52 protein-coding genes and 1 tRNA gene (2 of these 53 running past the window's edge) are annotated in these 56,762 nt (G+C 69.2%); 25 read left to right on the top strand and 28 right to left on the bottom strand.

The window, feature by feature from the left end:
* Both U4Z31_RS18485 and U4Z31_RS18480 read right to left on the bottom strand, forming a co-directional pair.
* On the bottom strand, positions 1–1,741 hold the 5' end (the start) of the coding sequence (locus U4Z31_RS18485) for a DNA translocase FtsK (protein WP_321811013.1). The gene continues 3,320 nt to the left of window position 1, outside the view; the window shows 1,741 of its 5,061 coding nt (coding positions 1–1,741); the start codon lies at positions 1,739–1,741; its stop codon lies beyond the left edge, outside the window.
* A 180-nt stretch (positions 1,742–1,921) separates the two neighbouring features.
* Entirely contained in the window at positions 1,922–2,467 is a 546-nt protein-coding gene (locus tag U4Z31_RS18480; protein WP_321811012.1) for an META domain-containing protein, read from the bottom strand.
* A 238-nt stretch (positions 2,468–2,705) separates the two neighbouring features.
* Between U4Z31_RS18480 and purT the strand changes: the two genes are divergently transcribed.
* The 4 genes from purT to U4Z31_RS18460 all read left to right on the top strand — a co-directional run bounded on the left by purT (position 2,706) and on the right by U4Z31_RS18460 (position 6,620).
* Positions 2,706–3,920 carry a formate-dependent phosphoribosylglycinamide formyltransferase gene (gene purT, locus U4Z31_RS18475; RefSeq protein ID WP_257772901.1) on the top strand — a complete coding sequence of 405 codons (1,215 nt, stop codon included), beginning with the start codon at positions 2,706–2,708 and terminating at the stop codon, positions 3,918–3,920.
* 18 nt (positions 3,921–3,938) lie between these two features.
* On the top strand, positions 3,939–4,133 hold the full coding sequence (locus U4Z31_RS18470; protein ID WP_321811011.1) for a DUF6726 family protein: 195 nt from the start codon (positions 3,939–3,941) through the stop codon (positions 4,131–4,133).
* Between the two features lie 92 nt (positions 4,134–4,225).
* Positions 4,226–4,609: an MliC family protein gene (locus U4Z31_RS18465; protein WP_124487197.1), complete on the top strand. Its 384-nt coding sequence runs from the start codon at positions 4,226–4,228 to the stop codon at positions 4,607–4,609.
* 460 nt (positions 4,610–5,069) lie between these two features.
* Positions 5,070–6,620 (top strand): DEAD/DEAH box helicase, encoded by a 1,551-nt coding sequence (locus U4Z31_RS18460; protein WP_124667531.1) that lies wholly within the window; start codon positions 5,070–5,072, stop codon positions 6,618–6,620.
* Positions 6,621–6,903: 283 nt separating this feature from the next.
* Here U4Z31_RS18460 and gluQRS read toward each other — a convergent pair whose 3' ends face one another.
* Together gluQRS and U4Z31_RS18450 are read right to left on the bottom strand one after the other, a co-directional pair.
* Positions 6,904–7,797: a tRNA glutamyl-Q(34) synthetase GluQRS gene (gluQRS, locus tag U4Z31_RS18455; RefSeq protein WP_321811010.1), complete on the bottom strand. Its 894-nt coding sequence runs from the start codon at positions 7,795–7,797 to the stop codon at positions 6,904–6,906.
* A 22-nt stretch (positions 7,798–7,819) separates the two neighbouring features.
* Positions 7,820–8,674: a sulfurtransferase gene (locus tag U4Z31_RS18450; protein ID WP_321811009.1), complete on the bottom strand. Its 855-nt coding sequence runs from the start codon at positions 8,672–8,674 to the stop codon at positions 7,820–7,822.
* Between the two features lie 223 nt (positions 8,675–8,897).
* Between U4Z31_RS18450 and dnaE the strand changes: the two genes are divergently transcribed.
* The 3 genes from dnaE (at position 8,898) to U4Z31_RS18435 (ending at position 15,344) form a co-directional block, all read left to right on the top strand.
* Complete coding sequence (gene dnaE / locus U4Z31_RS18445) at positions 8,898–12,428, top strand: DNA polymerase III subunit alpha (RefSeq protein ID WP_321811008.1); 3,531 nt, start codon at positions 8,898–8,900, stop codon at positions 12,426–12,428.
* Between the two features lie 323 nt (positions 12,429–12,751).
* On the top strand, positions 12,752–13,846 hold the full coding sequence (locus tag U4Z31_RS18440) for a glycosyltransferase family 9 protein (protein ID WP_321811007.1): 1,095 nt from the start codon (positions 12,752–12,754) through the stop codon (positions 13,844–13,846).
* Positions 13,847–14,165: 319 nt separating this feature from the next.
* The gene (locus U4Z31_RS18435; protein WP_124487202.1) at positions 14,166–15,344 is read left to right on the top strand and encodes a glycosyltransferase family 9 protein; all 1,179 of its coding nucleotides are present in this window, start codon (positions 14,166–14,168) and stop codon (positions 15,342–15,344) included.
* Between the two features lie 170 nt (positions 15,345–15,514).
* On the opposite strand, the gene U4Z31_RS18430 is transcribed toward U4Z31_RS18435, so the two are convergent.
* From U4Z31_RS18430 to U4Z31_RS18420, 3 genes are all read right to left on the bottom strand, one after another.
* Complete coding sequence (locus U4Z31_RS18430; RefSeq protein ID WP_321811006.1) at positions 15,515–16,795, bottom strand: O-antigen ligase family protein; 1,281 nt, start codon at positions 16,793–16,795, stop codon at positions 15,515–15,517.
* 134 nt (positions 16,796–16,929) lie between these two features.
* Complete coding sequence (locus U4Z31_RS18425) at positions 16,930–17,772, bottom strand: glycosyltransferase family 2 protein (RefSeq protein WP_321811005.1); 843 nt, start codon at positions 17,770–17,772, stop codon at positions 16,930–16,932.
* Positions 17,773–17,917: 145 nt separating this feature from the next.
* Entirely contained in the window at positions 17,918–18,670 is a 753-nt protein-coding gene (locus U4Z31_RS18420; protein ID WP_124487204.1) for a glycosyltransferase family 2 protein, read from the bottom strand.
* Positions 18,671–18,893: 223 nt separating this feature from the next.
* On the opposite strand from U4Z31_RS18420, the gene msbA reads away from it, so the two are divergent.
* Entirely contained in the window at positions 18,894–20,645 is a 1,752-nt protein-coding gene (msbA, locus tag U4Z31_RS18415; RefSeq protein WP_321811048.1) for a lipid A export permease/ATP-binding protein MsbA, read from the top strand.
* Between the two features lie 88 nt (positions 20,646–20,733).
* Positions 20,734–21,126 carry an RcnB family protein gene (locus U4Z31_RS18410; protein ID WP_321802112.1) on the top strand — a complete coding sequence of 131 codons (393 nt, stop codon included), beginning with the start codon at positions 20,734–20,736 and terminating at the stop codon, positions 21,124–21,126.
* Positions 21,127–21,193: 67 nt separating this feature from the next.
* On the opposite strand, the gene U4Z31_RS18405 is transcribed toward U4Z31_RS18410, so the two are convergent.
* The 14 genes from U4Z31_RS18405 to upp form a co-directional block, all read right to left on the bottom strand.
* Positions 21,194–21,772, bottom strand: a complete 579-nt coding sequence (locus U4Z31_RS18405) for an FUSC family protein (RefSeq protein ID WP_044844713.1) — start codon at positions 21,770–21,772, stop codon at positions 21,194–21,196.
* 32 nt (positions 21,773–21,804) lie between these two features.
* Entirely contained in the window at positions 21,805–23,064 is a 1,260-nt protein-coding gene (locus U4Z31_RS18400) for an MFS transporter (RefSeq protein ID WP_257772889.1), read from the bottom strand.
* Complete coding sequence (locus U4Z31_RS18395; RefSeq protein ID WP_321811004.1) at positions 23,061–24,026, bottom strand: PRC-barrel domain-containing protein; 966 nt, start codon at positions 24,024–24,026, stop codon at positions 23,061–23,063. Before U4Z31_RS18395 ends, U4Z31_RS18400 begins: the two co-directional genes overlap by 4 nt.
* Positions 24,027–24,326: 300 nt before the next feature.
* Positions 24,327–24,662, bottom strand: coding sequence for a YggL family protein (locus tag U4Z31_RS18390; RefSeq protein WP_044844709.1), 336 nt, complete (start codon positions 24,660–24,662; stop codon positions 24,327–24,329).
* Between the two features lie 348 nt (positions 24,663–25,010).
* Positions 25,011–25,087: transfer RNA gene (locus U4Z31_RS18385), tRNA-Met, on the bottom strand.
* A 200-nt stretch (positions 25,088–25,287) separates the two neighbouring features.
* Positions 25,288–26,757, bottom strand: a complete 1,470-nt coding sequence (gene rng, locus U4Z31_RS18380; protein ID WP_044844707.1) for a ribonuclease G — start codon at positions 26,755–26,757, stop codon at positions 25,288–25,290.
* An 8-nt stretch (positions 26,758–26,765) separates the two neighbouring features.
* Positions 26,766–27,398: a Maf family protein gene (locus tag U4Z31_RS18375; RefSeq protein WP_321811003.1), complete on the bottom strand. Its 633-nt coding sequence runs from the start codon at positions 27,396–27,398 to the stop codon at positions 26,766–26,768.
* Between the two features lie 51 nt (positions 27,399–27,449).
* Positions 27,450–27,920, bottom strand: a complete 471-nt coding sequence (gene rlmH, locus U4Z31_RS18370; RefSeq protein WP_044844705.1) for a 23S rRNA (pseudouridine(1915)-N(3))-methyltransferase RlmH — start codon at positions 27,918–27,920, stop codon at positions 27,450–27,452.
* Between the two features lie 19 nt (positions 27,921–27,939).
* On the bottom strand, positions 27,940–28,386 hold the full coding sequence (gene rsfS / locus U4Z31_RS18365) for a ribosome silencing factor (protein WP_257772882.1): 447 nt from the start codon (positions 28,384–28,386) through the stop codon (positions 27,940–27,942).
* 4 nt (positions 28,387–28,390) lie between these two features.
* Complete coding sequence (locus U4Z31_RS18360; RefSeq protein ID WP_321811047.1) at positions 28,391–29,098, bottom strand: nicotinate-nucleotide adenylyltransferase; 708 nt, start codon at positions 29,096–29,098, stop codon at positions 28,391–28,393.
* Between the two features lie 41 nt (positions 29,099–29,139).
* Positions 29,140–30,060 carry an oxygen-dependent coproporphyrinogen oxidase gene (hemF, locus tag U4Z31_RS18355; protein WP_321811002.1) on the bottom strand — a complete coding sequence of 307 codons (921 nt, stop codon included), beginning with the start codon at positions 30,058–30,060 and terminating at the stop codon, positions 29,140–29,142.
* 118 nt (positions 30,061–30,178) lie between these two features.
* Positions 30,179–31,456: a phosphoribosylamine--glycine ligase gene (gene purD, locus U4Z31_RS18350; protein WP_124487212.1), complete on the bottom strand. Its 1,278-nt coding sequence runs from the start codon at positions 31,454–31,456 to the stop codon at positions 30,179–30,181.
* A 105-nt stretch (positions 31,457–31,561) separates the two neighbouring features.
* Positions 31,562–32,290, bottom strand: a complete 729-nt coding sequence (locus U4Z31_RS18345; RefSeq protein ID WP_044844700.1) for a YebC/PmpR family DNA-binding transcriptional regulator — start codon at positions 32,288–32,290, stop codon at positions 31,562–31,564.
* Between the two features lie 218 nt (positions 32,291–32,508).
* On the bottom strand, positions 32,509–33,159 hold the full coding sequence (upp, locus tag U4Z31_RS18340) for a uracil phosphoribosyltransferase (RefSeq protein ID WP_006478229.1): 651 nt from the start codon (positions 33,157–33,159) through the stop codon (positions 32,509–32,511).
* Positions 33,160–33,404: 245 nt separating this feature from the next.
* Between upp and U4Z31_RS18335 the strand changes: the two genes are divergently transcribed.
* Together U4Z31_RS18335 and U4Z31_RS18330 are read left to right on the top strand one after the other, a co-directional pair.
* Positions 33,405–34,184 carry an SDR family oxidoreductase gene (locus U4Z31_RS18335; RefSeq protein ID WP_321811001.1) on the top strand — a complete coding sequence of 260 codons (780 nt, stop codon included), beginning with the start codon at positions 33,405–33,407 and terminating at the stop codon, positions 34,182–34,184.
* A gap of 55 nt (positions 34,185–34,239) precedes the next feature.
* Positions 34,240–34,632, top strand: a complete 393-nt coding sequence (locus U4Z31_RS18330) for a methylglyoxal synthase (protein WP_044844698.1) — start codon at positions 34,240–34,242, stop codon at positions 34,630–34,632.
* 129 nt (positions 34,633–34,761) lie between these two features.
* On the opposite strand, the gene U4Z31_RS18325 is transcribed toward U4Z31_RS18330, so the two are convergent.
* Positions 34,762–35,229, bottom strand: coding sequence for a T6SS effector amidase Tae4 family protein (locus U4Z31_RS18325; protein WP_044844697.1), 468 nt, complete (start codon positions 35,227–35,229; stop codon positions 34,762–34,764).
* A gap of 15 nt (positions 35,230–35,244) precedes the next feature.
* A complete protein-coding gene (locus U4Z31_RS18320) occupies positions 35,245–35,598 on the bottom strand; it encodes a Rap1a/Tai family immunity protein (RefSeq protein ID WP_257772879.1) in 354 nt (117 codons plus the stop codon).
* A gap of 441 nt (positions 35,599–36,039) precedes the next feature.
* Between U4Z31_RS18320 and U4Z31_RS18315 the strand changes: the two genes are divergently transcribed.
* The 14 genes from U4Z31_RS18315 to U4Z31_RS18250 all read left to right on the top strand — a co-directional run bounded on the left by U4Z31_RS18315 (position 36,040) and on the right by U4Z31_RS18250 (position 52,022).
* Positions 36,040–37,014, top strand: coding sequence for a quinone oxidoreductase (locus U4Z31_RS18315; protein ID WP_321811000.1), 975 nt, complete (start codon positions 36,040–36,042; stop codon positions 37,012–37,014).
* Positions 37,015–37,389: 375 nt separating this feature from the next.
* Positions 37,390–37,482 carry a K(+)-transporting ATPase subunit F gene (gene kdpF / locus U4Z31_RS18310; RefSeq protein WP_006752209.1) on the top strand — a complete coding sequence of 31 codons (93 nt, stop codon included), beginning with the start codon at positions 37,390–37,392 and terminating at the stop codon, positions 37,480–37,482.
* Positions 37,479–39,284, top strand: coding sequence for a potassium-transporting ATPase subunit KdpA (kdpA, locus tag U4Z31_RS18305; protein WP_321810999.1), 1,806 nt, complete (start codon positions 37,479–37,481; stop codon positions 39,282–39,284). Before kdpF ends, kdpA begins: the two co-directional genes overlap by 4 nt.
* A gap of 54 nt (positions 39,285–39,338) precedes the next feature.
* The gene (gene kdpB, locus U4Z31_RS18300; RefSeq protein ID WP_321802118.1) at positions 39,339–41,423 is read left to right on the top strand and encodes a potassium-transporting ATPase subunit KdpB; all 2,085 of its coding nucleotides are present in this window, start codon (positions 39,339–39,341) and stop codon (positions 41,421–41,423) included.
* A 24-nt stretch (positions 41,424–41,447) separates the two neighbouring features.
* On the top strand, positions 41,448–42,029 hold the full coding sequence (gene kdpC / locus U4Z31_RS18295; RefSeq protein WP_321810998.1) for a potassium-transporting ATPase subunit KdpC: 582 nt from the start codon (positions 41,448–41,450) through the stop codon (positions 42,027–42,029).
* A 162-nt stretch (positions 42,030–42,191) separates the two neighbouring features.
* Positions 42,192–45,035: a sensor histidine kinase gene (locus tag U4Z31_RS18290; protein ID WP_044844691.1), complete on the top strand. Its 2,844-nt coding sequence runs from the start codon at positions 42,192–42,194 to the stop codon at positions 45,033–45,035.
* Entirely contained in the window at positions 45,028–45,726 is a 699-nt protein-coding gene (kdpE, locus tag U4Z31_RS18285; RefSeq protein WP_040127870.1) for a two-component system response regulator KdpE, read from the top strand. Before U4Z31_RS18290 ends, kdpE begins: the two co-directional genes overlap by 8 nt.
* A 157-nt stretch (positions 45,727–45,883) precedes the next feature.
* Positions 45,884–46,168, top strand: a complete 285-nt coding sequence (locus U4Z31_RS18280) for a DUF333 domain-containing protein (protein ID WP_044844690.1) — start codon at positions 45,884–45,886, stop codon at positions 46,166–46,168.
* A gap of 178 nt (positions 46,169–46,346) precedes the next feature.
* Positions 46,347–46,667 carry a quaternary ammonium compound efflux SMR transporter SugE gene (gene sugE, locus U4Z31_RS18275; protein WP_321810997.1) on the top strand — a complete coding sequence of 107 codons (321 nt, stop codon included), beginning with the start codon at positions 46,347–46,349 and terminating at the stop codon, positions 46,665–46,667.
* Positions 46,668–46,889: 222 nt separating this feature from the next.
* Entirely contained in the window at positions 46,890–47,507 is a 618-nt protein-coding gene (locus tag U4Z31_RS18270) for a DUF4126 domain-containing protein (RefSeq protein WP_040144699.1), read from the top strand.
* Positions 47,504–50,119 carry an ABC transporter permease gene (locus U4Z31_RS18265; protein WP_415750289.1) on the top strand — a complete coding sequence of 872 codons (2,616 nt, stop codon included), beginning with the start codon at positions 47,504–47,506 and terminating at the stop codon, positions 50,117–50,119. Before U4Z31_RS18270 ends, U4Z31_RS18265 begins: the two co-directional genes overlap by 4 nt.
* 42 nt (positions 50,120–50,161) lie before the next feature.
* Entirely contained in the window at positions 50,162–50,572 is a 411-nt protein-coding gene (locus U4Z31_RS18260) for a group II truncated hemoglobin (protein ID WP_044844686.1), read from the top strand.
* Positions 50,573–50,676: 104 nt separating this feature from the next.
* Entirely contained in the window at positions 50,677–51,408 is a 732-nt protein-coding gene (locus U4Z31_RS18255; protein ID WP_321810996.1) for an alanyl-tRNA editing protein, read from the top strand.
* A complete protein-coding gene (locus tag U4Z31_RS18250) occupies positions 51,405–52,022 on the top strand; it encodes a DUF924 family protein (protein ID WP_044844684.1) in 618 nt (205 codons plus the stop codon). The genes U4Z31_RS18255 and U4Z31_RS18250 overlap by 4 nt, the downstream gene beginning before the upstream one ends.
* A gap of 93 nt (positions 52,023–52,115) precedes the next feature.
* Here U4Z31_RS18250 and U4Z31_RS18245 read toward each other — a convergent pair whose 3' ends face one another.
* The 5 genes from U4Z31_RS18245 to U4Z31_RS18225 form a co-directional block, all read right to left on the bottom strand.
* Entirely contained in the window at positions 52,116–54,011 is a 1,896-nt protein-coding gene (locus U4Z31_RS18245) for a glycosyl transferase (protein WP_321810995.1), read from the bottom strand.
* Positions 54,012–54,239: 228 nt separating this feature from the next.
* Entirely contained in the window at positions 54,240–55,001 is a 762-nt protein-coding gene (locus tag U4Z31_RS18240) for an SDR family oxidoreductase (RefSeq protein ID WP_321810994.1), read from the bottom strand.
* Positions 55,002–55,023: 22 nt separating this feature from the next.
* Positions 55,024–55,605 carry a TIGR00730 family Rossman fold protein gene (locus tag U4Z31_RS18235; protein ID WP_044844682.1) on the bottom strand — a complete coding sequence of 194 codons (582 nt, stop codon included), beginning with the start codon at positions 55,603–55,605 and terminating at the stop codon, positions 55,024–55,026.
* On the bottom strand, positions 55,602–56,357 hold the full coding sequence (locus U4Z31_RS18230) for a TetR/AcrR family transcriptional regulator (RefSeq protein ID WP_044844681.1): 756 nt from the start codon (positions 56,355–56,357) through the stop codon (positions 55,602–55,604). Before U4Z31_RS18230 ends, U4Z31_RS18235 begins: the two co-directional genes overlap by 4 nt.
* Positions 56,358–56,549: 192 nt before the next feature.
* Positions 56,550–56,762 carry the 3' portion of a diacylglycerol kinase gene (locus U4Z31_RS18225; protein ID WP_044844680.1) on the bottom strand. The gene runs 324 nt beyond the window's last position, so the window shows 213 of its 537 coding nt (coding positions 325–537); the start codon falls outside the window, past its right edge; the stop codon is at positions 56,550–56,552.

Genomic DNA, 56,762 nt, shown 5'->3' with positions numbered 1-56,762 from the left:
TCACGGTCGACGTGACAGCGGCCGAAGGCGTACCGACCGCTGCGCTCTCGGCCACCGACTCGTCCGCGTCCGACGGTGGCACGGCAATCGGGCTTTCATGCGGCGCGCCGAGCCCGGAAACCGGCGGGCTGACGATGTCTTCCCAAGGCGCAAAGTCGATTGGGGCATCGAATGCCGGCGCGGCTGGTGCATCGGCGCCATGCCGATGCTCGCGGTCCGCGTGACGCGTCGGCGCATCGGTTTCGACGCCGGGATCCGGCATGGCATGCCGCACGGTCTCGCCGAACGCCGGGGTACCCGTATCGACAGCAGGCACGCGCTCGCCCGGCTCGGCCGGCATGAACGCATCCAGCACGATCGGTGCGTCGTTGGATGGCAGCACGGCCTCGTCGAATGCCACGCCATCCGTATCGACGGCAGGCACGCGCATGCTCGGCTCCGCCGGCATGAATGCATCCAGCACGATCGGTGCGTCGTCATAGGCCGGCGCGGCTTCGTGCGCGTCCGGACGGACTGCGTCGCGGGGCGCGGCCTGATGCGCGTTCGCAACGATCCCGGCCGGTACGGCCGTCGACGCCGACGCGGCGACGCTGCTCGCCGCTGCAACCGCGCCGGCCACGGTCGCCGCGGCGGCCGGCGCCGACGACGCGTCGGCCTGCCGCACACCGTCCAGCGTCGCCCACTGCGCGGTACTGGCTTCGATCGAGCGCAGCGTGTCGTGAACGCTCGGTGCTGGCGTAATCGGCTCCGCGGGCTGTTGCACCCACGCGTAGAGCGGCGCGCGTGCCGGGGCCGGCGGCGCGGGGCGGCGTCGTGCGGCGTCCGGCGACTGGCCGGCGGCGCCGGCGCCCGTCACCGGGCGGGCGGGCGTGCGCGGCGGCGTCGCGGCGGCCGGGCGCGGCGTGACCGCGGTGCGCGGCGCGGCCGGTTGCTTCAGCGCGGCTGCGGCCGGTCGCGCGGCGGTCGGTTGCGGCCGCACGGGCTCGAACCCGGCCGGCAGCGGGGCCGGACTCGGGCGCGGCACCTGGCTGTTCGCGGCGGCGCGCGCGAGGCTGGCGGTGCTGCCGGTCGTCGGGGGCGGCATGGCGCTCGTCGCGCCCGGTGCGGGCGGCGGCATGCGATTGGCCGACGTCGGCTTCAGCCAGCCCGTCGGCGCGACCGGCTCGGCGAGCGGACGCGGCGCGGGCTTGCTGCGCGGCTTCGGCCGCGCCTGCGGATCGGGCTTCCACAATGTCGGGCGCGAATACCGGCCGTTTTGCCGCGGCGCCATCGAGTTGACGGTATGGGCGGTGGTCGGCTGCACGATGTCGTCGTCGCGATGCAGCGCGCTGCGCGGCAGGTCGGCAACGCCGCGCACGTCGTCGTCGTCGACGTCGCGCGCGAGCTTGACGCCGAACGACGTGTCGACCCAGGCGGCGAACTGCCGCCAGCCGATGCCGGTCAGCCACGGCAGGCCCGCGAAGAACAGCACGACCATCGCGACCGGCGTGCCGATCGGGCCGAGCACATGCGCGAAGCCGTTCGAGAACGCGTGGCCGAGCGCATTCGAGTCGGGGCCCGACAGCGGGCTCGTCAGCGCGCAGCTCGCGACGAACACGGCCGCGAAGCCGAGCCACAGGCGAATCGAGCCGCGGCCGGCGAGTCCGCCGCCGCCGGGCAGCATCGCCTGAACGAGACGCCAGATGAGAAGGAGGAACCAGACGGCGGAGATGCCGAACCAGCCGAAGACAACCGTGTGCATGCTTTGATGAAACAGGAAGAGGGCGGGGAGCGCGGTGCGCGACCCGCCGAGTTTAACCGGCCGACGAGCAGGACTCTAAGGCAGTTTGAAGGCGTCGATGCGCTTCCAGGCCGCGGGACGCATGCGTCCGGGATCCGCGCGCGGCGAAGGCGGCCGATCGGCCTTCGCCCGCGCGCTGCATCAGGGGCTCCGGCGCGTGAAGGTCAGCGTCGCGCCGGCTTCGGTCACGATCTGCAACTGCTGCGGCTCGCGCATCTGCACGCCGGTCTTCCCGATGTGCGCGAGCGCATCGAGGTACGCGTGCTCGAGCTGGCCGCCGAGCGTGTTCGTGCATGCCATGCGCGTGCCGGCGAGCGGCCCGAAGCTCAGCAGGCCGTTCTTCAGCGCATAGGTTCCCATATAGCGGTTGCAGCCCGAAAAGCCGCTGGCGCGCCGGACGCCCGCTTCGGTGGACAGCGCGAGCTTGATCGGCTCGCCGTTGTCGCCGTGCGGAATCGTGCGCGGCGTGCCGTCGGCGTTCACCCAGCTCGTGAGCTCCCAGCTCGTGTCGTCGAGCAGCTGGACGGCGGCGGGGTTGTACGGGTCGGGTGCGGGGGCGGCGGAATCGGGGTGGGTCGGCATCGCGCAGGCGGCGAGAAGCGTGGCAAGCGTCAACGCGCAGAGCGGCGCGCGCAGCGGGCGAAGCAGGCCGGTGCGTGCGCGTGCGGCGGCGGACAGGTGGGACATGAGCCTCGTTCCTCATCGGATTCTGATCAAGGCGTAAGAGTAACGCACCCGCCCCGCGCGAGGCGAGCCGACACTTCGCGCGTGAAAACGTTCGCAATCCGCCCGCGAGCCTCGCGCGGCGGGGGGGCGATGCGACGAAACCGGCCGGACCGGCGCGGGTGCGCGTGAGGTGTGCGTCGGGTGTGCGTGTTAACATCGAAGCCGTTTTCGTCCTCCAACAGAACCAGCGGGAAATCACATGCAGATCGGTCAGCGGCTCGGTACGCCGCTCTCACCCTCGGCCACGCGCGTCATGCTGCTCGGCGCGGGCGAACTCGGCAAGGAAGTCATCATCGCGTTGCAGCGGCTCGGCGTCGAAGTCGTCGCGGTCGACCGCTATCCGGACGCACCGGGCCACCAGGTCGCGCATCGCGCGCACGTGATCGACATGACCGACGCCGCCGCGCTGCGCGCGGTCGTCGAGGCCGAGCGTCCGCACCTGATCGTGCCGGAGATCGAGGCGATCGCAACCGATGCGCTCGCGGCGATCGAGGCGGCCGGCCTGGCCGAGGTGATCCCGACCGCACGCGCGACGCAGCTCACGATGAACCGCGAAGGCATCCGCCGTCTCGCGGCCGAGGAACTCGGGCTGGCAACTTCGCCGTACGCGTTCGCCGATTCGTTCGACGCGTTCAGCGCGGCCGTCGCGAAGATCGGCATGCCGTGCGTCGTGAAGCCGGTGATGTCGTCGTCGGGCAAGGGACAGTCGGTCGTGCGGACCGAGGCCGACGTGAAGCCCGCCTGGGACTACGCGATGGCGGGCGGCCGCGTGAACCACGGCCGCGTGATCGTCGAGGGCTTCGTCGATTTCGACTACGAGATCACGCAGCTGACCGTGCGCGCGATCGACCCCGCGACGCTCGAGACGCGCACCTACTTCTGCGAGCCGGTCGGGCACGTGCAGGTGGCGGGCGACTACGTCGAATCTTGGCAGCCGCAGCCGATGAGCGCCGTCGCGCTGGAAAAGTCGCGCGAGATCGCGCACAAGGTGACCGAGGCGCTCGGCGGGCGCGGGCTGTTCGGCGTCGAGCTGTTCGTGCGCGGCGACGAAGTCTGGTTCTCCGAGGTGAGCCCGCGGCCGCACGACACCGGCCTCGTCACGCTCGCATCGCAGCGCCAGTCGGAGTTCGAACTGCACGCGCGCGCGATTCTCGGGCTGCCGGTCGATCCGACGCTCGGCTCGCCGGCCGCGTCCGCGGTGATCTACGGCGGGCTCGACGAGCGCGGTATCGCGTTCGAGGGCGTGCGCGACGCGCTGGCCGTGCCGGGCGCCGACCTGCGCCTGTTCGGCAAACCGGAAAGCTTCGCGAAGCGACGCATGGGCGTCGCGCTCGCGACCGGCGCGACCGTCGACGAAGCCCGTGAACGCGCGAAGCGCGCCGCGGCGGCCGTGCGGCCCGTGTCGGCACGCTGACCGGACCAGGAGAGCGCGATGGCGTCGACATGGCAGCGGATCGGACGGCTCGGCAAGCTGGTCGCCGCGCTGGCGCTGGTCGCGAGTCTCGCGGGGTGCGGCCTCGCGGCCGCGCCGTGCCGGGTCGCATCGGCCGGGCTGAAGATCGTGCCGCTCGTCGGCCACGTCGCGGCCGCACCGACCGACGCGTGCGCCGACGTCATCGATCCCTGACGGGCGAACCCTCGATCCGTAGCCAACCATAACCAACGACAATCGCGCGTCCGGCGAGGGCGCGCTTCCACCCGTCTCGTGAGAGGAACTGCATGATTCGCCACACCCTTGCCGCGCTCGCGCTGGCCGGCACCGCCGTTTCCGTCGCGCAGGCCGCGCAACTGACCGTCGAGGAGATCGACGCCGATGCGCGCGTGCAGACCCTCTATCAGTGCGCGAACCAGAAGCAGCCGGTACGCGTGTCGTACTGGCGCGCGGGCAACGGCCAGAGCTTCGCGCTGGTGCCGGTCAACGGGCAGCAGCTGCTGTTCGTCGATACCGTTTCGGCGTCGGGCGCGCGTTACCAGGCCGGACGCTATACCTGGTGGACGAAGGGCAAGGAAGGGACGCTGCGCGACGAGATCGCCGACCAGAACGCGGCACCGCTGCTGGGCGACTGCGTGCAGGTCGAGAAGAAGAAAAAGAAGAAGGGTTGAACGCGGCGCGCGATCGGCTACGCCGCGCGGGCGTGCCGGTTGCCGCGATCGATGCGGGCAGCCGGGTTCGACCTCGGACCGGAAGGTGGCGCCGGCGGCGCCCGGGCTCGCCGGCCGCCGGCTGATTCCTCGCGGCAGCTGCCCCGCGGCAGATGCCCGAGATTCGACCCCGTATTTCCACCATCAGCCGATCGGGATAGCCCGATCGCACGACGCATCCGCCCCGCGCCGGCCTGCCGGCGCACGCCGCGAGCCGCGAGCCGCGAGCCGCCGCCGGGGCCGTTCGCGGCGTTGTCACGGACAGATTGCTGCGCAGTGCTACAATACGGCCCTTTCCGCCGGCATTCGCGCCGAACGGAGTCCGCACGGCCTGTGGCGCCCGCTGTTCGAATTGAACCGGTCCCGAGCGCCAGAGCGGCGCCGCGCGGCGCGCCGCGGCTCCGTCTACTTCCGAAATGTGATGAGCGCAGGCCCGGCCGGCCTGACGCACGAAGTCCCCGCCGCGCCTTTTGAGCGAAACGCCACCATGTCCGATTCTGTCGCCAAGCCAGTCGACGCAACCTTCGATCAATTCGGCCTTGCCGCCGATATCCTGAAAGCCATTGCGGAGCAGGGCTATACGACGCCGACGCCGATCCAGGCGCAGGCCATTCCGGTCGTGCTCGCCGGCCGCGACGTCATGGGCGCCGCGCAAACGGGCACCGGCAAGACCGCGAGCTTCTCGCTGCCGATCCTCCAGCGCCTGCTGCCGCAGGCCAACACGAGCGCATCGCCCGCGCGCCACCCGGTGCGCGCGCTGATCCTCACGCCGACCCGCGAGCTCGCCGACCAGGTCGCCGCGAACGTGCATGCATACGGCAAGCACACGCCGTTGCGCAGCGCGGTCGTGTTCGGCGGCGTCGACATGAACCCGCAGATGGCCGAGTTGCGCCGCGGCGTCGAGATCCTGATCGCGACGCCGGGCCGCCTGCTCGACCACGTGCAGCAGAAGACCGCGAACCTCGGGCAGGTGCAGATGCTCGTGCTCGACGAGGCCGACCGGATGCTCGACATGGGCTTCCTGCCGGACCTGCAGCGCATCCTGAACCTGCTGCCGAAGGAACGCCAGACGCTGCTGTTCTCGGCCACCTTCTCGCCGGAAATCAAGAAGCTCGCATCCACTTACCTGCGCAACCCGCAGACGATCGAGGTCGCGCGCAGCAACTCGACCAACGCGAACGTCACGCAGATCGTCTATGACGTCGCCGAAGGCGACAAGCAGGCCGCCGTCGTGCAGCTGCTGCGCGATCGCGGGCTCAAGCAGGTGATCGTGTTCTGCAACAGCAAGATCGGCGCGAGCCGGCTGGCCCGCAACCTCGAGCGCGACGGCGTGGTCGCTTCGGCGATCCACGGCGACAAGACGCAGATCGAGCGGATGCAGGCCCTCGACGCGTTCAAGCGCGGCGAGATCGAGGCGCTGGTCGCGACCGACGTGGCCGCGCGCGGCCTCGACATCGCCGAACTGCCGGCCGTGATCAACTTCGACCTGCCGTTCAACGCGGAAGACTACGTGCACCGGATCGGCCGCACGGGCCGCGCGGGTGCGACGGGCGATGCGCTGTCGCTGTGCAGCCCGAACGAGCGCAAGCAGCTCGCCGATATCGAAAAACTGATCAAGCGTCCGCTCGAGGTGCAGACGCTCGCGCTCGACAAGCCGGCGCGCCATCGTCACGACGATCGTGGCGGCGAGCGCGGGGGCGATCGTAGTGAGCGCGGTGATCGCGGCGGCCGTCGCGATCGCGACGAGCATCGCGGCGCGTCGGGGCGTCGTTCGGGCGGGTCCGAGCGCGGCCACCACCGTCGTCACGAGGCGCCGGTCGACGACTTCTTCCTGAAGCCGTACGAACCGTCGGCGCCGGCGAAGCAGCCGGAAGAGACCAAGTCCGCGCAGCAGCCCGAGAAGAAGGGGCCGAAGCGTCAGGTCGCCGCGCTGCTGGGCGGCTTCGGGATGCCGCGCAAGCCGTCGGCGTAAGCGGGCGGTTCAGGCGGTCGGTGCGGCGCGCGAGCGCTGCCGCGGAAACGGGTGCATGCGATGAGCATGTGCCCGTTTTTCATTGGGCGAGACGATTCGTGAAGGAGCGGGCGAGATGGGCGACGACTTGCCGCGTGGGGCGGGGCAGCCTGCGGGACTAGTCCGATGCCGTGTCGCCGGCGGGCGTTCCGTTCAGGCTGCCATCACGCTTGCATGCGACCGGACTCACCGCTGACGGACGCAGGAACGCGGTCGACACGAACGGGTGTCCCGCGAGCGCCTCTCAACCGGCGCGTGGCCCGAAGCGACGCGCCCACGCATCGGTCGCGGCCGCGTAGAACGCATCGAGCGTATCGATCGACGGATCGCCATCGGCCCACAGGCCGAGATGCGCGGCGGCGGCGCGCAGCGCCGGCAGCGGATCGTCGCGCTCGAGCGCGATCGCGCCCGTCTGCTTGCTGAGCTTTTCGCCGTTCGCGTCGACGACGACGGGCACGTGCAGGTACGCCGGCGTCGGCACGCCGAGACAGCGCTGCAGGTAGATCTGGCGCGCGGTCGAGTCGAGCAGGTCGGCGCCGCGCACGACGTGCGTGATGCCCGCGTCGGCATCGTCGACCACGACCGCGAGCTGATACGCCCATTGGCCGTCGGCGCGCTTCAGCACGAAATCGCCGACCTCGGTCGCGAGGTTCTGCGCTTGAGTGTGCTGCCAGCGGTCGTCGAACGTGACGAGCGCCGCGTCGCCGTCCGGCACGCGCAGCCGCCACGCGCGGGCGGGCTTGCCGTGCAGGCCGGTGCGGCAGGTGCCCGGGTAGGCGAGCGTCGTGTGGCGCTCGTGCGCGGCGCGCAGCGAATCGGCGATTTCCTTGCGCGTGCAGCCGCACGGATAGACGAGCCCCGCGGTGACGAGCCGTTCGAGCGCGGCCGCATAGTCGGCCTCGCGCGTGCTTTGCCACACGGGCGGCTCGTCGGGCGTCATGCCGAAATGCGCAAGCGTCGCGAGGATGTCGTCGGCGGCGCCGGGCACCGTGCGCGGGCCGTCGATGTCCTCGATGCGCACGAGCCATGCGCCACCGTGTGCGCGCGCGTCGAGCCAGCTCGCGAGCGCGCCGACCAGCGAGCCGAAATGCAGCGGGCCGGTGGGCGACGGCGCGAAGCGGCCGCGGTAGCCGTTCATCGGGACGCGGTGCGACGCGCGCTTACGCGACGCTGGCTGCCTGCGCGCAGGCCGGGCACGACTTGCCGGGCACGTAGCTCGGCGCTTGCTGGGCTTCCGGCGTGACGACCGCGCGGCACGCGAAGCACGTGACGTTCTCGGTGGGCTGCAGTTGCGGGTTCAGCGCGGTGCGGTAGTCGAACACGAAGCAGTCGCCGTGATAGTGCGCGCCGCCGACTTCCTCGAAGTACTTCAGGATCCCGCCCTCGAGCTGGTACACGTTCTCGATGCCGATTTCCTTCATGTGGATCGCCGCCTTCTCGCAGCGGATGCCGCCGGTGCAGAACGACACGACCGTCTTGCCCTCGAGATCGGCGCGGTTCGCGTCGATCACTTCCGGGAACTCGCTGAACTTGTCGATCCGGTAGTCGAGCGCGTCGTCGAACGTGCCGACGTCCACTTCGAACGCGTTGCGCGTGTCGAGCATCACGACCGGGCGGCCGGCGTCGTCGTGGCCGCGGTCGAGCCACGCCTTCAGCGTGTGCGCGTCGACCGACGGCGCGCGACCGAGCTCCGGCTTGATCGCGGGCTTCTTCATCGTGATGATCTCGCGCTTCAGGCGCACGAGCATCCGGCGGAACGGCTGCGAGTCGGACAGGCTCTCCTTGAACTGCAGCGTCGCGAACTTGCCTTCGAACAGCGGATCGTGGCGGAGGTAGTCGATGAATGCGTCGGTCGCGTCGCGCGGGCCGGCGATGAACAGGTTGATGCCTTCCGGCGCGAGCAGGATCGTGCCGCGCAGGCCGAGTTCGTTGCAGCGGGCGGTGACGAGCGGGCGCCATTGCTCGGTCGCGTCGAGCGACACGAAGTGGTAGGCGGCGAGGTTGACGATGGTCATGATGGTCCGACGGGAAAACGGCCGCGACCGTGCGGCGGGCGCACGGTGGCCCCGCAAAAAAAGGGTGCGAAGCCGGGGCGGTGATTCGAAAACCCGTATTATCCCGCAAACTGCACGTCTGCCGGCACCCGGCCGTTCGGCCGGCGTCGCGCGCATCGGCCGAACGGCCGGGCGCGGGGATTTTTTGGGCAGCCTGCGCGGCGACGCGGCTACAATAACGCCCATGTCAGATCCCCGCTTCGTCCATCTTCGCGTTCACTCCGAATTCTCGATTGCCGACGGCATCGTGCGTCTCGACGACATCGTCAAGGCGGCGGCCGCGGACGGCCAGGGCGCGCTCGCCCTCACCGATCTCGGCAACGCGTTCGGCCTCGTCCGTTTCTACCAGGAAGCCCGCGGCAAGGGCATCAAGCCGATCGCCGGCTGCGACGTCTGGATCACCAATCCGGATGATCGCGACAAACCGTCGCGCCTGCTGCTGCTGGTGAAGGACAAGACCGGCTACCTGAACCTGTGCGAGCTGCTGTCGAAGGCATGGCTCACGAACCAGTACCGCGGCCGCGCGGAGCTCGACGCGAGCTGGCTCGACGGCGAGCTGTCGCAAGGGCTGCTCGCGCTGTCGGGCGCGCAGCAGGGCGACATCGGGCTCGCGTTCGCGGCCGGTAACGAGGAGGCCGCGCGCCGGCACGCCGAGCGCTGGGCGAAGGTGTTCCCGGGCGGCTTCTACATCGAGCTGCAGCGTTACGGCCAGCCGGGCGCCGAGGCGTACATCCAGCAGGCCGCGACGCTCGCCGCGTCGCTGAAGCTGCCGGTCGTCGCGACGCATCCGACGCAGTTCATGACCGACGACGATTTCACCGCGCACGAAGCGCGCGTGTGCATCTCGGAAGGCGACATGCTCGCGAATCCGCGGCGCCAGAAGCGCTTCACGACCGATCAGTACTTCCGCACGCAGGACGAGATGGTCGCGCTGTTCGCCGACCTGCCGTCGGCGGTCGCGAACACGGTCGAGATCGCGAAGCGCTGCAACCTGAAGCTCGAACTCGGCAAGCCGAAGCTGCCGCTGTTCCCGACGCCGGACGGCATGTCGCTCGACGATTACCTCGTCCAGCTGTCGAAGGAGGGGCTCGAGAAGCGCCTCGAACAGCTGTATCCGGATGCGGCGGAGCGCGACGCGCAGCGCGACACGTACTACAAGCGGCTCGAATTCGAGTGCGGGACCATCACGAAGATGGGCTTCCCGGGCTACTTCCTGATCGTGGCCGACTTCATCAACTGGGCGAAGAACAACGGCGTGCCGGTCGGTCCGGGCCGCGGCTCGGGTGCCGGTTCGCTGGTCGCGTACGCGCTCGGCATTACCGATCTGGATCCGCTGCGCTACAACCTGCTGTTCGAGCGATTCCTGAATCCGGAACGCGTGTCGATGCCCGACTTCGACATCGACTTCTGCCAGCACGGCCGCGATCGCGTGATCCAGTACGTGAAGGAAAAATACGGCGCGGATGCCGTGTCGCAGATCGCCACCTTCGGCACGATGGCCGCGAAGGCGGCCGTGCGCGACATCGGCCGCGTGCTCGATCTCGGCTACATGTTCACCGACGGCGTCGCGAAGCTGATCCCGTTCAAGCCGGGCAAGCACGTGACCATCGCCGACGCGATGAAGGAAGAGCCGCAGCTGCAGGAGCGCTACGACCACGAGGACGAAGTGCACCAGCTGCTCGATCTCGCGCAGCGCGTCGAGGGCCTGACGCGTAACGTCGGGATGCACGCGGGCGGCGTGCTGATCGCGCCCGGCAAGCTGACCGACTTCTGCCCGCTGTACACGCAGGGCGACGACGGCGGCGTCGTCAGCCAGTACGACAAGGACGACGTCGAAGCCGTCGGCCTCGTGAAGTTCGACTTTCTGGGTCTCACGACGCTGACGATCCTCGACTGGGCCGAGCGCTACATTCGCCGCCTCGATGCGTCGAAGGCCGACTGGTCGCTCGCGCAGGTGCCGCTCGACGATCCGGCGTCGTTCCAGATCCTGAAGAAGGCCAACACGGTCGCCGTGTTCCAGCTGGAAAGCCGCGGGATGCAGGGCATGCTGAAGGATGCGCAGCCCGACCGCTTCGAGGACATCATCGCGCTCGTGTCGTTGTACCGTCCGGGCCCGATGGACCTGATCCCGAGCTTCTGCGCACGGAAGCACGGCCGCGAGAAGGTCGACTATCCGGATCCGCGCGTCGAACCCGTCCTGAAAGAGACCTACGGCATCATGGTCTATCAGGAGCAGGTGATGCAGATGGCGCAGATCATCGGCGGCTACTCGCTCGGCGGCGCCGACCTGCTGCGTCGCGCGATGGGCAAGAAGAAGCCCGAGGAGATGGCCAAGCACCGCGAGATCTTCGCCGAGGGTGCGGCGAAGAACGGCCTGACGCGCGAGAAGTCCGACGAGATCTTCGACTTGATGGAGAAGTTCGCGGGCTACGGCTTCAACAAGTCGCACGCGGCCGCCTATGCGCTGCTCGCGTATTACACCGCGTGGCTGAAGGCGCACCATCCGGCCGAATTCATGGCGGCCAACATGACGCTCGCGATGGACGACACCGACAAGGTGAAGATCCTGTACGACGACTGCGTCGTGAACAACCTCGCCGTGCTGCCGCCGGACATCAACGCATCGCATTACCGGTTCGAGCCGGTCGCCGAAGCCGACGGCAAGCGCTCGCGCACGATCCGCTACGGTCTCGGCGCGGTGAAGGGCAGCGGCCAGAACGCGATCGAGGAGATCCTGCGCGCCCGCGACGAAAAGCCGTTCACCGACCTGTTCGACTTCTGCGAGCGGATCGACCGGCGCGTCGTCAACCGCCGCACGGTCGAGGCGCTGATCCGCGCCGGCGCGTTCGATTCGCTGAACGCGAACCGCGCGCAGCTGATTGCGTCGGTGCCGCTCGCGATGGAAGCGGCCGACCAGGCCGAAGCGAACGCGATGCAGGCCGGGCTGTTCGACATGGGCGCCGAGTCGCCGCACGCGCATGCGCTCGTCGACGAACCCGCGTGGGACGACAAGCGCCGCCTGCAGGAAGAGAAGGGCGCACTCGGCTTCTACCTGTCCGGCCACCTGTTCGACGCGTATCGCGACGAAGTGCGCCGGTTCGTGCGGCAGAAGGTCGGCGACCTGAAGGAAGGGCGCGACAAGCTCGTCGCGGGCATCATCGCATCGCTGCGCACGCAGATGACCCAGCGCGGCAAGATGCTGATCGCGCTGCTCGACGACGGCTCGGGCCAGTGCGAGATCACGATCTTCAACGAGCAGTTCGAGGCGAACAAGGCGCTGTTCAAGGAAGACGAACTGCTGATCGTGCAGGGGCAGGCGCGCAACGATGCGTTCACCGGCGGCATTCGCTTCACGGCCGACACGGTGATGGATCTCGAACGCGCGCGCAGCCGCTACGCGCAGGCGGTGCGGCTCACGATGAACGGCAATGCGGATGCGGCGGCGCTGCGCCGCGTGCTCGAGCCGCACGTGTCGAAGGACGATTCGGCCGCGCCCGCGCTCGAGGTACCCGCGCCGCGCGGCGGCGGGCGCGACGGCGGCCGTCGCCCGCAGGCGCCGCTGCCGAACGGGCTCGCGGTCCAGGTTCACTACAGCAACGCGCGCGCGCAAGGGGAAATGCGGCTCGGCGACGCGTGGCGCGTGAAGCCGAGCGACACACTGCTCGCGGAGTTGCGCGCGACGTTCGACGGCAGCATCGTCGAAATCACGTACTGACGGTCCCCGCCGGACGGTCGTTGCCTGCGCGGCCCGTCGCATCGCCATCGTGCGGTGCGGCGGGCCGTTTTCATGTCGGCGGATGCTTGGGGCCGTCATCCGGACGCTATACAATCCGTCGCGCGACGCCGATACGGCGCCGGTTGCGGTCTGTCCGCCGGCCGGCGGCGACATCGCGCGCGCGAATCAGACGGGGACGGTTCCGCGCGGCACGCGATGCGTCGCGGTGCCGCGAGCGACCACGCGACGAAGCCGGCACGGTAAAGAACGCCAGGATGCCGGCTGGTGCGCGACGATAAAAAATCGACAGCATCACAACAACGATGGCCAACGGGAAACCGACGGGGCGGATCCTCGTGATCCGGATTGATTTTCTGGGCGACATGCTGTGCACGACCGCTTTTCTCGGCGCGCTGAAACAGCGCTGGCCGGGCAAGGAGCTGCACGTGGTCGCGAACCGCTACAACGCGGCCGCGCTGGCCGGCAACCCGGACGTGCACACGGTCCATACCTACGTGTACAGCCGTCAGTGCGAGCGCAACGACCGCCCCGGACGGATGCGCGCGTTCTTCGACCGGCTGCGGCTCGTGCGCCGGCTGCGCCGCCTGCGGTTCGACCTCGTGGTCGTGCCGAACGGCGGCATGCATCGCAGCAGCATCCGGTTCGCGCGGCAGCTCGGCGTGAAGGATTGCCGCTGGCACGATGCCGATTCCGAATTCGACGACCGCAAGCCCGACCATGTCGCGTCGCGGCCGATTTGCCATGAAGCGCTGTCGGGATTCCGGCTCGTGCCCGAACTCGGCCGCACCGATCTCGACGGTCTCGCGTTGTCCGTGCACCCGGACCGCGCGCTGCAGGACACGTGGTATCGGCTGCTCGGGCCGCGCACGAAACCGCGCGTCGGGCTGTTCGTGTCGAACAAGGCGGCCGAGCGGCGCTGGCCGGCCGATCGATGGCGCGACCTCGGCCGGCGGCTCGCACCGTTCGCCGACGTGATCGTGTTCCGCGATTCCGCCGTGTCGGCCGAGGCCGGCGCCGACCGCGATGCGTGGCGGGACGTCAACGCCCGGCATGTCGCGCCGTCGTCGGTCGTCGAACTGGTGGCCGCCGCGAGCCTGCTCGACGCGATCGTGTCGGCCGACAGCGCCCCCGTGCATCTCGCGTCGGCGCTCGGCGTGCCGGTCGCCGCGCTGTTCGAGGACCGCCCCGAGAAATACCGGCGCTGGCATCCGCTCGGCGTGCCGCACATGATCCTGCGGGCCGGCGCGACGGTCGACGCGATCGGCGTCGACGCGCTCGAGCGCGCGGTGCTTCATCTGTTGACGCAGGCCGGACAGCTCGACGACGCGATGGGGGGGGCGATGCCGCTCCCGGCCGCGACGCTCGCAGCACCCGCGGTCGGCGCGATCGTTTCGTAGCCCACGGAAGGCCGGGGGCGCCTGCATTGCCGGCACCGTCATCGGACGCGCAAACGGGGCCGGGCGGCGCGGCGGCGGCAGGCCCCGCCGTGCGTCGTTCCTGCCGTGTTGCCAACCGCCGGCGACCGGCGACCGGCCGCCGGCCGCTGGCCGCCGGCCGTCGCTCACAGCCAACCGCCGGCCACCGCTCACCGCCAACCGCCAACCACCAACCACCAACCACGGCATGTCGCCGACGCCCGCACCCGACGCCACGCCACCGGCCGCAAAATCCTGTACATTGCGAGCCTTGTCCAGCCAGCTAGACGGAACGATCGCCGTGGCCCTGTTTTCTTCCGCCCGCCCGCCCCGAACCATCCTCGTCGCAGCCCCGCGCCGTATCGGCGACGTGCTGCTGACGACGCCGCTCGTGCGTTCGCTGAAGGCGCGCTGGCCCGATGCGCAGATCGACATGCTGGTGTTTCGCGGCACCGAGGGCGTGCTGGAGCACAACCCCGACGTGCGGCGCGTGATCGTCGTCGCGCAGCGCGCGGGGTTCCGCGAGCGGCTGCGCGATGCGCTGTCGATGTGGCGCCGCTACGATCTCGCATGCGCGGCACTGAGCTCCGACCGGCCGCGCTTCTATAGCTGGTTCGCCGGCCGCAAGCGCGTCGGCCTCGTCGATCCGAACCGCGTCACGTGGCTGACTCGAATGATGCTGAACGGCATCGCGATCAATCATCACGAGTCCGCGCATACGGTCGTCAGCACGCTCGCGCTCGCGCCGGTGATCGGCATCGAGCCGGTATCCGAGGTGGTCGCGCCGGGCATCGGCGACGATCCCGCGCGGCGCGCGCGTTTCGACGCGTGGCTCGCCGAATCGCCGGCGATCCGCGACGGCAAGCCGCTCGTCGTGTTGCATCCGTATCCGATGTTCCGCTACAAGCAATGGCGGCTCGAAGGCTGGGTCGAGATGATCGAATGGCTGCGCGCGCAGGGGTTTGCGATCGCGCTGTCGGGCGGCCCGGCCGATCGCGAGCGCGAGTACGCGGAGCAGGTCGCGGCCGAGGCGGGCGGCGACGTGCTGAACCTGGTCGGCCGCCTCACGTTCGGCGAAAGCGCGGAGCTGGTGCGGCGCGCGCGGCTGTTCATCGGGCCCGATACGGGCGCGACGCACGTTGCGGCCGCGACGGGCACCGACACGATCGCGCTGTTCGGTCCGTCCGATCCGGTGCGCTGGGGGCCGTGGCCGCAGCACTGGCCGGCGACCGAGAACCCGTGGGCGCTGCGCGGCTCCGCGCGGCACGGCAACGTATGGCTGCTGCAGGGCGAGGGCGATTGCGTGCCGTGCCGGCACGAAGGCTGCGAGCGCCATGTCGACAGCCACAGCGACTGTCTCGTCAATCTCGGCACGCAGCGCGTGAAGGCGGCGGCCGCCGAGATGCTCGGACTGAATCCGCCAGGCGCCGCCGACGCAGTCGTCGACACGTCGCGACTGCACCGCGCGCGCCCGGACTGACGCGCGAAAGCCGTACGTTTCCTGAGTCGAAAAGCGGGGAGTGGCGACGCGTCGGCGCCGAGCGGCCGTGCTTCCGACAAGCGGCACGCATGCGCCGCCATTGAAGTCGTAGAAGCCGAACCGGCGGCAGGCGGCAACGCGCGCTGCCCGCCGGCCCGCCGGATGATGCGTTACGCGCTGCGCCGGATCGCCGACGTTTCGCGCGGCAGCGCTTCCGTGCGCGTGCCGCAGCCGAGCAGGATCCCGGCGAGCAGCACCAGCAGGTGACCTTCGGCGAAATCGAGCAGCAGCGAATTCGCGAGGCTGCCGATCGCGAAGATCGCGAGCCACGCGAGCAGCACATGCCGCGAGCGCGGGTCGAGCGCGCGGCTGCCGCGCGCGATCTGCACGATCAGGTTCAGGAACAGCAATACGCCGAGCGTGCCGAGCTGCACGGCCATCAGCAGGTATTCGTTATGCGGATTCGACGTGAGCTGGCCTTCGGCAGCCGTCTTGCCGGCCGTGAGCTTCTCGAACTCGAACTCGAGGCCGCCGGCGCCGTAGCCGATCACCGGGCGCTGGCGATACAGTTCGAGCCCCTTCTTGTACCACTCGAGACGCAGCCCGGTCGACGTGACCGCATCGGTCTGCCGATACTGCTGCACTTCCGACACGACCTTCACGAGCCGGCCGTCGTGCACCGTGCACGCGGCGACGACGAGCGCGACGCCGGCCAGCACCAGCGCCCCGGCGGCGAGCCCCGCGCGCAGCGCCGACTGGCGGCGCAGCAGCAGCACGAAGCGCACCGCGACGACGAGGATCAGCAGCAGCGCGATGACCTGCCCGGTGCGTCCCTGCAGCATCACGAACACGTTGATCAGCGACCATGCGGCCACGGCGGCATACGCGGCACGCGACAGCGCGGTGCGGGCCGACAGCGCGAGGTCGGCCGCCTGGTAGAACAGCAGCGCGCCGAACATGCCGGCCGCGATGTGGTTCTTGAACACCCAGGCGCGCGACAGCGGCAGTTCGCTCGAATGCGCGGGCCCGATCGCGGTCAGCCCGAGATAGTTGGTGGTCGACAGCAGCAGGATCACGCACAGCGTGCCGAACCAGGCGCGCCGCACGATCGGCGCCCAGTTCGAATGGCGGAAGGCCAGCACGGCAAACGGCAGCAGCAACAGCTTGTCGTACTTGGCGACCCAGTTCCACGCCTTCGGGTGCGGCGCGACCGTATAGGTGACGCTCGCGGCCAGTGCCGCGAGGATCAGCAGCGCCGCGAGCGACGCCGGTTCGGTGACGAACGTGCGCAGGTCGCGCCAGAATTCGGGGGAGATGACGAGCGCGGCCGCGAACAGCCCGCAGAACACGTTGGTCAGCGCGGTCGAGACCGGCACCATGCAGAGAGCGACGACGGCGAAGGCGCGGGCGGCGGTCAGGCGCCGCGAGGCGGGAGCGGAAAACGAAAGCATCGGAACCTGTCGAATGGACGAATGCGGCATGCGGGCACCGTGCTGCGCGCCGCGCGTCCCGGCGGCACCGCGCGGGACGAAGCGCGCAGTATACGCGAAGCCGCGGGCGTTTCCGTGCCGTTTCCGGGGTCGGGTCAGCTGAACGCGCGCTTGATCCGCGAGCGCAGCAGCGCACGCTTCAGGCGCCCTTCGACGGCCGGCGTGTCGAGCGCGACACGCGGGCCGGCCGGCTCGCCGCGATGCAGGTAATAGCGGTCGAACGTGGCCTGCGTCATGCCCCATTTGTTGAGGAACTGGCGGCGGCCGTCGTTCTTGACGATCTTGCCGGTGCTCTTCTGCTGGAAGTGATAGACGAGGCTGTCGCCCACGCCGAGGAAGATCCGGCAGCCGGCGTCCCAGAATTTCATCGAGAAGTCGTTGTCGCTGCTCATCCCCGGCGACAGCTCGCTGCTGTAGCCGCCGATGCGGTTCCACCAGTCGCGGTGCACGAGCGTCGGCGGCCAGGTCGAGCCGAGCCAGTCCGCGCGCGCGAGCCGCGGCGTGGCCGCGACGAGGCCGGCCGCGTCGAACTGTTCGGCGTCGCGGCCGAAGTTGCTGACGACGACGCACGGGTTGCGCGTGTCGACCGGCTCGACCATCGTGCCGGACAGCATGAACAGGTCGGTCGGCATCTGCTCGATGCGCCGCACGAGCGCCGCGTCCCAGCCCGGGCAGCAGTACATGTCGTCGTTCATGTAGACGACGTAGTCGCGCGTCGCGCGGGCGGCGGCCAGGTTCACTGCATGGCAGATGCCGATGTTGGCCGGCGACGCGGTGTGCTCGATGCCTTCGCTGCGCACCCAGTCGAGCGTGCCGTCCGCGCCGTCGTTCACGTGCACGATGATCTGGTGGTCGTACGCCGAATGACGGCGCAGGCTGTCGACGACGAGCTTGAGGTACGGCAGGTTGTTCCAGGTCGGGATGATGATGGAGAACATGGCGGTCGGATTCGGTGGTCGTCGTATCGGCGGCGCGCAGCGCTGCGCCGTGCTCGGACGCGCATGGCGCGCGGGCAGCCCGGCATTGTAACGCCGGGCCGGCCGCATGCCGGCGGCGTCAGGGTGGCGGCAGGGAGGGGCGCGCTCAGCGGGCCGCTTCGTGGCCGAGCTTCAGGAACCGGTAGTAGACGGTTTCCGCGTTGAACACGGCGATCATGAAGCCCGCGCGGCCGTCGAGAAACCCGCGCCGCAGCACGTAGGTCCGCACGAACGCCCACGCGCCGCGCGCGAGCGCCTTGCCGAAGCCGCCGCGCTGGCCGGCCGCGCGGCGCTGGCGCGCGCCGGCCGTCGAATACGCATCGAGCTTGCGCACGACGGTTTCGAAATCCTCGTACGAATAGTGCATCAGCTTGCCCGGCAGCCGCTGCGCGGGCGTGTCGAAGACGAGCCGTTCGTGCACCAGGTCGTCGGAGAAGCGGGCGGTGCCGCGCCGGAACAGGCGCGGCACCCAGTCCGGATACCAGCCGCTATGGCGGATCCACTGGCCGCAGAAGCTCGACAGCCGGTCGAGCGCGTAGACCTGCGCGGCCGGTGTGCGGATGGCCGCGCGGATCGACTGCGCGAGTTCCGGGCTGACGACCTCGTCGGTGTCGAGCGACAGGATCCAGTCGGTGTCGAGCGCGTCGAGCGCGCGGTTCTTCTGCGGGCCGAAGCCCGGCCAGTCGCGCTCGACGATCACGCGGGCGCCGTGCGCGCGGGCGATCTCGACGGTATCGTCGGTGCTGCCGCCGTCGATCACGACGACGTCGTCGGCGAAGGTCAGCGCGTCGAGGCACTGCGCGAGCCGCGCGGCCGCGTTGAGGGCGATGAGGGCGACGCCGAGGGTGGGTTCTGCCATGAAATCGTCGAAAAGGCGGAGAAAACGGTGAGCGGCAGTATACCCGCGCGCAGGCAGCCGGCCGCTTCGGCGACGGCCATGCCGGTGGGGGCGGTCCAGCTATAATGTTGGGCCTTTTTCGGCACCCGCCGGACGGGGCGAATCCCGGGCAGTCACGCCCCGGGCGCCGCGTCGCGGCTCAAGAAGGATTGCCTTGGAAACCCAGAACACTCTTCGCAAACCGATGGACGGCACCGGTACCTCGCCGCTCACGGTCCTCAAGCGCCTGTGGCCGTACATCCGGCCGCTCATCGGCATCGTGCTGCTCGCCGTGATGACGATGGGCGTCGTCGCGGCCACGGAAGCCGGGATCCCGGCGCTGCTCAAGCCGCTGCTCGACCACGGCTTCGGCTCGCACGGCAGCGACAGCGCGAAATGGTACGTGCCGATCGCGGTGATCGGCCTCGCGCTCGTGCGCGGCGTGTCGCAGTACACGTCGAATTACCTGCTCAACTACGTATCGAACCGCATCCTGCTGCAGCTGCGGCTCGAGATGTTCCAGCGGATGCTCCACACCGGCGCGTCGTTCTTCCAGCGCGAGACCGCGAGCACGGTGATCAACGCGATCGTGTTCGAGGTCAACCAGATCCTGTCGGTGCTGACCGGCGTGATGGTCACGCTCGTGCGCGACTCGCTGACCGTGGTGTTCCTGCTCGGCTACCTGTTCTACCTGAACTGGCGGCTCACGCTGATCGTCGCGGTGATCCTGCCGGGCATCGGCTGGCTCGTCAGCAAGATCAACCGCCGCCTGCGCCGCCTGAACCGCGAGCACCAGACGCTGACCAACGAGCTGTCGTACATCGTCGAGGAGACGGTCGGCGGCTACAAGGTCGTCAAGGTGCACAACGGCGAAGCGTACGAGATGGACCGCTTCACGACGATGAGCAAGCGCCTGCGCGGCTACGCGATGCGCATGACGATCTCGGGCGGGCTCGCGCAGCCGCTGACGCAGTTCCTCGCGTCGATCGCGCTCGCGGTCGTGATCACGATCGCGGTCGTGCAGTCGACCAACGACCAGACGACGGTCGGCGGTTTCGTCGCGTTCGTCACGTCGATGCTGCTGGTGATTTCGCCGCTCAAGCACCTGATCGACGTCAACCAGCCGCTGCAGCGCGGGATGACGGCCGCCGAGCTGATCTTCGGGCTGATCGACGAGCCCGCCGAGCCGCAGGGCGGCGGCCGGGCGCTCGCGCACGCGCGCGGCGAGATCGAATTCCGCGACGTGTCGTTCGACTACGGCGCCTCCGAGCGGCCGACGCTCGACCGCATTTCATTCAAGGTCGCGCCGGGCGAGATGATCGCGCTCGCGGGGCCGTCCGGTAGCGGCAAGACGACCCTCGTGAACCTGCTGCCGCGCTTCTTCGATCCGACGGGCGGCGCGATCCTGGTCGACGGCGTGCCGGTGGCCGACTACGACATCCATGCGTTGCGCGGCCAGATGGCGATGGTCAGCCAGGACGTCGTGCTGTTCAACGACACGATCGCCGCGAACGTCGCGTACGGGCAGACGCCCGACCGGGCACGCGTGCAGGCGGCGCTCGAGGCCGCGAACCTCGCCGACGCGGTCGCCGCGATGCCCGACGGGCTCGACACGCTGGTCGGCGGCAACGGGATGCGACTGTCGGGCGGTCAGCGGCAGCGGCTCGCGATCGCGCGCGCGATCTACAAGGACGCGCCGATCCTGATCCTCGACGAGGCGACTTCCGCGCTCGATTCGGAATCCGAGCGTCACGTGCAGGCCGCGCTCGAGCGGTTGATGGAAGGGCGCACGACGCTCGTGATCGCGCACCGGCTGTCGACGATCGAGCGCGCGGACCGGATCCTCGTGCTCGAAGCCGGCACGATCGTCGAAGAGGGCAGCCACGAAGAACTCCTGCGCCACGGCGGGCTGTACGCGCACCTGCACCGGATCCAGTACCAGCAGCAGGCGGCGTGACATGAAGTCGGGTCGCACCCGTGTGCTAGTCTTGTTCGGGCAAGTCCAGTTGTTTCCGGTTCGACGTGACAACACGGAGGGAAGGACGATGAGGAAGATGCACGGGATGATGCTGGCCGCGCTGGTTGCGGCGGGTTTCGCCGCGCCGGTCGCGATGGCGCAGGGGCACGGCAACGACGACAACCACGGTGACCACGGCAATCACGGCATGCACCGCGGCCACGGCCCGAAGCACATGCCGCCCGGCCAGGCGATGCATCGCGACGACGACGTACCGCCGCGCTGGGCCGACCAGCCGCGCCGCGACTGGCACAAGGGCGACCGGCTCCCGGACGAATTCCGCGATCGCCAGTACGTGGTCGACGACTGGCGCGGCTATCGGCTGAGCCCGCCGCCGCGCGGCTATCACTGGGTCGGCGTCGGCGGCGACTATCTGCTCGTGCAGATCGGCTCGGGCATCGTGCTGCGGGTCGGTCCGTAACACCGGCCACACCTGCCGCCGCTCATCGCTTCATCCGGATGCCGGGGCGTGCGTCCCGGCATCCGCGTCACTTGTCCTGGTCCGACTTCGCCGCCCGGCGGAACCAGCGTCGCTCGATCCGCGACATTGCCCAGCACACCGCCAGCGCGCAGACGGTGCCGAGCGCGACTTCCCCGAGCCGCATCAGCGGAATGTCCCACAGCGGGCCGTTGCCCGGAAACAGCAGCACGATCGTCGCGGTGACGCCGCCGAGCCGCGCCGCGCTGCCGACGTTCAGGCACCAGCAGCCGACGATCGTGATCGCGACCGCGATCGCATAGGCGACGAGGCGATCGCCGCCGAGCGCGGCTCCCGCGAAGCCGACCACGCCGCCGATCATCGCGCCGATGAACTGGTCGCGCGACAGCGACATCGTGTCCGAATAGTTGTGCTGCGTGACGGCGATCGCGGTGATCGCCGCCCACACGGCCTGCTCGGTGTGCAACGCGCGGCCGATCGCGTATGCGAGGCACGCGCCGCACACGGCCTGCAGCGCCATCAGCGCGCCTTGCGTGAGGCGTTCGCCGAACGTCAGCCCCTTGAACAGATCGAAGATCGACTGCTGGATCTGCTGGCGGGCTTCGTTGAGGGTCCTGATCGTATCCATCGTGTCGGCCAAGAAGCGGGGCGGCGCGTGTGTCAGTGCGCCTGTTCGGACGATGCGGCGGCCGGCGCGCCCTCGGGTGCGTCGCCGTTCTCGACGCGCGTTTCGGGCATCGCGAGCCAGACGAGCAGGACCGCGAGCGCGCCGGCGGCGGCGAGCCCGAAGAAGCTGATCGCGTTGCCGAAGTGATCGGCGACATAGCCGGCCACGGCCGTGCTGAGCGTCGCGCCGATCCCGGCCGCGAGCCCGAACAGCCCGATGCACAGGTTGTAGCGGCCCTTGCCGCCCGCGACGTCGGCCGCGATCAGCGGCAGCATCACGCCGAACACGGCCGCGCTGATGCCGTCGAGCATCTGCACCGGCACGAGCAGGTACGGGCTGCTCACGCCGGCGAACAGCAGCGCGCGCACCGGCAGCGCGGAGAAGCCGAGCAGCAGGATCGGCCGGCGTCCCCAGCGTTGCGAGGAACGGCCGACCCACGGCGACAGCATCGCGACGATCGCCTGCGGCACGATGATGCACGCGGCGATCACGAGCTGCACGTTCTCGCCCATCCCGGCCGTCACTTCGCCGGCCGCGAGGTTGAGCATCGCCGCATTCGACAGGTGGAACAGCACGACGCACGCCGCGAAGATCAGCATCCGGCGATCGCGCAGCAGTTCGAGCAGCGTCTCGCGGTGCTCGCCTTCGTCGTGATCGTCGGGTTTCGACGAATGCGGGATCACTTCGTGCGTCGGCTGGATCATCGCGAGCGCGAACAGCGCGGGCAACGCCAGCACGGCGGTCAGCCAGAACACCGCGCGCGCGGAGAAATACTCGCCGGTGAGCCCCATCAGGCCCGCCGCGACCGCGCTGCCGATCGACGCCCAGCGTGCGTTGCGGCCGAGCCGGTCGCCGAGATCGGCACGGCCGACCAGCGAGAACGAGATCGCGGCCATCGCCGGCACGAGCATGCAGCTCGCGAAGCCGTGGAACACTTCGGCCGCGATCACCGGCACGATCGTCGGGCTCGACGCGAGCAGCACCGCGGACAGGATGATGGCCGCGATCGCCCACGCGGCCGCGCCTTTCTTGTTCTTCAGCGCATCGACGGCCGCGCCGCCCGGCACCTGGCTGACCATCGCGCTGATCGTGCCGATCGACAGCACCATGCCGATCTCGCCCTGCGTCCACTTGTGCGACGCGAGGTAGGACGCGATGAACGGACCGAACCCGGTTTGAACGTTTGCAACGAAAAAGTTGAGCCAGTCGAGGGACCGCAGACTGCGCACGCTGACGGAATGCTTGATCGTCATCGGGTGGCACTCGCAGACGAAGCCGGCACCGGTGCCGGGGCAACGGGCGGGAAGACCGCGACGATCGGCTTGTCGGCCGCGTAGGGCGGCGACGCCTTGATCTGCGCATCGTTCAGGTCGAGCTGCGGATGCAGCGCCTTGTCGCGCGTGACGAAGCGCAGCGCGCCCCAGCTCGCAGCGATCGAGCGGCGGTCGGTATTGACGAGCCCGCCGAGGTCGAGCACGACCGCCTGCGGCTGCGCGGCGCGGTCGATCAGCACGTCGACGATCCGGCCGATCTTCGTGCCGTTCGGGCGCTCGACATCGCTGTCGAGCATCGGCAGTCGCGTCGCGGGCGACGCCGCGGCCGAACCCGACAGCGGCACGGCCTTGGGCCGCGCGGCCGGGGGCAGGTCGCCCGACGGCACGTCGAGCACGATCGGCTCCTGTTTGCCGCCCGGCGTGAAGCGGAACACGTTCCACGGGAAGATGACCTTGCGGTCGCCGACGCCCATGAAGCCCTGCAGGTTGACGATCATCTCGCGCGGCTTGCCGCTCGCGTCGGCCACCATGTCGACCGCGCGGCCGATCACCTTGCCGTTGCGGCGCGCGACCTCGCTGTCGAGCAGCGCATGGATCTGGGTGCGGTCGAGCGGGCGCGTCGCGACGATCGGGGCGGGCGGTGGTGGCGGAGGCGTCGGTGTTTCGGGGCGCTGCACGGGTTTCGGCCGCGTCACTTCGCGGTGCGGTTTCTTCGGTGCTTCCGGCGCTTCCGGTTGCGTCGGCGCCGGCACGGGCGGCATCGTCAGCGGTTCGCCGGCGGTTTCCTCGACGGGCTCGACGAGCGCCTCGCTGATCGGCGCGGGCGGATTCTGCGTCGGCAGCAGCCCGCAGCCGGACAGCAGCGCGGCGGCGAGAACGAGGAAGACCGTCGAGGACGGGAACGACATGCGGGATGCGGGAAACGGAAATCCGCCGCTCATTGACACTCACTCCATGGGTCGGGGGCCGGGCCCGGAGGCGCGCGGCTGGCGATGGATGGCGGGTGCGGGCGGCGCACCACGCGAGGTGAGAGTTTAACGTGTCTTCCTTTCAGGACCGATTTCGATGGCTTGCTGGAGGCGGACTGTCGGGGAAAGGTAGGGATCGGCGGCCGTCGCGTCGCAGTCCGGCGACGGGGAAGGCCGGCGGATGAGGGACGGCTCACACGGGTGCCGCCCCGGCCCGCCGCCGTCATGGCGGGCAGGCGCGGGCGCTGCATGAAGCAGGGAGAAAACGGAGCGTCAGGCGTCCGGATACCACGCGTCGGTGAATTCGCTGACCCGGACGTCGGTCAGCTCCGGACGTGCGGCCAGCCACGCCCGCACGTTCTCGCGGTCGGCGTCGGTGGTCGTGCCGCGCGGCGCGCCGGAGATCACGTAGGCGCCGATCCCTTCGTCAGCGGAGGCGACGGTCAGCAGCCCGTTCGCTTCGACGAAATCGATGAACGCATCGATCAGCTGGCCACGCTCGAGGTCGGACAGCTCGTTGCGGTATTGCGCGGCCGCGTTGAACGCGAGTTCCTGGAACTCGGCGATGTGGAGTTTCTTGCGCTGGCGGCGGTTGTGGCGTTGGCTCATGGTGTGTGGTGAGTGAATGTGAGGTGGGAAAGGATAGCGCGGCGGCCGCTGCGGGCACTGTCCCGACGTGCCGCGCGGTCCGGCCGGTCGCGAAAGGGGCGAGCGTTGCGTCGTCGCGATCTCGTGCTGTCGCGCGGCCGATCAGAAAACCATCGTTGAACAATCGATCGACTTGGCTTTCGCGGTGCGGCTCGGCCGGCGGCTGATTGCACGCGTGACCGAATGATACAGGGATGGCGAGCGTCTTCGGCTTTGCCAGCGCCGGCGGCTTCGAGTCGAGCGATACGAACCAGCGAATCGGCGAAATGCAAAAAGCCCGCTTGCTGTCGCAAAGCGGGCTTCGATGTTTGGTTGCGGGGATAGGATTTGAACCTATGACCTTCGGGTTATGAGCCCGACGAGCTGCCAGACTGCTCCACCCCGCGGCGCGAATTATAGTGACACTGCTGCGGTGCGTCAAATGCTCAGTGACCAAAGTTGAAATCAAGCGGCCGTGCTTCGCTCGCCAGGGGGCGCTTACGTTGCCCGAGCCCTCGAAGCTCGGCGTGCCAACTGATATTTTTGCTCGATGCCCGCGGCAAGGGTCGGGGGCGATCTCCCGATTCGGAGATCGCCGCGCATGACCTTACATCAGCACGATATCGTACTGTTCCTGGCTCAGGTTCGACTCGACCTGCAGCGACACCGGCTTGCCGATGAAGTCGATCAGCATCGCGAGATGCTGCGACTCCTCGTCGAGGAACAGGTCGATCACCTGTTGCGCGGCGATCACGCGGAATTCGCGCGGATTGAACTGGCGCGACTCGCGCAGGATCTCGCGCAGGATGTCGTAGCACACCGTGCGCGACGTCTTCACCTGGCCCTTGCCCTGGCAGGTCGGGCACGGCTCGCACAGCACGTGCGCGAGCGATTCGCGCGTGCGCTTGCGCGTCATCTCGACGAGCCCGAGCTGCGAGAAGCCGTTGACCGTCACGCGCGTGCGGTCGCGCGACAGCGCCTTCTTCAACTCGGACAGCACCGCGTCGCGATGCTCGGCGTTCTCCATGTCGATGAAGTCGATGATGATGATCCCGCCGAGGTTGCGCAGCCGCAGCTGCCGCGCGATCGTATGCGCGGCCTCGAGGTTGGTCTTGAAGATCGTGTCGTCGAAGTTGCGCGCGCCGACGTAGCCGCCGGTGTTCACGTCGATCGTCGTCATCGCCTCGGTCTGGTCGATCATCAGGTAGCCGCCCGACTTCAGGTCGACGCGGCGCGACAGCGCGCGCTGGATCTCCGTCTCGATGTTGTACAGGTCGAACAGCGGCCGCTCGCCGGTGTAGTGATGCAGCTTCGGGCTCACCGCCGGCGTGAATTCGTTCGCGAATTCCGCGAGGCGCTGGTACGTCTCGCGCGAATCGACCTGGATGCGCGTCGTGTCGTCGTTCGCGAAATCGCGCAGCACGCGCTGCGCGAGATCGAGATCCTGGTACAGCAGGCTCGTCGCCGGCAGCCGCTGCGCCTGGGCCACGATGGTCGTCCAGGTCTTGCGCAGGTAGGCGACGTCGCCGGCCAGTTCGTCGGAGGTCGCGTCCTCGGCGATCGTGCGCACGATGTAGCCGCCTTTCTCGTCCGGCGGGATCACGGCGGTCAGCCGCGCACGCACGGCCTCGCGCTCGGCCTCGCTCTCGATCTTCTGCGAGATGCCGATGTGCGGCTCCTGCGGCAGGTAGACGAGCGTGCGGCCCGCGATGCTGACCTGCGTCGACAGTCGGGCGCCCTTCGTGCCGATCGGATCCTTGATTACCTGGACCATCAGCGTCTGGCCTTCGAACACGGTCTTCTCGATCGGCTGGTGCGGCGCGCCCGACTGCGGCTCGCCCGCGAGGCGCGGATGCCAGATGTCGGCGACGTGCAGGAACGCCGCGCGCTCGAGACCGATGTCGATGAACGCCGACTGCATGCCGGGCAGCACGCGCACGACCTTGCCGAGGTAGATGTTGCCGACCCGCCCGCGCGACAGCGTGCGCTCGACGTGAAGCTCCTGCACCGCGCCTTGCTGGACGAGTGCGACCCGCGTTTCCTGCGGCGTGAGGTTGATCAGGATTTCTTCGTTCATGGTGCGATTCAGAAGGCGACGCGCGCGGTGCGCAGCAACGCGGCAGTCTCAAAAAGGGGCAGACCCATGATACCCGAATGGGAACCGTCGATTCGCTCGATGAATTCGGCCGCGCGTCCCTGGATCGCGTAGGCGCCCGCCTTGCCGAACGGTTCGCGGGTCTCGACGTAGCGCTCGAACGCGTCGCGCGGCGCGGCCGAAAAGCGCACCGACGAGCGCGACAGCGCGGGCGGCAGCAGTTCGCCGTCGGCGCCGACCACCGCGACGGCGGTCAGCACCTCGTGTTCGCGGCCTGCGAGGCGGGTCAGCATCGCGAGCGCGTCGTCGGAATCGGCCGGCTTGCCGAGGATCGCGCCGTCGATGGTCACCGTGGTGTCCGCAACCAGCACCGGCGCGGCCGGCTTGCCGCTCGCGACGAGACGCGCCCGCGCGGCCTCCGCCTTCGCGACGGTCACGCGCTGCACGTACGCATCGGCGGCTTCGCCGGGCAGCTCGGCTTCGAGCGCCTCCGCGTCCTCATCGGGGCGCGGCAGCAGCAATTCGAAGCGCACGCCGATCTGCTGCAGCAGCTCCTGGCGGCGCGGGCTTTGCGAAGCGAGGTAAAGGGTCGGGAAAAGGGCAGGGGGCGTGCTGGACGGCATGGTGTCGTTATCTCGTTGAGCGCGCGCGGCGCGCGTCCCGAGGACGGCACGTCATGCGCGATGGTAGGGGTGATTCTGCGTGATGCTCCACGCGCGGTAAAGCTGTTCGGCGAGCAACACGCGCACCATCCCGTGCGGCAGCGTCATGCTCGAGATGCGCAGCAGCAGGTCGGCGCGCGCCTTGAGTTCCGGATCGAGCCCGTCGGCACCGCCGATCACGAACGCGACGTCACGGCCGTCCTGCTGCCAGCCGGGCAGCGCCTGCGCGAGCTGCATGGTGGTCCAGTCGCGGCCGCGCTCGTCGAGCGCGACGATGCGTGCGCCCTTCGGCAGCGCGGCCTCGATCTTCTGCCGCTCGGCCGCCATCACGCTTTCCGCGCTGCGGCCGCCCGAACGCAGTTCGGGCTTGATCTCGCGCAGCTCGATGCGCAGCTCGGGCGGCATCCGCTTCGTGTATTCGTCGAAGCCGGACGCGATCCAGCCGGGCATCTTGTGGCCGACCGCGAGGATGAAAAGCTTCATCGGGACGACTCGCTGCGACTCAGCGGCGGCGGGCAGCCGTCTTGCGCGCCGGGCGTGCGGGCGCTTCTTCCTCGTCGTCCTCGTCTTCGCTGGCGGTAGCGAGACCGTTCGGACCCTTGCCGCCGCCGAGCTTCATCCGCACGGGCTTGTCGCCCCAGATTTCCTCGAGGTTGTAGTACTGGCGCAGCGCCGGCTGCAGGATGTGCACGATCGCGTCGCCGCAGTCGACCAGCACCCATTCGCCGGTGTCTTCGCCCTCGGAGCTGACGATGTCGCCGCCGGCTTCCTTGACCTTGTCGCGCACGCTCGACGCGAGCGCCTTGGTCTGGCGGTTCGACGTGCCCGACGCGACGATCACGCGGTCGAACAGTTCGGTCAGGTGGCTGGTGTTGAACACCTTGATGTCTTGCGCCTTGATGTCTTCGAGAGCGTCGACGATCACGCGCTGCAGTTTGCGGATATCCATGGAATCAGGAATGGTAGAGACGATGTTGAAGAATATAGGCCCAGACGGCGGCCGGCACATGCTCGGCCGACGCATCGGGCATTTGCGCGTGACGCGCGATGCATTCGCGCAGGTGTGCGCGGATGTCGGTTGCGGCGATATCGAACGCCAGCGTCGTGTCGATCAGCAGGTGGCCGGCCGGCGTCGCCTTCAGCACGTCGGCACCGGCCTGCCGCCGCGCGATTTCTTGCGCGACGTCCGGCGGCGCCGCGCCGAGGTCGAAGCCCGGGCGCGTCGACGCGCACACGTGCGCGTAGTCGAACAGCTTGCGCCAGTCGCGCCACGTGTCGAGCCGCACCAGCTGGTCGGCGCCGATCAGCAGCGCCAGCGACGCATCGGGGCCGATCCGCTCGCGCCAGCGTGCGAGCGTCTCGACCGTATAGGTCGGCCCCGCGTGCTCGATCTCGTCGGTCGCGACGGTGACCGTCACGCCGGGCAGCGACAGCGAGCCGGCAGCGGCGCGCGTCATCGCGAGCCGATGCTCGGCGGCCGACACGTCGCGCTTCTGGTACGGCTGCCCGGCGGGCAGCAGTGCGAGCTCGGTCAGGCCGAGCACGTCGGCGAACCGGCGCGCGAGCGCGAGGTGGCCGTCGTGGATCGGATCGAACGTGCCGCCCAGCAGGCCGACACGACGTGACAGCGGCTGCGGGGCGGGGCGGGTGGTGGTGTCCAGAAAAACGTGTCCTGTTCTTGAGGCGGCGGGGCGCGGCGGGCTCAGACCCAGTCGCGCGGCACGAGGAACTCGCTCAGGCGCGCTTCCGGCGAGCCCGGCTCGGGCTGCCAGTCGTAACGCCAGTGCGCGACCGGCGGCATCGACATCAGGATCGACTCGGTCCGGCCGCCGCTTTGCAGCCCGAACAGCGTGCCGCGGTCGAACACGAGGTTGAATTCGACGTAGCGGCCACGCCGGTAAGCCTGGAAGTCGCGTTCGCGCTCGCCGTACGGCAGCGCGACACGGCGTTCGACGATCGGCAGGTACGCGTTCAGGAACGCGTCGCCGACGCTTTGCATCATCTCAAACGAGCGTTCGAATCCGGGCTCGGAGAAATCGTCGAAGAAGATCCCGCCGATGCCGCGCGTCTCGTTGCGGTGCTTCAGGAAGAAATACTCGTCGCACCACGTCTTGAAGCGCGGGTAGAGCTCGGCACCGAACGGATCGAGCGCGTCCTTGCAGGTCTGGTGGAAATGCCGCGCGTCGTCCTCGAACGGATAAACCGGTGTCAGATCCATGCCGCCGCCGAACCAGAAGATCGGCGCGTCACCGGGCTTCGTCGCGATCAGCATCCGCACGTTCATGTGCACGGTCGGGCAGTACGGGTTGCGCGGATGCAGCACGAGCGACACGCCGAGCGCCTCGAAGCCGCGGCCGGCCAACTGCGGGCGCGCGGCGCTCGCCGACGGCGGCAGCGCATCGCCCGCGACGTCGGAAAAACCGATCCCTGCGCGCTCGAACACGCGGCCGCCTTCGAGAATCCGCGTGCAGCCGCCGCCGCGCAGGCGCTCCTCGGGCCCGCGCTGCCACGCGTCGGTCGCGAGCGGCGTGCCGTCGAGCGCGCCGAGCGCATCGGCGATGCGTGTCTGCAGGCCCTGGAGATACGTGCGCACGCGCGCCACGTCGTAGGTCGAATCGGTCATGTCTGGACTGGCTGCCCCCGCGCGAAGCGGGGGCCGTAAAAAAGGCATCTGCCGGGCATTCTATCGAACCCCGGCAGAGGAGGCCGCCGTTTGCGACGGCAAAGCGGCGGTCAGGGTGTTACGTGCTCTTGCGATTCAGCGCGCGGAAGCCGATGTCGCGGCGGTACTGCATGCCTTCGAAATTGATCTGGTTGATCGTGTCGTACGCATGCTGCTGCGCTTCGCGCACCGAATCGGCGAGGCCGACCACGCACAGCACACGGCCGCCGGACGTCGTCAGCTTGTCGCCGTCGAGCGTCGTGCCCGCATGGAACGTCACGGCCTGTTCGGTCTCGGCCGGGATCCCGTTGATGCGGTCGCCCTTGCGCGGCGCGTCCGGATAGCCGTGCGCGGCCAGCACGACGCCGAGCGCGGTGCGGCGGTCCCAGTCGAGCTCGACCGTGTCGAGCGTGCCCGCGATCGCCTGTTCGACGACCTTCGAGAAATCGCTCTTCAGGCGCGCCATGATCGGCTGCGTCTCGGGGTCGCCCATCCGGCAGTTGAATTCCAGCGTGCGCGGATTGCCTTCCTTGTCGATCATCAGGCCCGCATACAGGAAGCCCGTGAAGCGGATGCCGTCCTTCTCCATCCCGCGCACCGTCGGCATGATGATTTCGCGCATCACGCGTGCGTGCATCTGCGGCGTGACGATCGGCGCGGGCGAGTAGGCGCCCATGCCGCCCGTGTTCGGGCCGCGGTCCTCGTCGAGCAGGCGCTTGTGGTCCTGGCTCGAGGCCAGCGCCAGCGCGTGCTTGCCGTCGACCATCACGATGAAGCTCGCTTCCTCGCCATCGAGGAATTCCTCGATCACGACGCGCGCGCCGGCGTCGCCCAGCTTGTTGCCCGACAGCATCATGTCGACCGCGGCATGCGCTTCTTCCAGCGTCATCGCGACGACGACGCCCTTGCCGGCCGCGAGGCCGTCGGCCTTCACGACGATCGGCGCGCCTTTCGCGTCGAGGTACGCGTGCGCGGCGGCCGCGTCGGAGAAGGTTTCGTAGTCGGCGGTCGGGATGCCGTGGCGCTTCATGAACGCCTTCGCGAAATCCTTCGAGCTTTCGAGTTGTGCGGCTTCGCGGGTCGGGCCGAACACCTTCAGGCCGCGCGCGCGGAACAGGTTGACGATGCCGGCCGCGAGCGGCGCTTCCGGCCCGACGAGCGTGAACGCGACGCCTTCGCTTTCCGCGAAATCGGCCAGCGCGTCGAGCGACGTGATGTCGACGTTCTTCAGACGCTCGTCCTGCGCCGTGCCGCCATTGCCGGGCGCGACGTAGACCATCTGGACGCGCGGCGACTGCGCGAGCTTCCACGCCAGTGCATGTTCGCGACCGCCGGAACCGACGACGAGTAGTTTCATGGGATTCCCCGCAGACTAGAAAACAGGGCGGCCGGCACGCTCAGGCGCGCCGGCCGCGAAATCGGTCGGGCCGCCGTCGCAACGCTGCGCACGGCGGCCGGCATCTCATTCCTCGACGATGACGGCGTTCGTATACACCTCCTGCACGTCGTCGAGGTTCTCGAGCGCGTCCAGGAGCTTCTGCATCTTCGCCGCATCGTCGCCGGTAAATTCGACTTCGTTCTGCGGCTTCATCGTCACTTCGGCGAGTTCGGCCTTGAAGCCCGCGGCTTCGAGCGCGTCCTTCACTGCCGAGAACGCCTGCCAGTCGCACAGCACTTCGATCGAGCCGTCGTCGTTCGTGCTGACGTCGTCCGCGCCGGCTTCGAGCGCCGCTTCCATCAGCGCGTCTTCCGACGTGCCGGGCGCGAACAGGAACTGGCCGACGTGATCGAACATGAACGCGACCGAACCGTCGGTGCCCATGTTGCCGCCGAACTTCGAGAATGCGTGACGGACTTCCGCGACCGTGCGGGTGCGGTTGTCGGTCAGCGTGTCGACAATGATCGCCGCGCCGCTGATGCCGTAGCCTTCGTAACGGATTTCTTCGTAGTTCGCGCCGTCCGCGCCGCCGACGCCGCGGTCGATCGCGCGCTTGACGTTGTCCTTCGGCATGTTCGCGTCGGCCGCCTTGTCGACCGCGAGACGCAGGCGCGGGTTCGAACTCGCGTCGCCGCCGCCGAGGCGGGCCGCGACCTGGATTTCCTTGATCAGTCGGGTCCAGATCTTGCCGCGCTTCGCGTCGGCTGCTGCCTTCTTATGCTTGATGTTGGCCCATTTCGAATGACCAGCCATACCTTTCTCCGTGCCCGGGCGCGCTGCGCGGGCGATTGTGCCAATGTGTCGTTGAATCGGCGGCCGTCTGGGCGGGCATGAAGCCGCGGGGCCGCGCGTGTCGAGTGGAACGTGATTTTATCACGCGGCGACCGTCGCTTCGGGGCCGCCGCGCATGGCCGAACGGCCGGGCGGGCCGTTGCGGCGTGCCGGGCCGCGCGGCCCGGCGTCGTCGTCTGTCAGTTCTTGGTGCCGAACAGGCGGTCGCCCGCGTCGCCCAGGCCCGGCACGATGTACGCATGCTCGTTCAGGTGCGAGTCGAGCGACGCGACGAACAGCTTCACGTCCGGGTGCGCGTCCTGGAACACCTGCACGCCCTCGGGCGCGGCGACCAGCGCGACGAACATGATGTTCGCGGCCGGCACGTTGCGGCGCTTGAGCACGTCGACCGCGTGCACGGCCGAATAGCCGGTCGCGACCATCGGGTCGCACAGGATGAAGATGCGATCTTCGAGATCGGGCAGGCGCACCAGGTATTCGACCGGGCGGTGATCTTCGGCGCGGTACACGCCGATGTGGCCGACGCGCGCGGACGGCACCAGGTCGAGCAGGCCGTCCGACATCCCGATGCCGGCGCGCAGCACGGGCACGATCGCGAGCTTCTTGCCCGCGATCACCGGTGCGTCGACCGCCACCAGCGGGGTTTCGACCCGCTTGGTCGTGATCGGCAGGTTGCGGGTGATCTCGTAGCCCATCAGCAGCGTGATCTCGCGCAGCAGTTCGCGGAACGTGCGCGTCGACGTGTCCTTGTCGCGCATGTGGGTCAGCTTGTGCTGGATCAGCGGGTGATCGGTGATGAAGAGATTCGGGAAACGGCTGTCCTGTTTCATGACGGGGTGCCTTGGCGGCAAAAGGGGATCGGGGGCGGCGCTGGCGCCAGGCCGGCCGCCGCTTATGGCCGCAATTTTACCAAGGCGCGCCACGTGATCCGGATATTATCGACGTCTCACGACAATCCGCGCGCCGTGTTCGCCCGCTCGCCTGCGTTCGCGACCGTTCGCCCGCCCGGCGAACCGGCCTGCGACCCGTCGGCGGCCCGGCGCGGCCGGCGCGCGTCGCCATAAAGGAATCGACGATGGATCTCGGCATCGCAGGAAAGACCGCGCTCGTGTGCGCGGCGAGCAAGGGGCTCGGGCGCGGCTGCGCGGAAGCGCTGGCCGCCGAGGGCGTGAACCTCGTGATCGTCGCGCGCACGCGCGACACGCTGGAGGAAACCGCGGAGGAGATCCGCGCGGGGTCGAACGTGTCGATCACCGCCGTCGCCTGCGATATCACGACGCCCGACGGCCGCGCGGCCGCGCTCGCCGCGTGCCCGCAGCCGGACATTCTCGTGACGAATGCCGGCGGGCCGCCGCCCGGCGACTTCCGTGATTTCTCGCACGACGACTGGATCCGCGCGCTCGAGTCGAACATGCTGACGCCGATCGAACTGATCCGCGCGACCGTCGACGGGATGATCGGCCGCGGCTTCGGCCGGATCGTCAATATCACGAGCTCGGCCGTGAAGGCGCCGATCGACGTGCTCGCGCTGTCGAACGGCGCGCGCTCGGGGCTGACCGGCTTCGTCGCGGGGCTGTCGCGCAAGGTCGCGGGGCAGGGTGTGACGATCAACAACCTGCTGCCCGGGGTGTTCGACACCGACCGGATCGCGACGACGCTCGCCGCGTCGGCGAAGGCGCAGGGCGTGAGCGTCGACGAGATGCGCGCACGGCGTGCGAAGGAAATCCCGGCCGGGCGACTCGGCACGCGTGCCGAATTCGGCGCGGCGTGCGCGTTCCTCTGCAGCGTGCATGCCGGCTATATCACCGGGCAGAACTGGCTGCTCGACGGCGGCGCGTATCCGGGCACGTTCTGACGCGCGCACCGCCGTTCAAACATACGACAACAATCGACCCACGAAGGAAACGGAGATGAGCAAACCCCGCATCGCACTGATTGCGCACGACGCGAAGAAGGACGAGATCGTCGCGCTCGCGGGCCAGTACCGCGCGACGCTCGCGCAATGCCGGCTGGTCGCGACCGGCACGACGGGCGGCCGCATCGCCGCCGCGCACGGGCTCGAGGTCGAGCGCAAGCTGTCGGGGCCGCAAGGCGGCGACCTGCAGATCGGTGCGGAGCTGGCCGAAGGCCGCGTCGACATCGTCGTGTTCCTGCGCGACCCGATGACCGCGCAGCCGCACGACCCGGACATCACCGCGCTGGTGCGCGCATGCGACGTGCACGACGTGCCGGTCGCGACCAACGTCGCGACCGCGCGGATGCTGCTCGACGATCTGGCGCGCAACATGCAGGACGTTTGCTAGGCGTTCGGCACGCGTGAGTGTGCGTGCTTGCCGCCATCTGTCGTGTGGATGACATGTGACGGATGGCGGTGAGCGTTGATAGCGCCGAAACAGGCGCGGATTGCGATGCCCGAGATCGCGGCCGGTCGCTCATCGTAACGACCAGAACCACACGGTTGATGCAGCCCAGTAGCAATCCGAACTGCAGAGCGCGCGGGCGCCATCGATCAGGTCGATGTGTCCGCCGCGGCCGTTCATGTATCCGGGGATGTTCCAGAAGGCCACGACGCCCTTTCTGGCGGCAATGCCGGTCGTCGCATCGTCTCGCCGGAACACTTCAGCCTTGCCGAAATAGGCCGGCTCCGCCAGCATGTTGGCCAGCCTCGCCTGGCCGGCTTCAATTCGCCGTCCACGGTGCGGCCCCTTCTGAATGACGAGGCCGCCGCGCAATGTCATTCCGCTCTTGACGAGTGCCAGGCTGATCCGAATGGCGCACGTATTTGCATACGCCGGATTGGCGACCAGGTCTTGCCAGCCCAGTTCCTCGTATAGCGCTTCCCTGGATACCGTCCTGTTGTCCGGATAGTGGCTGTTCAGTAATGAGAAGTGTGGTTTCAAGCAGATCGTCCCCGATCAACGGCACGGATATTTCTGTTGCAGGATGCGGGCAATCAGGCCTGCTGCGTTTGTGCGCAGCGCATCGTTCGGCAGTTTTCGAAGACCGCCGATCACTTCCGAATCGATCTCTCCGGATTTGACGCGCCCGTTGTCGCACCAGTCCTTGCCTTCGGTCATGTCGGCCACGCCGGCCAGATAACCGGTCATGACGTGGCGCTCGGCGTCGGCGTACGGATTGTTGTCCGTACGGCTGATGCCGTTGAGCAGCCGCGCACCGTCGACGCGTGGGAGCGCGGCTCCGTTCGCGATGCCGATACCTGCCGACAACGATGCGAAAACAAATGCATTGCGGATGAAAAGGGCGTTCATGGCATGGGGTTCGTGAATTCGGCGCAAAGCAAAATAGCACGGTCACCGTCCCGGGAATCTCCATTGACCGCATGATTTCGCGGGGGACCGCACGGTGCAATGGGTGGCGACGCTTTGCCATCGCTGAATGGACAGCCATTCGTCCGACCCGAAGATGATTCCTTGAACGTGGCGAAATGTTGCACGTGGGGCACGCGCCGCACGCGAGACGAGCGCAAGGTCGCGACGGATCGGATGGCGCACCATCCGCCGGAATGCACGTCACGTGCCGATCGCTTTTCGCGAAGACCCTACGGTCGTGAAGGGATTGCCGCGGCGTGCAGCACGAGCGCGCGCGACGCGCGAAAATCACGCGCAGTGTCCCGCGTCTGCCCGCCTCGCCGTTCGGGGGCAGCGACGTATTTGCCGAACCGAATTTCCAGACAAGCGAGGAGCGAAACGATGCCGAAAGCAATCCGATACGACCAGGCAGGCGGCCCGGACGTGATGAAGTGGGTCGACGTCGAGGTCAGCGAGCCGCAGGCGGGCCAGGTCCGCGTCAAGCAGCATGCGGTCGGGCTCAACTATATCGACGTGTATTTCCGCACCGGCCTCTATCCGCAGCCGTTGCCCGCCGGGCTCGGGATGGAGGCGGCCGGCGAGGTGACGGCGGTCGGCGATGACGTGACCGCGTTCAAGCCCGGCGACCGCGTCGCCTATGTGTGGTCGTCGCCCGGCGCGTACGCGCAGGAGCGCGTGCTGCCCGCCGACCGCCTCGTCAAGCTGCCGGACGGCATCAGCTACGACGCAGCGGCGTCGGTGATGCTGCAGGGCCTGACCGCGCACTACCTGCTGCGCCGCACGTATCCGGTCAATGCCGGCGACACGATCCTGATCCATGCCGCGGCGGGCGGCGTCGGCCTGCTGGTCTGCCAGTGGGCGAAGGCGCTCGGCGCAACGGTGATCGGCACGGTCGGCTCCGACGAGAAGGCCGAACTCGCGAAAGCGCACGGCTGCGACCACCCGATCGTCTACACGCGCGAGAACTTCACGCAGCGCGTGAGGGCGATCACGAACGATGCGCTCGTGCCGGTCGTCTACGATTCGATCGGCAAGGACACCTACATCGGTTCGCTCGACTGCCTCGCGCCGCTCGGGCTGTTCGTCAGCTTCGGCAACGCGTCGGGACCGCTGCCGCCGATCGACTCGAAGGAGCTCTCGTCGCGCGGTTCGCTGTTCTTCACGCGACCGACGCTGTTCTCGTACATCGCGAAGCGCGCCGATCTCGAAGCCGCGGCCGCCGAGCTGTTCGACGTGATCCTGTCGGGCAAGGTGAAGACGAGCATCAACCAGCGCTATCCGCTCGCGGAAGTCGGCCGCGCGCATGCCGACCTCGAGTCGCGCAAGACGACCGGCTCGACGATCCTCGTTCCCTGACGCATCCCTTCGCGCCGGCACCACGCCGGCGCGCACCCTGGCGGGCGGCGACGGTCGCCGTCCGTCCAGTCTTCGTCTCGACCGACGTTCGGTCCGCTGTTCCGCCCGACGTCCCCGCTGTCCCGCCGCCGTCCCGTCCGCCGTTCCACCCGCCGTCTCCGCCGCACGCGTTTACGCGTTTTTTATACCGGCCCGATGACCTTTGACCCGTCCTTTACGCGCGTTCCCATAAGGTTCTAGTCGTCCGATTTCGACGACGGAGAACACAAAAATGGATGGGGTTTTCATCGGCGCACTGGTGCTGTTCACAGCGCTGATCCTCGGTTTGCTTGCCGGTTGCGAGACGCTCGTGCAATACGGCCGCGGGGGGCGCGCATGACCTGGATGCTTTGGCTGGCGGGTGCCTCGACGGCCCTGCTGTTTGCGTATCTCGTCTTTGCGCTGCTGCGCGCGGAGGACATCGAATGAACGCGAACAACCTGTTGCAGACGCTGCTGTTCATCGTCGTGCTGCTTGCGGCGGCCGTGCCGGTCGCGCGCTACCTGACGGCCGTGATGGACGGCAGCTCGCGCGTCGTGCGCGTGTTCGGACCGCTCGAGCGCGCGCTGTACCGCATCGCCGGCGTCGATGCCGGCACCGAGATGAACTGGAAGCGCTACGCGGTCGCGACGATCGCATTCAACGCGCTCGGCGCGTTGTTTCTCTACGGCCTGCTGCGCCTGCAGGGTTTCCTTCCCGGCAATCCGCAGCAGTTCGGCGCGATGACGACTGACGGCGCATTCAACACGGCCGTCAGCTTCGTCACCAACACGAACTGGCAGGACTACACGCCCGAGCAGACCGTCAGCTACCTGACGCAGATGCTCGGCCTGACCGTGCAGAACTTCCTGTCGGCGGCGACCGGCATCGTCGTCGTGATCGCGCTGATCCGCGGTTTCGCGCGCCACACCGCGCAGACGATCGGCAACTTCTGGGTCGACCTCACGCGCGTGACGATGTACGTGCTCGTGCCGATGTCGGTGGTGATCGCCGCGCTGCTGATGAGCCAGGGCGTGATCCAGAACATGAAGGCCTACCAGGACGTGCCGGTGCTGCAGACGAGCACTTATGCTGCGCCGAAGCTCGACGCGCAGGGCAACCCGGTGAAGGACGACAAGGGTAACGCGGTCACGGTGCCGACGCAGCTGACGAAGCAGACACTCGCGATGGGCCCGGTCGCGTCGCAGGAAGCGATCAAGATGCTCGGCACCAACGGTGGCGGCTTCTTCAACGCGAACTCCGCGCATCCGTACGAGAACCCGACGCCGTTCGCGAACTTCATCCAGATCTTCGCGATCCTGATCATTCCGGCCGCGCTGTGCCTCGTGTTCGGCCGGATGATCGGCGACCGCCGGCAGGGCATCGCCGTGCTCGCGGCGATGACGGTCGCGTTTGCGGTCGCGATCGGCGTCGAGGTGAGCGCCGAGCAGGCCGGCAACCCGGCGCTCGCCGCGCTGCACGTCGACCAGTCGACGAGCGCGCTGCAGCCGGGCGGCAACATGGAAGGCAAGGAAACGCGCTTCGGCATCGCGCAGACCGGCATCTTCACGGTCGCGACGACGGCTGCGTCGTGCGGCGCGGTCGACACGATGCACGATTCGCTGACGCCGCTCGGCGGTCTCGTGCCGATGCTGCTGATGCAGCTCGGCGAGGTGATCTACGGCGGCGTCGGCTCCGGTCTCTACGGGATGCTGGTGTTCGCGCTGCTCGCGGTGTTCGTCGCGGGCCTGATGATCGGCCGCACGCCGGAATACGTCGGCAAGAAGATCGAGTCGTACGAGATGAAGATGGTGTCGATCGTCGTGCTGCTCACGCCGCTGCTCGTCTTGGTCGGCACGTCGATCGCGGTGCTGGCCGACGCGGGCCGTGCCGGCATCGCGAACCCGGGCCCGCACGGCTTCTCGGAAATCCTGTACGCGTTCAGCTCGGCCGCGAACAACAACGGCAGTGCGTTCGCGGGCCTGACGGTCGGCACGCCGTTCTACAACTGGATGACCGCGATCGCGATGTGGTTCGGCCGCTTCGGCACGATCGTGCCGGTGCTGGCGATCGCCGGCTCGCTCGCCGCGAAGAAGCGCATCGCGGTGACGAGCGGCACGCTGCCGACCCACGGCCCGCTGTTCGTCGTGCTGCTGCTCGGCACCGTGATGCTGGTGGGCGCGCTGACCTACATGCCGGCGCTCGCGCTCGGCCCGGGCGTCGAGCATCTGATGATGTGGCTGGGCGCATGACGCACGAGCGCATGGCGACACCTTGCAAAGACTGAAGAGATTGAAGAGATCGCAATGACTCAACATTCCGCAACACGGTCCATGTTCGATCCGGCGCTGCTGCGCCCGGCGATCGTGGATTCGTTCAAGAAACTCACGCCGCGCACGCAGTTCCGCAACCCGGTGATGTTCTGCGTGTACGTCGGCAGCATCCTGACCACGATCCTGTGGATCGCGGCGCTCGCCGGCCAGGCCGAAGCGCCGGCGGGCTTCATCCTCGCTATCGCGCTGTGGCTGTGGTTCACCGTGCTGTTCGCGAACTTCGCCGAAGCGCTCGCCGAAGGGCGTTCGAAGGCGCAGGCCGCGTCGCTGCGCAGCGCGAAGAAGGACGTGATGGCGAAGAAGCTCAACGAGCCGCATCCGAAGTCGCCGATCCGCATCACGACCGCGTCGGACCTGCGTAAAGGCGACGTCGTGCTGGTCGAGGCCGGCGACGTGATCCCGGCCGACGGCGAAGTCGTCGACGGCGTCGCGTCGGTCGACGAATCGGCGATCACCGGCGAATCCGCGCCGGTGATCCGCGAGTCGGGCGGCGACTTCTCGTCGGTGACCGGCGGCACGCGCGTGCTGTCCGACTGGATCGTCGTGACGGTCACCGCGAACCCCGGCGAGGCGTTCCTCGACCGGATGATCGCGATGGTCGAGGGCGCGAAGCGCAAGAAAACGCCGAACGAGGTCGCGCTGACGATCCTGCTCGTCGCGCTGACGATCGTGATGCTGCTCGCGACCGCGACGCTGCTGCCGTTCTCGATGTTCTCGGTCGAAGCGATGAAGGCCGGCCACGTAGTGACGATCACCGCGCTCGTCGCGCTGCTGGTGTGCCTGATCCCGACGACGATCGGCGGGCTGCTGTCGGCGATCGGCGTGGCCGGGATGAGCCGGATGATGCAGGCGAACGTGATCGCGACGTCGGGCCGCGCGGTGGAAGCGGCCGGCGACGTCGACGTGCTGCTGCTCGACAAGACCGGCACGATCACGCTCGGCAACCGCCAGGCGTCGATGTTCGTGCCCGCGCCGGGCGTGAGCGAGGAGGCGCTGGCCGATGCGGCGCAGCTGTCGTCGCTCGCCGACGAGACGCCGGAAGGTCGCAGCATCGTCGTGCTCGCGAAGGAACGCTTCAACATCCGCCAGCGCGACATGGCGCAGCTGCATGCGACCTTCCTCGGCTTCTCCGCGCAGACGCGGATGAGCGGCGTCGATCTCCCGGGTCGCGAGATCCGCAAGGGTGCGGCCGATGCGATCCGCCGCTACGTCGAGACGCACGGCAGCCGCTTCCCGGATGAAGTGCGCCGCGCGGTCGACGACGTCGCGCGCCGCGGCAGCACGCCGCTCGTCGTGGCCGACCTGCACGACGGCGTGGCGCGCGTGCTCGGCGTGATCGAGCTGAAGGACATCGTGAAGGGCGGCATCAAGGAGCGCTTCGCGGAACTGCGCAAGATGGGCATCAAGACCGTGATGGTGACGGGCGACAACCGGCTGACGGCCGCGGCGATCGCGGCGGAAGCGGGCGTCGACGACTTCCTCGCGGAAGCGACGCCGGAAACCAAGCTCGCGACGATCCGCGAGCACCAGGCGGCGGGGCGCCTCGTCGCGATGACGGGCGACGGCACCAACGACGCGCCGGCGCTCGCGCAGGCCGACGTGGCGGTGGCGATGAACACCGGCACGCAGGCGGCGAAGGAAGCCGGCAACATGGTCGACCTCGACTCGAACCCGACGAAGCTGATCGAGATCGTCGAGATCGGCAAGCAGATGCTGATGACGCGCGGCTCGCTGACGACCTTCTCGATCGCGAACGACATCGCGAAGTACTTCGCGATCATCCCGGCCGCGTTCGTGACGACGTACCCGCAACTGCGCGTGCTCGACATCATGCATTTGACGTCGCCGGCCTCTGCGATCCTGTCCGCGGTGATCTTCAACGCGCTGATCATCGTCGCGCTGATCCCGCTCGCGCTGAAGGGCGTCACCTACCGGCCGCTCGGCGCCGCGTCGCTGCTGCGCCGCAACCTGCTGGTGTACGGCCTCGGCGGCGTGCTGCTGCCGTTCCCGTTCATCAAGCTGATCGACATGACGCTCGCCGCGCTCGGCTGGGCCTGATGCGCCGCATTTGAAGGAACCCTCATGAAAACGTTGATTCGCCCGCTCGTCGTGATCTTTGTCGTACTGACCGCCGTGACGGGGCTCGCCTATCCGGCCGTGATGACCGTGTTCGGCCAGGCCGTGTTTCCGTCGCAGGCGAACGGCAGCCTGATCGAGCAGGGCGGCCGCACGGTCGGCTCCGCGCTGATCGGCCAGCAGTTCGACGCGCCGAAGTACTTCTGGGGCCGACTGTCGGCCACCGCGCCGATGCCGTACAACGCGACCGGCTCCGGCGGCTCGAACCTCGGCCCGCTGAACCCGTCGCTCGCCGACCAGGTGAAGGCGCGCATCGCCGCGCTGCGCGACGCCGGCACCGACATGTCGAAGCCCGTGCCGGTCGACCTCGTGACGGCGTCGGCGAGCGGCCTCGATCCGGAGATCACGCCGGCCGCCGCCGCGTACCAGGTCGAGCGCGTCGCGAAGGCGCGCAACCTGACGGCCGATGCGGTCGCGCAGCTCGTCGCCGCGAACACGGCGGGCCGCCAGTTCGGCGTGCTCGGCGAGCCGCGCGTGAACGTGCTGAAGCTGAACCTCGCGCTCGACGCGGCGCAGGCCGCGCACTGAACGCGCGGCCGGGCTCCCGGCGCGGCAACCGGCGTGCGGCGCGGCCTGATGCGCGCCGCACGCGCTTGTTCGACGGCGCATGCGCCGTCTTTGCCTTTTGCGGCGATTTGGAACCACAATGACAGTACTCGTTCGCCATCCCGCGTTTCGCCTTCCTGACGCATGAACCGCCCCGATCCCGACCAACTCCTCGACAAGCTGCAGCGCGACGAAGAAAAGCAGCGGCGCGGCCAGCTGAAGATCTTCTTCGGCGCGTCCGCCGGCGTCGGCAAGACCTATGCGATGCTGCAGGCCGCGCGCCAGCGGCTGCAGGACGGCGTCGACGTCGTCGTCGGCATCGTCGAGACCCACGGCCGCGGCGAAACCGCCGCACTGCTCGACGGCCTCGACGTGCTGCCGCTCGCGCGCATCGAGTATCGCGGCCGCACGCTCGCCGAATTCGATCTCGACGGCGCGCTCGCGCGCGCGCCGCAATTGATCCTCGTCGACGAACTCGCGCATTCGAACGTGCAGGGCGCGCGCCACCTGAAGCGCTGGCAGGACGTCTACGAACTGCTCGACGCGGGCATCGACGTGTACACCACCGTCAACGTCCAGCACCTCGAAAGCCTGAACGACGTGGTCGGCGCGATTACCGGCATCCGCGTGTGGGAGACCGTGCCCGACCGCGTGTTCGACGCGGCCGACGAAGTCACGCTGGTCGACCTGCCGGCCGAGGAGCTGCTCGAGCGGATGCGCGACGGCAAGGTCTATCTCGCGCAGCAGGCCGAGCGCGCGGTGCGCAACTTCTTCCGCAAGGGCAACCTGATCGCGCTGCGCGAGCTGGCGCTGCGGCGCACGGCCGATCGCGTCGACGCGCAGATGCGCGAGTACCGCGCCGACCGTTCGATCCAGCGCATCTGGCAGGCGCGCGAGCGGCTGCTCGTGTGCGTCGGGCCGGGCCCCGAGGCGCCGACGCTCGTGCGCGCGGCCGCGCGGCTCGCGGCGAGCCTGAAGGCCGACTGGATCGCCGTGTACGTCGAGACGCCGCGGCTGCAGCGGCTGCCCGACGCGCGGCGGCAGCGCACGCTCGACGCGTTGAAACTCGCGGCCGAGCTCGGCGCGGAGACGGCCACGCTCGCGGGCGACGACGCGGTCGCCGCGCTGATCGGCTATGCGAAGGTGCGCAACGTGTCGAAGCTCGTCGCGGGCGGCTCGCCGAAGGTCGGGCTCGCGCGCCGCTTCGCGCGGCCGTTCGGCGAACAGCTCGCCGAACGCGCGGGCGACGTCGACTTGATGCTGATCCGCGCGTCGGCGAGCGACGAAGTGCGCGCGGCGCCGCTCGACGCGCGCGCACGCGACTGGCGCGACGCGTTCGCGCAATTCGGGTTGCGGCGTTCGCCGCCGCGCCACTACCTGTACGCCGCCGCGATCTGCGCGGCGATCACCGGTGTCGCGAGCGTCGTGTCCGAGCGGCTCGACCTCACGAACCTCGTGATGCTGTACCTGCTCGGCGTCGTGTTCTCGGCCGTGCGACTCGGGCGCGGCCCGGGCGTGCTGCAGTCGTTCCTGTCGGTCGCCGCGTTCGATTTCTTCTTCGTGCCGCCGCGCATGTCGTTCTCGGTCAGCGACACGCAGTACCTGCTGACCTTCTTCGGGATGCTGCTGACGTCGCTCGTGATCAGTCACCTGACGTCGACGCTGACGCGCCAGGCGAGCATCGCGCAGCGCCGCGAGCGCCGCACCGGCGCGATCTACGCGATGGCGCGCGAGCTCGGCGCGGCGCTGACGACCGAGCAGATCGTCGAGATCGGCAGCCGCCACGTGGGCGAGGTGTTCCGCGCGCGCGTCGCGTTCCTGCTGCCCGACAGCGCGGACCAGGTGCGGCAGAAGATCGAGGAACCCGACGCGGCCGTCACGCTGACGGGCGCGGATCTCGACAGCGACGTCGGCCAGTGGGTGTACGACCAGCAGAAGCCGGCCGGCCGCGGCACCGACACGCTGCCCGCCGCCGCCGCGCTGTACCTGCCGCTGAAGGCGCCGATGCGTACGCGCGGCGTGCTCGCGGTCGCGTCGCGCGAGCCGCGCGAGCTCGAGGTGCCCGAGCAGCAGCGGATGCTCGACGCGTTCGCCGCGCAGATCGCGCTTGCGCTCGAGCGCGTGCACTACGTCGAGATCGCGCGCGACGCGCTCGTCAACATGGAATCCGAGCGGCTGCGCAACTCGCTGCTGTCGGCGATCTCGCACGACCTGCGCACGCCGCTCACGACGATCGTCGGCTTTTCGTCGATGCTCGCGAACGGTCGCGCGGCCGCGCAGGACGGCGACGCCGCGGCGGCCGAACGCTTCGCGCAGCGCGAGGGCGAGCTGGTCGACGCGATCCACGACGAGGCGCTGCGGATGACGGGCATCGTCACCAACCTGCTCGACATGGCGCGGCTGCAGGCCGGCAGCCTGCAGCTCAAGCGCCAGTGGTCGCTGCTCGAGGAAACCGTCGGCGCCGCGCTCGCCGCGTGCAAGCGCGTGCTCGCGCGGCATCCGGCGCGCGTGTCGCTGCCGGCCGACCTGCCGCTCCTGCAGATGGACGCGGTGCTGATGGAGCGGCTGTTCACCAACCTGTTCGAGAACGCGGCGAAATACACACCGGCCGACGCGCCGATCGACATCGGCGCCGAACGCGTGACCGACGACGGCCAGCCCTTCGTGCGCGTGCACGTCGACGATCACGGCCCGGGCCTGCCGGCCGGGATGGAAACGCGGATCTTCGACAAGTTCACGCGCGGCGAAAAGGAATCGGCGACGCCGGGCATCGGGCTCGGTCTCGCGATCTGCCGCGCGATCGTCGAGGCGCATGGCGGTAGAATCGGCGCGCTCAACCGTACCGCGCCCGACGGCCGCGTGACGGGCGCGCGCTTCTGGTTCACGCTGCCGGTCGACACGCCGCCGGCCGTGCCTGCCGTACCCGACGACGAAATCGACGTGCCCGGCGCGTCGTCTCCCTCCGAGCCATTGCCAGACCATGAGTGAACCGAGCCTGACCGTCGTCCTGATCGAGGACGAAAAACAGATCCGCCGCTTCGTGCGCGCCGCGCTCGAAGAGGAGGACATCGCCGTGTTCGAGGCGGAGACGGGCAAGCAGGGATTGATCGACGCGGCGACCCGCAAGCCCGATCTCGTGATCGTCGACCTCGGCCTGCCGGACACCGATGGCCTCGACGTGATCCGCGAGCTGCGCGGCTGGTCCGAGGTGCCGGTGATCGTGCTGTCCGCGCGCACCCAGGAAGAGGAGAAGGTCGCCGCGCTCGATGCCGGCGCCGACGACTACCTGACCAAGCCGTTCGGCGTGTCCGAGCTGCGCGCGCGGATCCGCGCGCAACTGCGCCGGCGCAACCAGGGCGGCGCGAACGAGTCGCCGAAGGTGAGCTTCGGCACGGTGAGCGTCGATCTCGCGCTGCGCCAGGTGTGGCGCGACGGCGAGATCGTGCACCTGACGCCGCTCGAGTACCGGCTGCTCGCGACGCTCGTGCGGCACGCGGGGCGCGTGCTCACGCATCGCCAGCTGCTGCGCGACGTGTGGGGGCCGTCGCACGTCGAGAGCCATCACTATCTGCGCATCTACATGGCGCACCTGCGCCAGAAGCTCGAGCGCGATCCCGCGCAGCCCGAGCATATCGTCACCGAAACGGGCGTCGGCTACCGGCTCGTCGGCGCTGCGTGACGTCCGTGGCGCGCCGCGCGATGCGGCCGGAATGCAAGGCCGCACGCCGGTGAAGTTGCTTCGGCGCGACATTGCCGCCGCATGCGCGGGCCGCGCACACCGGCCACGGATTCCCCGCTATGCTGACCGTTCCGCGAACGAAATCGAGGAGCGTGCAATGTCCGTCCGTCTGGTCGTCATCTGTGCGCTGGCGCTCGCTGCGCCCGGCGCGTTTGCCCAGCCGCTGCCGCCCGGGCAGCAGCCTTCGGCGCCGCAACAGGCGCTCGCCAATCCCGCGTCGGTCAACTGCGAGAAGCTCGGCGGCCGCCATGTGATCCGCAACCTGTCGAGCGGGCAGGTCGGCATGTGCGTGTTCAAGGACGGCCGGGTGTGCGACGAATGGGCGCTGTACCGCGACGACCGTTGCGTCGGCGGCGGCGGCGCCAAACGCGTGTCGAACTGAGACCGGGCAGGCCGGGCGGCGGTGCGCGGGCCACGCGTCGCAGCGATCCCTCCGTTCGCCCCCGGCCGGTGCATCCGGCATGCCCGTAAGCGTCTTGTTATACTCGGCGCCGCCCGGGGACGACCCCGGGCCATTCGCTTCAACGGGGACGGCCCCATCCGATCCGGAGTACGTCGAGATGGCGTGGGTATGGTTGTTGATCGCCGGTTTGCTGGAAGTGGCCTGGGCGGCCGGCATGAAATCGTCCGAGGGTTTCACGAAGCTCGGACCGTCGGTGTTGACGATCGTGGCGGCGCTCGCCAGCTTCGGGCTGCTCGCGGTCGCGATGCGCCAGTTGCCGCTCGGCACCGCGTATGCGGTATGGACCGGCATCGGCGCGATCGGCGCGTTCGTGTTCGGGATCGTGATGATGGGCGAGGCGCTCACCGCCGCCCGCGTCGCGAGCGCGTCGCTGATCGTGCTCGGGCTGATCGGCCTGAAGCTGTCGTCGGCTGCGTGACGCCGCCGTGCCGGACGCCGGCCGGCGCCCGCGCCCGGCCATGACGCACTGCGGAATTGCGGCGGCCCGCCTGCCAGCCTGTCTATAATGGAACGCATTCGGGCCTGAATGCCGCTGCGCCGTTCCCGGCAGGCGGCACCGGTTGCCACGCGCCGCGCGGCCGGTCATACCGACTCGATCCGATCAATCGGCAAAGCGCACGGAAAGTGCAAGGAGACGGCCATGATCGAAGCCATTTCGCTCGGCGCGGGGCTCGCGTGGGCGAGCGGGCTGCGCCTTTACCTGACGGTGCTGATCGCCGGCGTGCTCGCGCGGGTCGGCTGGCTCCATTTGCCCGACACGCTGGCGGTGCTGACGTCGCCGTGGGTCATCGGCGCCGCCGCCGTGCTCGCCGTCACCGAATTCCTTGCCGACAAGATTCCCGCGTTCGATTCGCTGTGGGACGCGGTCCACACCTTCATCCGCATTCCGGCCGGCGCGGTGCTGGCCGCCGGTGCGCTCGGCCATGCCGACCCGACCGTGCTCGCGGTCGCCGGGCTGGCCGGCGGCTCGCTCGCCGGTGCCGCGCACGTCGCGAAGGCTGGCACGCGCGCGCTGATCAACCTGTCTCCCGAGCCGATCTCGAACTGGGTCGCATCGTCCACCGAAGACGGCCTCGTGTTCGGCGGCCTCGCACTCGCGTTCTTCGTTCCGCTCGCGTTCCTCGTGCTGCTCGCGGCGTTCATCGCGGCGTCGGCCTGGGCGCTGCCGCGTCTGTGGCGCGGCGTGTCGGGCGGCTTCCGCGGGATGGCGAACCACATGGTGTCGCGGCTCAACTCGATCGGGGGCAAGCGCGATTGAAGGCGCCGTCAACCGCCGAGCGACAGCGTCCTGACCCTTCGCCGGCCGGGCGGCCCGGCCATGCCGGCCGCTTCGGCTGGCACGACCTGATCCGCCAGGCCGCACGGATGACCGCACGCGACTGGCGTGCCGGCGAACTGACGCTGCTGGTGCTCGCGCTGGTGCTCGCGGTCGCCGCGCTGACGAGCGTCGGTTTCCTCGCCGACCGGTTGCGCCAGGGGCTCGAGCGCGACGCGCGCCAGATGCTCGGCGCCGATTTCGTCGTGCGTGCCGACCATCCCGTCGATCCGTCGTTCGATCGCGAGGCGCGCGCGCTCGGCCTGCGCACCGCGACGACCGCGATCTTCCCGAGCATGATCGCGTCGGCCGCCGGCCGGCAGGCGAGCGACGCGGCGCCCGCGCGCCTCGCGGCCGTGAAGGCCGTGTCGCCCGGCTATCCGCTGCGCGGCGCGGTCGAGATCGTGCCGGCCGGCACCGCCGCCGCGCACAAGGCGGCCGCGATTCCCGCGCCCGGCACCGTGTGGGCCGATCCCGCGCTGCTCGATGCTTTGCATCTGAAGGCGGGGGATACCGTGCGTGTCGGGTTGCGCACGTTCACGGTCGCCGCGTCGATCTCCCGCGAACTCGATCGCGGCTTCTCGTTCGTCAATTTCTCGCCGCGGCTGATGATGCGCGCGGACGAGCTTGCCGCGACCGGACTCACCGGCTACGGCAGCCGCGTCACGTACCGGCTGCTGGTCGCCGGCGACCCGGCGGCCGTCGCGCGCTTCGAGGCCTATGCGCACGGGCGCGTCGACGGCGGCAAGCTGCGCGGCGTCGGTCTCGAATCGCTGCAGGAAGGCCAGCCGCAAGTGCGCCAGACGCTCGATCGTGCGCGCCATTTCCTGACGCTCGTCGCGCTCCTGACCGCACTGCTCGCGGCGGTCGCGATCGCGATGGCCGCGCAGCGCTACATGCGGCGCCATCTGGACGGCTGCGCGACGATGCGCTGCCTCGGCGTAAGCCGGCGCACGCTCGGCGCGCTGTTCGCGCTCGAATTCGCCGGCCTCGGCATCGTCTCGGGCGTCGCCGGCGCGGTGCTCGGCTACGGCGGCCACTGGGCGCTCCTGGCGGCGCTCGGCGGCCTGATCGACGTCGCGCTGCCGCCGCCGACGCTTTGGCCCGCGCTCGTCGGTATCGGCACCGCGCTCGTGCTGCTGCTCGGCTTCGCGTTGCCGCCGCTCGCGCCGCTCACGCGCGTGCCGCCGGTGCGCGTGTTGCGGCGCGACTGGGGCGACGCGTCGCGCACCGCGTGGGCCGCGTATGCGCTCGGTGTCGTGCTGTTCGCGGGGCTGCTGATCGTCGCGGCGGGCAACCTGAAGCTCGGGCTGATCGTCACGGGCGGGTTCGCCGGCGCCCTGGTCGGTTTCTCGCTGATCGCGCGGCTCGTGCTGTACGCGGCGGCGCGCGCGGTGCGCGATGCGCACGTGGCGGCGGGCATCGGCTGGCGCTATGCGCTCGCGTCGCTGCACCGGCGCGGCACGGCGAGCGCGCTGCAGATCACCGCGCTCGCGCTGGGCCTGATGTGCCTGCTGCTGATCGCGATCACGCGCAACGATCTCGTCGCCGGCTGGCGGCAGTCGATGCCGCCCGATGCACCGAACCAGTTCCTGATCGACATCCAGCCCGACCAGCGCGACGACGTCGCGGCGTGGCTCGCCGCGCACGGCGTGCGCGATGCGGTGCCCGCGCCGACGGTGCGCGGCCGGCTCGTCGCGATCAACGGCAAGCCGGTGAACCCGCAAGCGTATCCGTCCGACGAGGCGCGCCGTCTCGTCGACCGCGAATTCAACCTTTCGTATACGACCGAGCTGCCGCCCGACAACCGGATCGTCGCAGGCGACTGGTTCGGCAATTCGGCCAGCCCGCAGATATCGATCGAGGCCGGGCTGGCGCAGACGCTGAACGTGAAGCCGGGCGACACGCTGCGCTTCGACGTGACGGGGCTGACGGTCGATGCGCCGATCACCAGCGTGCGCAAGCTCGACTGGGGCACGTTCCGCGTCAACTTCTTCGTGCTGATGCCGCCGCCGGTGCTGAAGGATTTCCCGGCCGTCTACCTGACGAGCTTCCACCAGCCGGCCGAGCAGGCGGCGCTGCTCGATCCGCTGATCGCGCGCTACCCGAACCTGACCGCGATCGACATCGCGCCGATCCTCGCGCAGCTGCAACGGATGATGCTGCAGGTGGTCGGCGCGGTGCAGTTCCTGTTTGCGTTCACGCTCGCGGCGGGCGTGCTGGTGCTGTACACGGCGCTGGCCGGCTCGCGCGACGAGCGCGTGCGCGAGGCCGCGCTGCTGCGCGCGCTCGGCGCGTCGCGCGCGCAGGTCAATGCGGTGCAGCGCGCGGAATTCATCGTCGTCGGCGCGCTGGCCGGCGCACTGGCTGCGGCGGGGGCGATCGCGGTCGGCTGGGTGCTCGCGTCGCGCGTGTTCGAGTTCCGGCTCGCCATCGATCCGTGGCTCGTGCCGGCCGGCATCGCGGCCGGCGTCGCGTGCGCCGGTGCGGCCGGCTGGCTGAGCCTGCATAATGTGTTGCGGCGCCCGGCGCTGCAGTCGCTGCGCGACGCGTGAGCGTCGCCGGCGGCCCCGACTATCCCGTTTCCGATTATCCGTATGACCGATGTGAATGATGAAGCGCCGTCGCAGCCGACGGCGTTCGAGCTCGTGGGCGGCGAAGCCCGCGTGCGCGAGATGGTGGACCGTTTTTACGACCTGATGGACCTCGAGCCCGAGTTCGCGGAGATTCGCGCGCTGCATCCGGCGTCGCTCGACGGCTCGCGCGACAAGCTGTTCTGGTTCCTGTGCGGCTGGCTCGGCGGCCCCGATCACTACATCAGCCGGTTCGGCCATCCGCGGCTGCGCGCCCGGCACCTGCCGTTCCCGATCGCGTCGGTCGAGCGCGATCAGTGGCTGCGCTGCATGGCGTGGGCGATGGAGGACGTCGGGTTGCCCGAGCCGCTGCGCGAACGGCTCATGCATTCGTTCTACGACACGGCCGACTGGATGCGCAACCGGCCCGGTTGATCGACCGGTACGCCGCTGTCCGGACGCCGGGCGAACTGCGTCTGGGCGGCCGGCGCGGTGCGGCGCGACACTGGTCGTTTCCCCATCGATACGAGGTTCGCCCGATGATGACCCAGGCCCTGTTTCGCGACGATGCCTATCTGACGCAGTGCGAGGCCGTCGTCGCGGCCGTCGGCGAAGACGGCATCCGGCTCGACCGCACCGTGTTCTATCCGCTCGGCGGCGGGCAGGCCGGCGACAGCGGCACGCTGACGCTGCCCGACGGCAGCACGATCGCGATCGTCGACACGCGCAAGGCGAAGTTCGAAGGCGCAACCCCCGACGATGCCGTGCACGTGCCCGAGGCGGGCCAGGAAGCGCGCGTCGCGGCGCTCGCACCCGGCGCGCGCGTGGTCGCGGACATCGACTGGCTGCGCCGCTACCGGCACATGCGGCTGCATACGGCCGCGCACCTGATGTGCGCGGTGCTGCCTTACCCGGTCGACGGCTGCAGCGTGACGGCCGACTACGTGCGGCTCGATTTCGCGACGTCGGACACGATCGACCGCGTCGACGTCGAGCGCCGTCTCGCGGAACTGGTCCACGGCGCGCATGCGGTCACGACCGAATGGATCACCGACGCGGAGATGGCCGAGCGCCCCGAGCTCGTGCGCACGATGAGCGTGAAGCCGCCGCTGGGGCTGGGCCGCGTGCGGCTGCTGCGCATCGAAGGTGTCGATCTGCAGCCGTGCGGCGGCACGCATGTGCGCAATTCGTCGGAAATCGGCGACCTGCGGGTCGCCAGACTTGAAAAGAAGAGTGCGCGGACACGGCGCCTCGTGCTGGAGTTTGCATGACGATCGACAACCTGACGGACAGCGCCGCGGCGCTCGATCCGCAAGCGCGCGAGATTCTCGATTTCTGGTTCGGCGAACCGGATTCGGCGGCGTTCGGCCATGCGCGCAAGGTGTGGTTCAACGGCGGCGCGGCGTTCGACGACGTGCTTCGTACGCGCTACGGTGCGTTGCTCGACGCCGCGTGCGACGGCGCGTGCGATCACTGGGCCGACACGCCGCTCGGCGCGCTCGCGCTGATCGTGGTCCTCGACCAGTTCTCGCGCAACATTCATCGCGGCACGCCGCGCGCGTTCGCCGCCGATCCGAGAGCGCTGGCCCTTGCGCGGCGCGTCGTCGCGGCCGGGTGGGACGCGCAGTTGCCGAGCGGCCATCACCGCGCGTTTGCGTACCTGCCGTTCGAACATGACGAGTCGGACGCGAGCCAGCGCGAGGCCGTGCGCCTGTGCGCTGGCATTCGCGGCGAGGCCGGGTGTGCGAGCTATCACGACTTCGCGTTGCGTCATGCGGCCGTGATCGGGCGTTTCGGCCGTTTTCCGCACCGGAACGCGATTCTCGGCCGTGCATCGACCGATGCGGAGGCGGCATTCCTGCGCGAGCCCGGCTCGTCGTTTTGACGGGCGGGATGGCGGGCATGAAGCCGTGCTCGCGCGCCGCTTGCCTGGTCTTGTGGAAATGACGACGGCGCCGTTTCGCGGCGCCGCCTTGCATTACTTCGTTTCGTGCGCTTCGGGCGTGCGCACGTAGACGCGCAGCAGCTCCTCGTCGTCGCCCGGGCGGGCGCCGGTCCAGAACAGTTTCCATTCGCTGCCCGGTGCCGGATCGACGGCCCGCACGCCCTGGACGATCATCCACGTGCAGCGCGTCGTCTTCGCGTCGTCGATCGGCGTGTGCTGGATACCGGAGAAGTAGTACATCATCGGCGCTTCCGATTCGCCGAGCCCGTGCAGGCTCGCCATGCAGTCGCCGTCGCTCCACTCGAGCGCGAGATGCGCGTTCAGGTCGTCGAACACCGATCGGTAGCTCTTCGCGACGTCGAGCCACGGCAGCAGCAGCGTATAAACGAGACCCCACGCGACCAGCGCGCCTGCGCCCCACGACAGCGCGCCGCGCCACAGGCCGGTCGTGCGCAGCTTCGGCAGCAGCGACAGCCAGCCGACCGTCAGCGCGAGCGCACCGATCACGAGCCCGGGCACGATCGGCATGGTCCAGTCGAGCGGCAGCCAGCGGCCGAGCACCGCGAGGTTCGCACGCGATGCACCGGGATCGGCCATGACCGCCCAGATCATCCACGCGAGCGCGACGACGGTGCCGAACAGCAGGCGGCTCAGGTAGTCCCATGCGAGATGCAGCCCGCGCGGCAGGCGTTCGATCGCCTGCGCGGCGACCAGCGCGAGCGGCGCGAAGAACGGCAGGATGTAGAGCTGGCGCGAGGTCGCGGACACTTGCAGCACCGCGAGGCCGATCCCGGCGAACAGCACGGGCAGCGCGATGCGCGGCGTGCGCCAGTCGCGCCATGCGCCGCGCGCCAGTGCGACGATCGCGAGCGGCGCGACCGGGAAGCCGAGCAGCAGGAACGCACGCAGGATGAAGAACGGCTTGTCGTTTTCCGCACCGAGTTCCGGCACCGAGAAACCGAAGAAGCGGCCGACGTTGTTGTCCCAGAACCACGTCATGAACAGCGTCTCGGAACGCAGGAACAGCGCGGTCGGCCAGATGAGCGCGAACGGTGCGAACACCAGCGCGGCGACGCCGAGCGAGCGTGCGAACGCGCGCGTACGGCAGGCGGGGTAGAGCACCAGCGCGCCCGTGAGCGTGGCCGCGAACACGAGCGGCACGAATAGCCCCTTCGCCATCAGCGCGATGCCGACACCCGCGCCGAAGAGCGGCGCGGCCCAGCGGCCGGACGGCCGCACCGGCAGCCCGTGCCGCAGCTGCCGCGCCTGCGCGACGTGCCGCATCACGAGCTCGAGCAGGCCGCAGAAGCCCATTGCGGTGCCGGCGAACAGCGCGACGTCCGTCATCATGTCGTGCACGTGCTTGATCACGACGAGCGTGCCCGCGCTCAGCACGACGGGGCCGATCACGCGCAGGTCGAGCCAGCTGTCGGCCCGGCCGGCACTGCGGGCCGCGCGAGCGATGAAGCCGAACGCGAGCGCCGCGAACAGCGCGCTCGCGAGCCGTGCCGCGTCGTGCAGCGGCATTACCCGCTGCAGCAGCCACGCGAGGCTCGTCGCGACCCATGCGTAGAGCGGCGGCTTTTCCATGAACGGCTGGCCGGCGCTGGTCGGCACGACGAAGTCGCCCGTCTCGAGCATGTGCTGGATGATGCCGAACGTATAGGTTTCGTCCTGCTTCCACGGATCGTGGCCGAGCACGCCCGGCAGCGTATACGCGCACACCAGCGCGGCAACCAGCAGCCAGACGCGCCAGCCGAGCCGGAGGACGCGATCGCGGGTGGCGTTCGGTGCGGCGGCGCCGGCCACGGCAGGCGTGCCGGCGCCATCGAGTGTCGCGCTGAGGTTGGGATCGGCGGCTGAGCGTGCGTGCGCGGCCGAAGCGGGCACGGCCGTGCGTCGCCGGCCGGGCGCTGCGGTTCCTGGCATGGAAAAGATCTCGGTCGGGTCAAGCCGGTCCGGCGACATGGGCCGGGACCAATAAGGGTCGCATCGAGGCGAAATGACAGCCGGATGACCGGCCGTTTTTGGCTTGGCGCTAGTAGAACACGGAACCGTTACGGATGTTTACCGAAACAGCCGCGATATTGTGGAGATTTGTGGTGTCGTGACCACGGACGGCCGCGGTCGGCCGTTTTTCCGCCTTTTGGGGCGGGATTACCGGCCGCCGCCGACGTCGAGCAGGGCGCCCGTCGTGTAAGACGCCGCGTCGCCGAGCAGCCAGACGATCGCTTCCGCGATCTCCTGCGCTTCGCCGGCGCGGCCGAGCGGCGTCTGCGCGCCGAGGCGTGCCGCGCGGCCCGGCTGGCCGCCGCTCGCGTGGATTTCCGTCTCGATCAGGCCGGGGCGCACCGCGTTGACGCGTACGCCGTGCGGGCCGAGTTCCTTCGCGAGGCCGACCGTCAGCGAATCGACCGCGCCCTTCGAGCCCGCGTAGTCGACGTACTCGTTCGGCGAGCCGAGCCGGGACGCGATCGACGACACGTTGACGATCGCGCCGCCGCGCCCGCCGCGATCGGTGGACAGCCGGCGCGCGGCTTCGCGCGCGCACAGGTAGGCGCCGAGCACGTTGGTGTCGAACATCCGCCGCAGCCGTTCGACCGGCATGTCGGCGAGCGGCAGCGACGGCGCGACGATCCCCGCATTGTTGACGAGCGCGTCGAGGCGACCGAACGCGGTCGCGACCGTATCGAACATCGCGATGACGTCCGCTTCGTTCGCGACGTCGCCGGCGACGACGCACGCGCGGGCGCCGGCGTCGCGAACGGCTTGCGCGGTCAGTTCGGCGGCCGCCGCGTCGCGCGCGTAGTTGATGCCGACGTCCCAGCCGCGCCCGGCCGCGAGCACGGCGGTCGCGCGGCCGATGCCGCGGCTCGCGCCGGTGATGAGGACAGCCTTGCGCTCGGACGGTGCGGGCATCGCGTGCGGCTCCTGATGAAGGTTACTTGGCCGCGTCGGTTGCCCACTTGTCCTGGGCGAGCGGCTGGTAGCGGCGCAGCTGTTCGATCAGCGCGACCGGTTCGGCGTCGATGCACAGCGCGTCGAAGTAGGCCGGGCGCATGAAGCCTTCGTCGACCGTATGGCGCAGCAGCGCGATCAACGGATCGTAGAACGAATCGATGTTGTACAGCGCGACGGGCTTGCGGTGATAGCCGAGCTGCGCCCACGTATAGACCTCGAAGAATTCCTCGAGCGTGCCGGCGCCGCCGGGCATCGCGACGAACGCGTCGGACAGGTCGGCCATCATCTTCTTGCGGTGGTGCATGTCGGGTACGACGTGCAGTTCGGACAGCCCCGTATGGCCGACTTCCTTGTCGACGAGCAACTCGGGGATCACGCCGACCGCACGGCCGCCGGCCGCCATCACTTCATCGGCGATCACGCCCATCAAACCGACGCGGCCGCCGCCGTAGACGAGCGTGAGGCCCGCATCGACGAGCGCGCGGCCGAATGCGCGCGCGGCGTCCGCATAGACGGGCCGCACGCCGGACGACGAGCCGCAGTACACACAGACTGCCTTCATTGTTTCGTATCCTTCGCGGCGGGCTTGGCGGCGACCGGGCTGCCCGCGGGGCGCGGCGAACCGTCGCGCGGCGGCAGGTAGTCGGTGAACTGGCGCTTGGGCAGCTTGCCGGAGACGAGATCGTCGAACAGCTGGCGCGAACGGCCGCGCAGGTACGGGGCCATGATCGAGATCACGTGCATGCTCACCTGGTGCAGCTCTTCGCGGATCGCGTCCTGGTCGTTGTACTTGCGCGGATGCATCACGTACTGATACGACAGCCAGTACGTCGAGATCACCGCCATGTTGGTGGCGATGACTTCGATCTCGGCGGGCGTCGCGACCATTTCGGCGTCGGACACGAGCAGTTCGCACATCTCGTGCGCGAAGCGCACCTTGTGGCTGATGATCTGCTTGAAGTGCGTCTCGAGCGTGCGGTTGCGCGCGAGCAGGTCGTTGAGGTCGCGATACAGGAACCGGTAGGTCCACATGAAATCGGCCATGTACTGCAGGTACGACCAGGTCTCGTCGATCGTCGGACGGTGATCTTCGGGGAAGCGCAGCCGCCGTTCGATCTGCTGCTCGAACTGCGCGAAGATGCTGTTGATGATGTCGTCCTTGTTGCGGAAATGGTAGTACAGGTTGCCTGGACTGATTTCCATTTCCTCGGCGATCGTCGTGGTCGTGACGTTCGGCTCGCCGATCTCGTTGAAGAGTTTCAACGACAACTCGAGAATCCGTTCGCGGGTGCGGCGGGGAGGTTTCGCTTCCATGTCGTCCGGCCCTGTGTGTGCCGGACTGGCGGGCGCTGCAATCGATGCTGCGGGATTCGTCCGGCGCGGGTTGCTGTTCTAAGTCTGGCGGACGATTATAAACCGCGGTTTCCTTGCATCGGGCGCATTTCGTGATCGCGATGCGTTCCGCGCATGGTGCGCCGCCGCACGCGGGCGGCGTCGCGGGGGTTGCTAGAAGCCGAGCCAGCGGGCGATCACCGGCCCGAGCACGAAGCCCCACGTCGTCACGCACGCGAACAGCGCGACCGTGACCGCCGCGCTGCCGAGATCCTTCGCGCGCTTCGACAATTCGTGGCGCTCGAGCGAGATGCGGTCGATCGCGGCCTCGACGCTCGAGTTCAGCAGCTCGACGATCAGCACGAGCAGCACCGACGCGATCAGCAG

Origin of the sequence: Burkholderia sp. BCC1985 (assembly GCF_905339915.1) — a bacterium.
Classification (GTDB): domain Bacteria; phylum Pseudomonadota; class Gammaproteobacteria; order Burkholderiales; family Burkholderiaceae; genus Burkholderia.
The sequence above is the reverse complement of the archived record's forward strand: the minus strand, read 5'-3'. Positions and strand labels throughout refer to the sequence as shown.

Bases quoted from the DNA above. Each gene is read 5' to 3' on its own strand.
- U4Z31_RS18480 (WP_321811012.1), bottom strand. From the start codon at position 2,467: ATGTCCCACCTGTCCGCCGCCGCACGCGCACGCACCGGCCTGCTTCGC.
- purT (WP_257772901.1), top strand. From the start codon at position 2,706: ATGCAGATCGGTCAGCGGCTCGGTACGCCGCTCTCACCCTCGGCCACG.
- U4Z31_RS18470 (WP_321811011.1), top strand. From the start codon at position 3,939: ATGGCGTCGACATGGCAGCGGATCGGACGGCTCGGCAAGCTGGTCGCC.
- U4Z31_RS18465 (WP_124487197.1), top strand. From the start codon at position 4,226: ATGATTCGCCACACCCTTGCCGCGCTCGCGCTGGCCGGCACCGCCGTT.
- U4Z31_RS18460 (WP_124667531.1), top strand. From the start codon at position 5,070: ATGAGCGCAGGCCCGGCCGGCCTGACGCACGAAGTCCCCGCCGCGCCT.
- gluQRS (WP_321811010.1), bottom strand. From the start codon at position 7,797: ATGAACGGCTACCGCGGCCGCTTCGCGCCGTCGCCCACCGGCCCGCTG.
- U4Z31_RS18450 (WP_321811009.1), bottom strand. From the start codon at position 8,674: ATGACCATCGTCAACCTCGCCGCCTACCACTTCGTGTCGCTCGACGCG.
- dnaE (WP_321811008.1), top strand. From the start codon at position 8,898: ATGTCAGATCCCCGCTTCGTCCATCTTCGCGTTCACTCCGAATTCTCG.
- U4Z31_RS18440 (WP_321811007.1), top strand. From the start codon at position 12,752: ATGGCCAACGGGAAACCGACGGGGCGGATCCTCGTGATCCGGATTGAT.
- U4Z31_RS18430 (WP_321811006.1), bottom strand. From the start codon at position 16,795: ATGCTTTCGTTTTCCGCTCCCGCCTCGCGGCGCCTGACCGCCGCCCGC.
- U4Z31_RS18425 (WP_321811005.1), bottom strand. From the start codon at position 17,772: ATGTTCTCCATCATCATCCCGACCTGGAACAACCTGCCGTACCTCAAG.
- U4Z31_RS18420 (WP_124487204.1), bottom strand. From the start codon at position 18,670: ATGGCAGAACCCACCCTCGGCGTCGCCCTCATCGCCCTCAACGCGGCC.
- msbA (WP_321811048.1), top strand. From the start codon at position 18,894: ATGGACGGCACCGGTACCTCGCCGCTCACGGTCCTCAAGCGCCTGTGG.
- U4Z31_RS18410 (WP_321802112.1), top strand. From the start codon at position 20,734: ATGAGGAAGATGCACGGGATGATGCTGGCCGCGCTGGTTGCGGCGGGT.
- U4Z31_RS18405 (WP_044844713.1), bottom strand. From the start codon at position 21,772: ATGGATACGATCAGGACCCTCAACGAAGCCCGCCAGCAGATCCAGCAG.
- U4Z31_RS18400 (WP_257772889.1), bottom strand. From the start codon at position 23,064: ATGACGATCAAGCATTCCGTCAGCGTGCGCAGTCTGCGGTCCCTCGAC.
- U4Z31_RS18395 (WP_321811004.1), bottom strand. From the start codon at position 24,026: ATGAGCGGCGGATTTCCGTTTCCCGCATCCCGCATGTCGTTCCCGTCC.
- U4Z31_RS18390 (WP_044844709.1), bottom strand. From the start codon at position 24,662: ATGAGCCAACGCCACAACCGCCGCCAGCGCAAGAAACTCCACATCGCC.
- rng (WP_044844707.1), bottom strand. From the start codon at position 26,757: ATGAACGAAGAAATCCTGATCAACCTCACGCCGCAGGAAACGCGGGTC.
- U4Z31_RS18375 (WP_321811003.1), bottom strand. From the start codon at position 27,398: ATGCCGTCCAGCACGCCCCCTGCCCTTTTCCCGACCCTTTACCTCGCT.
- rlmH (WP_044844705.1), bottom strand. From the start codon at position 27,920: ATGAAGCTTTTCATCCTCGCGGTCGGCCACAAGATGCCCGGCTGGATC.
- rsfS (WP_257772882.1), bottom strand. From the start codon at position 28,386: ATGGATATCCGCAAACTGCAGCGCGTGATCGTCGACGCTCTCGAAGAC.
- hemF (WP_321811002.1), bottom strand. From the start codon at position 30,060: ATGACCGATTCGACCTACGACGTGGCGCGCGTGCGCACGTATCTCCAG.
- purD (WP_124487212.1), bottom strand. From the start codon at position 31,456: ATGAAACTACTCGTCGTCGGTTCCGGCGGTCGCGAACATGCACTGGCG.
- U4Z31_RS18345 (WP_044844700.1), bottom strand. From the start codon at position 32,290: ATGGCTGGTCATTCGAAATGGGCCAACATCAAGCATAAGAAGGCAGCA.
- upp (WP_006478229.1), bottom strand. From the start codon at position 33,159: ATGAAACAGGACAGCCGTTTCCCGAATCTCTTCATCACCGATCACCCG.
- U4Z31_RS18335 (WP_321811001.1), top strand. From the start codon at position 33,405: ATGGATCTCGGCATCGCAGGAAAGACCGCGCTCGTGTGCGCGGCGAGC.
- U4Z31_RS18330 (WP_044844698.1), top strand. From the start codon at position 34,240: ATGAGCAAACCCCGCATCGCACTGATTGCGCACGACGCGAAGAAGGAC.
- U4Z31_RS18320 (WP_257772879.1), bottom strand. From the start codon at position 35,598: ATGAACGCCCTTTTCATCCGCAATGCATTTGTTTTCGCATCGTTGTCG.
- U4Z31_RS18315 (WP_321811000.1), top strand. From the start codon at position 36,040: ATGCCGAAAGCAATCCGATACGACCAGGCAGGCGGCCCGGACGTGATG.
- kdpF (WP_006752209.1), top strand. From the start codon at position 37,390: ATGACCTGGATGCTTTGGCTGGCGGGTGCCTCGACGGCCCTGCTGTTT.
- kdpA (WP_321810999.1), top strand. From the start codon at position 37,479: ATGAACGCGAACAACCTGTTGCAGACGCTGCTGTTCATCGTCGTGCTG.
- kdpB (WP_321802118.1), top strand. From the start codon at position 39,339: ATGACTCAACATTCCGCAACACGGTCCATGTTCGATCCGGCGCTGCTG.
- kdpC (WP_321810998.1), top strand. From the start codon at position 41,448: ATGAAAACGTTGATTCGCCCGCTCGTCGTGATCTTTGTCGTACTGACC.
- U4Z31_RS18290 (WP_044844691.1), top strand. From the start codon at position 42,192: ATGAACCGCCCCGATCCCGACCAACTCCTCGACAAGCTGCAGCGCGAC.
- kdpE (WP_040127870.1), top strand. From the start codon at position 45,028: ATGAGTGAACCGAGCCTGACCGTCGTCCTGATCGAGGACGAAAAACAG.
- U4Z31_RS18280 (WP_044844690.1), top strand. From the start codon at position 45,884: ATGTCCGTCCGTCTGGTCGTCATCTGTGCGCTGGCGCTCGCTGCGCCC.
- sugE (WP_321810997.1), top strand. From the start codon at position 46,347: ATGGCGTGGGTATGGTTGTTGATCGCCGGTTTGCTGGAAGTGGCCTGG.
- U4Z31_RS18270 (WP_040144699.1), top strand. From the start codon at position 46,890: ATGATCGAAGCCATTTCGCTCGGCGCGGGGCTCGCGTGGGCGAGCGGG.
- U4Z31_RS18260 (WP_044844686.1), top strand. From the start codon at position 50,162: ATGACCGATGTGAATGATGAAGCGCCGTCGCAGCCGACGGCGTTCGAG.
- U4Z31_RS18255 (WP_321810996.1), top strand. From the start codon at position 50,677: ATGATGACCCAGGCCCTGTTTCGCGACGATGCCTATCTGACGCAGTGC.
- U4Z31_RS18250 (WP_044844684.1), top strand. From the start codon at position 51,405: ATGACGATCGACAACCTGACGGACAGCGCCGCGGCGCTCGATCCGCAA.
- U4Z31_RS18245 (WP_321810995.1), bottom strand. From the start codon at position 54,011: ATGCCAGGAACCGCAGCGCCCGGCCGGCGACGCACGGCCGTGCCCGCT.
- U4Z31_RS18240 (WP_321810994.1), bottom strand. From the start codon at position 55,001: ATGCCCGCACCGTCCGAGCGCAAGGCTGTCCTCATCACCGGCGCGAGC.
- U4Z31_RS18235 (WP_044844682.1), bottom strand. From the start codon at position 55,605: ATGAAGGCAGTCTGTGTGTACTGCGGCTCGTCGTCCGGCGTGCGGCCC.
- U4Z31_RS18230 (WP_044844681.1), bottom strand. From the start codon at position 56,357: ATGGAAGCGAAACCTCCCCGCCGCACCCGCGAACGGATTCTCGAGTTG.